This window comes from Vibrio pacinii DSM 19139 (genome assembly GCF_000711795.1).
GTDB lineage: Bacteria > Pseudomonadota > Gammaproteobacteria > Enterobacterales > Vibrionaceae > Vibrio > Vibrio pacinii.
Map to the genome: position 1 here is coordinate 1 of NZ_JONH01000020.1, position 57671 is coordinate 57671.

53 protein-coding genes (1 of these 53 running past the window's edge) are annotated in these 57671 nt (G+C 46.8%); 14 read left to right on the forward strand and 39 right to left on the reverse strand.

Annotated features, from left to right (window positions below; genetic code table 11):
• Positions 1–585: 585 nt before the first annotated feature.
• Genes hemG through BS19_RS13000 form a run of 3 tightly spaced genes read right to left on the reverse strand, consistent with a single transcriptional unit; the run spans position 586 to position 3256 of the window.
• Positions 586–1113: a menaquinone-dependent protoporphyrinogen IX dehydrogenase gene (hemG, locus tag BS19_RS12990; protein WP_038175761.1), complete on the reverse strand. Its 528-nt coding sequence runs from the start codon at positions 1111–1113 to the stop codon at positions 586–588.
• Positions 1114–1129: 16 nt separating this feature from the next.
• Complete coding sequence (locus tag BS19_RS12995; RefSeq protein ID WP_038175762.1) at positions 1130–2587, reverse strand: TrkH family potassium uptake protein; 1458 nt, start codon at positions 2585–2587, stop codon at positions 1130–1132.
• Between the two features lie 45 nt (positions 2588–2632).
• The gene (locus BS19_RS13000) at positions 2633–3256 is read right to left on the reverse strand and encodes a YigZ family protein (protein WP_038175871.1); all 624 of its coding nucleotides are present in this window, start codon (positions 3254–3256) and stop codon (positions 2633–2635) included.
• A 265-nt stretch (positions 3257–3521) separates the two neighbouring features.
• Here BS19_RS13000 and fadB point away from each other — a divergent pair, with 265 nt between their 5' ends.
• Together fadB and fadA are read left to right on the forward strand one after the other, a co-directional pair.
• Entirely contained in the window at positions 3522–5693 is a 2172-nt protein-coding gene (gene fadB, locus BS19_RS13005; protein ID WP_038175763.1) for a fatty acid oxidation complex subunit alpha FadB, read from the forward strand.
• Positions 5694–5707: 14 nt separating this feature from the next.
• Positions 5708–6880: an acetyl-CoA C-acyltransferase FadA gene (gene fadA, locus BS19_RS13010; RefSeq protein WP_038175764.1), complete on the forward strand. Its 1173-nt coding sequence runs from the start codon at positions 5708–5710 to the stop codon at positions 6878–6880.
• Between the two features lie 48 nt (positions 6881–6928).
• Here the strand turns inward: fadA and punR are convergent, their stop codons facing one another.
• Positions 6929–7834: a DNA-binding transcriptional activator PunR gene (gene punR / locus BS19_RS13015; protein ID WP_038175765.1), complete on the reverse strand. Its 906-nt coding sequence runs from the start codon at positions 7832–7834 to the stop codon at positions 6929–6931.
• Positions 7835–7985: 151 nt separating this feature from the next.
• On the opposite strand from punR, the gene punC reads away from it, so the two are divergent.
• Complete coding sequence (punC, locus tag BS19_RS13020) at positions 7986–9185, forward strand: purine nucleoside transporter PunC (RefSeq protein WP_038175767.1); 1200 nt, start codon at positions 7986–7988, stop codon at positions 9183–9185.
• A gap of 54 nt (positions 9186–9239) precedes the next feature.
• On the opposite strand, the gene BS19_RS13025 is transcribed toward punC, so the two are convergent.
• Positions 9240–10016: a transporter substrate-binding domain-containing protein gene (locus BS19_RS13025; RefSeq protein WP_038175769.1), complete on the reverse strand. Its 777-nt coding sequence runs from the start codon at positions 10014–10016 to the stop codon at positions 9240–9242.
• Positions 10017–10106: 90 nt separating this feature from the next.
• Between BS19_RS13025 and BS19_RS13030 the strand changes: the two genes are divergently transcribed.
• Positions 10107–10847: an amino acid ABC transporter permease gene (locus tag BS19_RS13030; RefSeq protein WP_038175771.1), complete on the forward strand. Its 741-nt coding sequence runs from the start codon at positions 10107–10109 to the stop codon at positions 10845–10847.
• A gap of 59 nt (positions 10848–10906) precedes the next feature.
• On the opposite strand, the gene glmU is transcribed toward BS19_RS13030, so the two are convergent.
• The 23 genes from glmU to BS19_RS13140 all read right to left on the reverse strand — a co-directional run bounded on the left by glmU (position 10907) and on the right by BS19_RS13140 (position 31079).
• Positions 10907–12268 carry a bifunctional UDP-N-acetylglucosamine diphosphorylase/glucosamine-1-phosphate N-acetyltransferase GlmU gene (gene glmU, locus BS19_RS13035; RefSeq protein ID WP_038175772.1) on the reverse strand — a complete coding sequence of 454 codons (1362 nt, stop codon included), beginning with the start codon at positions 12266–12268 and terminating at the stop codon, positions 10907–10909.
• Between the two features lie 148 nt (positions 12269–12416).
• Positions 12417–12839 (reverse strand): F0F1 ATP synthase subunit epsilon, encoded by a 423-nt coding sequence (locus tag BS19_RS13040; RefSeq protein ID WP_038175773.1) that lies wholly within the window; start codon positions 12837–12839, stop codon positions 12417–12419.
• Positions 12840–12857: 18 nt separating this feature from the next.
• Complete coding sequence (gene atpD / locus BS19_RS13045) at positions 12858–14261, reverse strand: F0F1 ATP synthase subunit beta (protein WP_038175774.1); 1404 nt, start codon at positions 14259–14261, stop codon at positions 12858–12860.
• A 35-nt stretch (positions 14262–14296) separates the two neighbouring features.
• The gene (atpG, locus tag BS19_RS13050) at positions 14297–15163 is read right to left on the reverse strand and encodes a F0F1 ATP synthase subunit gamma (RefSeq protein WP_038175775.1); all 867 of its coding nucleotides are present in this window, start codon (positions 15161–15163) and stop codon (positions 14297–14299) included.
• 43 nt (positions 15164–15206) lie between these two features.
• Complete coding sequence (atpA, locus tag BS19_RS13055; protein WP_038175777.1) at positions 15207–16748, reverse strand: F0F1 ATP synthase subunit alpha; 1542 nt, start codon at positions 16746–16748, stop codon at positions 15207–15209.
• A gap of 13 nt (positions 16749–16761) precedes the next feature.
• Positions 16762–17295, reverse strand: a complete 534-nt coding sequence (gene atpH / locus BS19_RS13060; protein WP_038175778.1) for a F0F1 ATP synthase subunit delta — start codon at positions 17293–17295, stop codon at positions 16762–16764.
• Positions 17296–17309: 14 nt separating this feature from the next.
• Positions 17310–17780 (reverse strand): F0F1 ATP synthase subunit B, encoded by a 471-nt coding sequence (atpF, locus tag BS19_RS13065; RefSeq protein ID WP_038175779.1) that lies wholly within the window; start codon positions 17778–17780, stop codon positions 17310–17312.
• A gap of 72 nt (positions 17781–17852) precedes the next feature.
• Positions 17853–18107 (reverse strand): F0F1 ATP synthase subunit C, encoded by a 255-nt coding sequence (gene atpE, locus BS19_RS13070; protein ID WP_002540812.1) that lies wholly within the window; start codon positions 18105–18107, stop codon positions 17853–17855.
• 59 nt (positions 18108–18166) lie between these two features.
• The gene (gene atpB / locus BS19_RS13075) at positions 18167–18979 is read right to left on the reverse strand and encodes a F0F1 ATP synthase subunit A (RefSeq protein WP_038175780.1); all 813 of its coding nucleotides are present in this window, start codon (positions 18977–18979) and stop codon (positions 18167–18169) included.
• 8 nt (positions 18980–18987) lie between these two features.
• Complete coding sequence (locus BS19_RS13080) at positions 18988–19377, reverse strand: F0F1 ATP synthase subunit I (protein WP_038175783.1); 390 nt, start codon at positions 19375–19377, stop codon at positions 18988–18990.
• Positions 19378–19563: 186 nt separating this feature from the next.
• Positions 19564–20445, reverse strand: coding sequence for a ParB/RepB/Spo0J family partition protein (locus BS19_RS13085; RefSeq protein ID WP_038175785.1), 882 nt, complete (start codon positions 20443–20445; stop codon positions 19564–19566).
• A gap of 26 nt (positions 20446–20471) precedes the next feature.
• Positions 20472–21245, reverse strand: coding sequence for a ParA family protein (locus tag BS19_RS13090; protein WP_038175787.1), 774 nt, complete (start codon positions 21243–21245; stop codon positions 20472–20474).
• Between the two features lie 14 nt (positions 21246–21259).
• Positions 21260–21892 carry a 16S rRNA (guanine(527)-N(7))-methyltransferase RsmG gene (gene rsmG, locus BS19_RS13095; protein ID WP_038175789.1) on the reverse strand — a complete coding sequence of 211 codons (633 nt, stop codon included), beginning with the start codon at positions 21890–21892 and terminating at the stop codon, positions 21260–21262.
• Entirely contained in the window at positions 21892–23787 is a 1896-nt protein-coding gene (mnmG, locus tag BS19_RS13100) for a tRNA uridine-5-carboxymethylaminomethyl(34) synthesis enzyme MnmG (RefSeq protein ID WP_038175791.1), read from the reverse strand. Before mnmG ends, rsmG begins: the two co-directional genes overlap by 1 nt.
• Before the next feature lie 475 nt (positions 23788–24262).
• Positions 24263–24697, reverse strand: a complete 435-nt coding sequence (mioC, locus tag BS19_RS13105; protein WP_038175792.1) for an FMN-binding protein MioC — start codon at positions 24695–24697, stop codon at positions 24263–24265.
• Positions 24698–24750: 53 nt separating this feature from the next.
• Positions 24751–26112, reverse strand: a complete 1362-nt coding sequence (gene mnmE, locus BS19_RS13110; protein WP_038175793.1) for a tRNA uridine-5-carboxymethylaminomethyl(34) synthesis GTPase MnmE — start codon at positions 26110–26112, stop codon at positions 24751–24753.
• 121 nt (positions 26113–26233) lie between these two features.
• Positions 26234–27853, reverse strand: a complete 1620-nt coding sequence (gene yidC, locus BS19_RS13115; protein ID WP_038175794.1) for a membrane protein insertase YidC — start codon at positions 27851–27853, stop codon at positions 26234–26236.
• A 2-nt stretch (positions 27854–27855) separates the two neighbouring features.
• Complete coding sequence (gene yidD / locus BS19_RS19835) at positions 27856–28113, reverse strand: membrane protein insertion efficiency factor YidD (RefSeq protein ID WP_084185992.1); 258 nt, start codon at positions 28111–28113, stop codon at positions 27856–27858.
• Complete coding sequence (gene rnpA / locus BS19_RS13120) at positions 28080–28403, reverse strand: ribonuclease P protein component (RefSeq protein ID WP_239928257.1); 324 nt, start codon at positions 28401–28403, stop codon at positions 28080–28082. Before rnpA ends, yidD begins: the two co-directional genes overlap by 34 nt.
• Before the next feature lie 45 nt (positions 28404–28448).
• Positions 28449–28583, reverse strand: coding sequence for a 50S ribosomal protein L34 (rpmH, locus tag BS19_RS13125; protein WP_004735800.1), 135 nt, complete (start codon positions 28581–28583; stop codon positions 28449–28451).
• 229 nt (positions 28584–28812) lie between these two features.
• Positions 28813–29550 (reverse strand): amino acid ABC transporter ATP-binding protein, encoded by a 738-nt coding sequence (locus tag BS19_RS13130; RefSeq protein WP_038175798.1) that lies wholly within the window; start codon positions 29548–29550, stop codon positions 28813–28815.
• On the reverse strand, positions 29547–30218 hold the full coding sequence (locus BS19_RS13135) for an amino acid ABC transporter permease (RefSeq protein ID WP_038175801.1): 672 nt from the start codon (positions 30216–30218) through the stop codon (positions 29547–29549). The genes BS19_RS13130 and BS19_RS13135 overlap by 4 nt, the downstream gene beginning before the upstream one ends.
• 114 nt (positions 30219–30332) lie before the next feature.
• Positions 30333–31079 (reverse strand): amino acid ABC transporter substrate-binding protein, encoded by a 747-nt coding sequence (locus BS19_RS13140; protein WP_038175802.1) that lies wholly within the window; start codon positions 31077–31079, stop codon positions 30333–30335.
• 407 nt (positions 31080–31486) lie between these two features.
• Between BS19_RS13140 and dnaA the strand changes: the two genes are divergently transcribed.
• From dnaA to BS19_RS13165, 5 genes are all read left to right on the forward strand, one after another.
• A complete protein-coding gene (gene dnaA, locus BS19_RS13145; protein WP_038175804.1) occupies positions 31487–32896 on the forward strand; it encodes a chromosomal replication initiator protein DnaA in 1410 nt (469 codons plus the stop codon).
• 71 nt (positions 32897–32967) lie between these two features.
• On the forward strand, positions 32968–34068 hold the full coding sequence (dnaN, locus tag BS19_RS13150) for a DNA polymerase III subunit beta (protein ID WP_038175807.1): 1101 nt from the start codon (positions 32968–32970) through the stop codon (positions 34066–34068).
• A 1-nt stretch (position 34069) separates the two neighbouring features.
• Positions 34070–35149 (forward strand): DNA replication/repair protein RecF, encoded by a 1080-nt coding sequence (gene recF, locus BS19_RS13155; RefSeq protein WP_038175809.1) that lies wholly within the window; start codon positions 34070–34072, stop codon positions 35147–35149.
• Between the two features lie 18 nt (positions 35150–35167).
• The gene (gyrB, locus tag BS19_RS13160) at positions 35168–37588 is read left to right on the forward strand and encodes a DNA topoisomerase (ATP-hydrolyzing) subunit B (protein ID WP_038175811.1); all 2421 of its coding nucleotides are present in this window, start codon (positions 35168–35170) and stop codon (positions 37586–37588) included.
• Positions 37589–37951: 363 nt separating this feature from the next.
• Positions 37952–38386: an Hsp20 family protein gene (locus BS19_RS13165; protein ID WP_038175812.1), complete on the forward strand. Its 435-nt coding sequence runs from the start codon at positions 37952–37954 to the stop codon at positions 38384–38386.
• On the opposite strand, the gene BS19_RS13170 is transcribed toward BS19_RS13165, so the two are convergent.
• The 4 genes from BS19_RS13170 to glyQ form a co-directional block, all read right to left on the reverse strand.
• Positions 38383–40557 carry a bifunctional diguanylate cyclase/phosphodiesterase gene (locus BS19_RS13170; protein WP_245609281.1) on the reverse strand — a complete coding sequence of 725 codons (2175 nt, stop codon included), beginning with the start codon at positions 40555–40557 and terminating at the stop codon, positions 38383–38385. The two genes, BS19_RS13165 and BS19_RS13170, sit on opposite strands and share 4 nt — an antisense overlap.
• A gap of 69 nt (positions 40558–40626) precedes the next feature.
• Positions 40627–41892, reverse strand: coding sequence for a valine--pyruvate transaminase (locus BS19_RS13175; RefSeq protein ID WP_038175813.1), 1266 nt, complete (start codon positions 41890–41892; stop codon positions 40627–40629).
• Positions 41893–42097: 205 nt separating this feature from the next.
• Complete coding sequence (glyS, locus tag BS19_RS13180; RefSeq protein ID WP_038175814.1) at positions 42098–44179, reverse strand: glycine--tRNA ligase subunit beta; 2082 nt, start codon at positions 44177–44179, stop codon at positions 42098–42100.
• Positions 44180–44181: 2 nt separating this feature from the next.
• Positions 44182–45117 (reverse strand): glycine--tRNA ligase subunit alpha, encoded by a 936-nt coding sequence (gene glyQ, locus BS19_RS13185; RefSeq protein WP_038175816.1) that lies wholly within the window; start codon positions 45115–45117, stop codon positions 44182–44184.
• A gap of 443 nt (positions 45118–45560) precedes the next feature.
• Between glyQ and BS19_RS13190 the strand changes: the two genes are divergently transcribed.
• Entirely contained in the window at positions 45561–46115 is a 555-nt protein-coding gene (locus BS19_RS13190; RefSeq protein ID WP_038175818.1) for a TMEM165/GDT1 family protein, read from the forward strand.
• Positions 46116–46267: 152 nt separating this feature from the next.
• The gene (locus BS19_RS13195) at positions 46268–46528 is read left to right on the forward strand and encodes a hypothetical protein (RefSeq protein ID WP_038175874.1); all 261 of its coding nucleotides are present in this window, start codon (positions 46268–46270) and stop codon (positions 46526–46528) included.
• Between the two features lie 49 nt (positions 46529–46577).
• On the opposite strand, the gene tusA is transcribed toward BS19_RS13195, so the two are convergent.
• Positions 46578–46826, reverse strand: coding sequence for a sulfurtransferase TusA (tusA, locus tag BS19_RS13200; RefSeq protein ID WP_038175819.1), 249 nt, complete (start codon positions 46824–46826; stop codon positions 46578–46580).
• A gap of 138 nt (positions 46827–46964) precedes the next feature.
• Here tusA and BS19_RS13205 point away from each other — a divergent pair, with 138 nt between their 5' ends.
• Positions 46965–47153: a hypothetical protein gene (locus BS19_RS13205; RefSeq protein WP_038175820.1), complete on the forward strand. Its 189-nt coding sequence runs from the start codon at positions 46965–46967 to the stop codon at positions 47151–47153.
• 154 nt (positions 47154–47307) lie between these two features.
• Positions 47308–48249 (forward strand): LysR family transcriptional regulator, encoded by a 942-nt coding sequence (locus tag BS19_RS13210; protein WP_038175821.1) that lies wholly within the window; start codon positions 47308–47310, stop codon positions 48247–48249.
• A gap of 123 nt (positions 48250–48372) precedes the next feature.
• On the opposite strand, the gene acuI is transcribed toward BS19_RS13210, so the two are convergent.
• From acuI to ilvG, 6 genes are all read right to left on the reverse strand, one after another.
• Complete coding sequence (gene acuI, locus BS19_RS13215) at positions 48373–49353, reverse strand: acrylyl-CoA reductase (NADPH) (RefSeq protein WP_038175824.1); 981 nt, start codon at positions 49351–49353, stop codon at positions 48373–48375.
• 172 nt (positions 49354–49525) lie between these two features.
• Positions 49526–51073: a threonine ammonia-lyase, biosynthetic gene (gene ilvA, locus BS19_RS13220; RefSeq protein WP_038175825.1), complete on the reverse strand. Its 1548-nt coding sequence runs from the start codon at positions 51071–51073 to the stop codon at positions 49526–49528.
• A 3-nt stretch (positions 51074–51076) separates the two neighbouring features.
• Positions 51077–52918, reverse strand: coding sequence for a dihydroxy-acid dehydratase (gene ilvD / locus BS19_RS13225; RefSeq protein ID WP_038175826.1), 1842 nt, complete (start codon positions 52916–52918; stop codon positions 51077–51079).
• A 26-nt stretch (positions 52919–52944) separates the two neighbouring features.
• Positions 52945–53892 carry a branched-chain-amino-acid transaminase gene (ilvE, locus tag BS19_RS13230; protein WP_038175827.1) on the reverse strand — a complete coding sequence of 316 codons (948 nt, stop codon included), beginning with the start codon at positions 53890–53892 and terminating at the stop codon, positions 52945–52947.
• Positions 53893–53903: 11 nt separating this feature from the next.
• Positions 53904–54188, reverse strand: a complete 285-nt coding sequence (ilvM, locus tag BS19_RS13235) for an acetolactate synthase 2 small subunit (RefSeq protein WP_038175829.1) — start codon at positions 54186–54188, stop codon at positions 53904–53906.
• A gap of 1 nt (position 54189) precedes the next feature.
• Positions 54190–55836, reverse strand: a complete 1647-nt coding sequence (gene ilvG / locus BS19_RS13240) for an acetolactate synthase 2 catalytic subunit (protein WP_038175830.1) — start codon at positions 55834–55836, stop codon at positions 54190–54192.
• A 483-nt stretch (positions 55837–56319) separates the two neighbouring features.
• Here ilvG and BS19_RS13245 point away from each other — a divergent pair, with 483 nt between their 5' ends.
• Positions 56320–57671: the 5' portion of a YifB family Mg chelatase-like AAA ATPase gene (locus BS19_RS13245; protein ID WP_038175831.1), read on the forward strand. The gene runs 172 nt beyond the window's last position; the window shows 1352 of its 1524 coding nt (coding positions 1–1352); the start codon lies at positions 56320–56322; the stop codon falls past the right edge of the window.

Genomic DNA, 57671 nt, shown 5'->3' on the forward strand with positions numbered 1-57671 from the left:
GCATGTGTTAGGCCTGCCGCCAGCGTTCAATCTGAGCCATGATCAAACTCTTCAATTTAAGTTTTTTCGGCTCAATGAATACTGACTTCAAAACTGCGCTTACTCGAAAGTAAACGGTAATTTTAAAGCTATTATCATTCCAACAGAATGATAATGAATTGACTGTGCCAAATAGCTACAAGTAGCTATTCGTATTGGTCACTCAGTTCATTGAACCCAATGTGTTTCCGAAGAAACGGTCATTGCCTAAGCAACAACCTATTGGATTATCATCAACGAGTGCCCACACAGATTGATAGGTTTAAATTGTTAAAGAGCGGTCGTTTGAGCCTTGCTCGAAACGGACGGCCATTTTAGCGAGTTAAAGTTTAGTGTCAATCACTATTTTCAAACTTTTTTCAAGCGTTTCCACTTGGCTAGATGACCTGCTAATCGGTAACTCGATTCTTTCGAAGCGTTCCCGTGTCAGCGAGGGGGCATTATAGAGATCGCAGTTCTGTTGGCAACCCCTTTTTTGCGTTTTTTTAAACTTTTTTATTGTTCGATTAAAATTTACTCTAAAAGGCCTATAAATCTAGCCTTTCTCTATAGATTTTGAAATTTATCGGCAAATAGAGTTACTTTTCCCCAGTTAGTATACTCAACTTCTTTACTAGTATCTGTTTCGCCACCCGTCATACTCATGATGAATTTAATCATGGTTTTATCAAACCAATTATAACGCGGGTAATAAAGTGCCCCAGCAAAGACACCTATCAACTCGGGCTGCCAAGGTGACTTACTCAAAAACGTTTTAATATAAGCACTGCCTTCTGGCGTATCTTTCGCTTGGTCTTCTTTGCGAGCGGTCAGGTTGACACAAAAGAATGCTGATTTGGCTGTTTGTAGTTGAGACAAGTTATGCTCAATAAATTGATAAAGCTTTTTATTAAGGTGACCATAACGAATCGACGCACCAATCAAAACACGTTGATACTGACTGAAGTCGACACTCTCTACTGAGTGCAGGTCAATCATCTCGCAGTCGAACTCTTTCATCTGCTCACTAATGTGTTGGAAAATCTTTTTCGTTTGACCTTCTCGGGTCGAATAAAGGAACAGAGCTTTTGCCACATTATCTCCTTAGTTATTAGCTGCGCCAAAACGTCGGCGTGAGTAGTATCAGTAGTGTGAAGATTTCTAATCGGCCAAACAACATAGAAATAATCAGTACCCATTTGGCCTTATCGTTCACATCACCAAAATGCAATGCCACTTCGCCAAGTCCCGGCCCCAAATTATTTAACGTTGCCGCCACAGCAGAAAACGCGCTCAGCTCATCCATACCTGTGGCGATTAAACCAAGCATACAAACCACAAACACTAACGCATAGGCTGAGAAAAATCCCCACACCGCGTCTACTACTCGTTGTGAAAGAGCGCTGCCACCTACCTTGATGGTATAGACGGCGCGTGGATGGACTAAACGTTTCAGCTCACGCACCCCTTGTAAGGTAAGAAGCAAAATACGGATAACCTTCATGCCGCCGCCCGTAGACCCGGCGCATCCGCCAATAAAAGAAGAGAACAGTAGCAGCACAGGTAAAAATAGCGGCCACTCGGAAAACCCCGTAGTTGTAAAACCTGCCGTGGTAGAAATTGACACCGTTTGGAACAATGCTTGATCAAACGCATCATAAAACGAATCGTACGAGTTGTGATTAAGCAGAATTAACAGGCAGACTACAAACAGTAAGCCCTGAATAAAGAAGAAGGCACGAAACTCCGGGTCTTTCCAATAATATTTAGGATGAACCCCACCCGATGCAAATGCGGCAAAGTGAAGTGAGTAGTTACACGCAGAGATAAGCAGAAACACAACTGTGATCAGATTAATCGCGTAACTGTCAAAGTATCCCATACTGGCATCATGGGTTGAGAACCCCCCAATCGCAATGGTAGAAAAGCTATGGCCTATAGCATCAAACGGTGTCATACCTGCTAGCCAAAAGGCGACTGCACATGCAATCGTCAAGCTAAGATAGATATACCATAGCGCTTTAGCGGTTTCGGCAATTCGTGGCGTCATTTTCGAATCTTTAACTGGACCAGGAATTTCCGCCCGATAAAGCTGCATTCCACCGATACCGAGTACTGGCAGTATCGCAACGGCTAAGACGATGATCCCCATACCGCCAAACCACTGTAAAAACTGTCGATAAAACAAAATCGCTTTGGGCAAATCATCTAGGCCAACAATCACCGTCGCCCCAGTGGTCGTCAAAGCAGAAAATGATTCGAAAAACGCATCGGTCACCGACACATTCGGATTATCTGCAATCAAGAATGGCAATGAGCCCGCGCTACCGATAACCGTCCAGAACAGAACCACGATCAGAAAGCCATCACGTGCTTTTAATTCATGCTTATGATGACGATTAGGGAACCAACAAACCGTGCCACAAAACAGCAAGACAAAGAAAGTGGTCACGAAAGGCACACCAGCGCCGTCTCGATAGATCAACGCCACCAACGCAGGCGCGAGCATAGAGACACTAAAAAGGGCGAGTAAGAGCCCGACGATGCGAATAATTGATCGAAATTGCATGAATAGACTTATTTGTGAAGCGTGGCTTCCGACTTCCTAGTTATCTTATGATTTATCCAATGTGGTAACTATTACCTTGGCACCGCTTTTGTTGACTATGGTCTGGGTAAAATCACTGACTTGGCGCAATTCGATCTCTACCACCATTGTGACCAATTCGGTGTAATCGGCTCCAACCTCATGAGCAGAAAATTGAGGCAGTAAAGACTGTACGATTGGCACAAAACCATAGTCTAACTCTAGTCGTAACTTTGTGGTTATTTTTTTCTCAATAGTTTGAAGCGACTTAAGGGCTTGTTGTACGCCACCGCCATACGCTTTGACTAATCCACCAGTTCCAAGCTTTATCCCCCCCGAGTAACGGGTTACCACTGCGCTAATCTCTCCAACGCCACTGCCTGCTAGTTGGGCCAGTATCGGCTTACCTGCAGTTCCCGAGGGTTCACCATCGTCACTAAATCCCCAACGCATGGAATCTTCAGGTCGGCCAGCAACAAACCCCCAGCAATTATGCCGAGCATCAGAATGACGTGCTTTAACTTGATGAACAAACGCCTTCGCCGCGGCCACACTAGGCGTGTGCGCTAAATAAGTAATAAAGACACTTTTCTTTATTTCTTCTTCAAATTGAGTTGCTTGGGCGGGTATTAAGTAAGGCTGGTCATTCATGGTCTTGATAGATTTCGATTGATGAAGGCAGTGTAGCATGAGTGAGATTTGAACGTCGCCTAAGATCTGCCCAAGCGCACAATGTTAAACACTTGTTTAAAAAATGTATTGAATTTAACTAACGGCAAGTCCAAACTAAAACCACTGGTCTAACCAGAATATAAATATAACCACTTTCCTTTATAGTGTCTCATGCCTCTTCACCTTGATGTTGAGCCAAAATGTTATACACACAATCCAAGATTGTATGTCATGGAGATAGACAATGATTTACCAAGCCGAAACCCTACAGGTAAAGGAATTACAACACGGAATCGCAGAACTTAGCTTTTGCGCTCCCGCTTCTGTTAACAAACTTGATCTCGCGACTCTTGAGTCATTGGATAAAGCGCTTGATGCACTCAAAGCGCACAGCTCGCTAAAAGGGCTAATGCTAACGTCAGATAAAGACACGTTTATCGTTGGCGCTGACATTACTGAGTTTCTAAGCCTGTTTGCGAAACCAGAACAAGAGCTCGATCAATGGCTACGTTTTGCCAACAGCATCTTTAACAAACTCGAAGATTTACCAGTACCGACCATCTCCGTACTTAAAGGACATACCTTAGGCGGCGGATGTGAGTGTGTACTCGCTACCGACATGCGTATCGGTGACAAAACCACCAGCATTGGTCTGCCAGAAACCAAGCTCGGCATTATGCCTGGATTTGGTGGCTGTGTTCGCTTACCGCGCGTGCTTGGGGCTGACAGCGCAATGGAAATCATCACTCAAGGTAAAGCTTGTCGAGCTGACGAGGCGCTGAAACTTGGTCTGCTTGATGCCATTGTCGATGCAGAGACATTGCATCAATCAGCACTAGCCACTCTTGAACAAGCAATCAATGAAAAGCTTGACTGGAAAGCACGTCGCAAGCAAAAAACCTCGGCACTTTCGCTAAGTAAGCTCGAATCAATGATGAGCTTTACGATGGCAAAAGGTTTAGTCGCGCAAAAAGCGGGGCCTCACTACCCTGCACCGATGACAGCCGTTGTGACTATTGAACAAGGTGCTCGCTACGCTCGTGATGAAGCACTCGACATCGAACGCAACAACTTCATCAAACTGGCGAAGTCACAAGAAGCTCAGGCGTTGGTGGGACTATTCCTTAATGACCAATACATTAAAGGTATTGCTAAAAACGCCGCCAAAGCCGCCAACAAAGAGACTCAACGTGCAGCGGTTCTTGGGGCAGGTATTATGGGTGGCGGTATTGCTTATCAATCGGCGCTTAAGGGCGTACCAGTGTTGATGAAAGATATTGCTCAAGCATCACTAGACCTAGGCATGACAGAAGCGTCGAAATTGCTCAATAAGCGCCTGTCACGCGGTCGTATTGATGGCTTTAAAATGGCTGGAATTCTTGCCTCCATTACCCCTAGTTTGCATTATGCTGGCATCGAAAACTCTGATGTAATCGTAGAAGCGGTGGTGGAAAATCCGAAAGTGAAAGCCGCGGTTCTCAGTGAAGTAGAGCAATATGTGGGTGATGATACTGTGATCACCTCAAATACATCGACCATTCCAATCAACTTGTTGGCCAAGTCGATGAAACGCCCAGAGAACTTCTGTGGTATGCACTTCTTCAACCCCGTACATCGGATGCCATTGGTCGAAATTATCCGTGGTGAGCACACATCAGATGAAACCATCAACCGTGTGGTTGCGTACGCTGCGAAGATGGGCAAATCACCTATCGTCGTCAATGACTGTCCAGGATTTTTCGTTAACCGCGTGCTTTTCCCATACTTTGGCGGCTTTAGCCAGTTGTTACGTGACGGCGCAGACTTCACTCAAATTGATAAAGTGATGGAGCGTAAGTTTGGTTGGCCAATGGGCCCTGCGTATTTACTCGATGTAGTCGGAATTGACACCGCACATCATGCTCAAGAAGTGATGGCACAAGGTTTCCCTGAGCGCATGGGCAAAGATGGCCGCGACGCTATTGACGCTCTATTTTCAGCCAATAAATATGGCCAGAAAAACGGCTGCGGATTTTATACCTACAGCGTTGATAAACGTGGCAAACCGAAGAAAACCTTCAGTGATGACATCCTCCCGCTATTAGCAGAAGTGTGCCAGGCCGCTCAAGCGTTTGACGAACAGACGATTATTGAACGCATGATGGTGCCTATGATCAATGAAGTGGTGCTGTGTCTGCAAGAGAAGATCATTGCCTCGCCACAAGAAGCCGACATGGCGTTAGTTTACGGTTTGGGCTTCCCTCCATTCCGCGGCGGTGTATTCCGTTACCTAGATAGCATTGGTATTGCAGAGTTTGTCGACATGACCAAAAAATACCAATCGTTAGGTGCTATGTATCAAGCCCCTCAATTACTGATTGATATGGCAGCTAAAGGTGACACCTTCTACGGCACTCAACAGCAAGGTTCAATCTAAGGAGAGATTCGCAAATGTCTATTACAAGAAATGTTGTCATTGTAGATTGTCTACGTACCCCAATGGGTCGCTCTAAAGGTGGTGCCTTCCGTCATACTCGTGCTGAAGATCTCTCTGCGCACCTTATGAAAGGTATCTTGGCGCGTAACCCTGAGGTTAATCCAAGTGAAATTGAAGACATTTATTGGGGCTGTGTTCAACAAACACTAGAGCAAGGCTTTAACGTTGCGCGTAACGCAGCGCTATTGGCGGGACTACCGATTGAGATTGGTGCGGTCACGGTCAATCGATTGTGTGGTTCTTCGATGCAAGCACTGCACGACGGTACCCGAGCGATAATGACTGGTGATGCAGAAATCTGCCTGATTGGGGGCGTAGAGCACATGGGTCATGTGCCCATGAACCATGGGGTAGACTTCCACCCTGGTATGTCAAAAAACGTCGCCAAAGCGGCTGGTATGATGGGACTCACGGCAGAAATGCTTGGTAAAATGCACGGCATTAGCCGCGAGCAACAAGATCAGTTTGCTGCGCGCTCTCACGCACGTGCACAAGCCGCTACGGTAGAAGGTCGCTTTAAAAACGAAATTCTACCCACGGAAGGTCATGCCGCTGACGGAACGTTATTTATGCTCGATCATGATGAAGTCATTCGTCCAGAAACCACAGTAGAAGGCTTATCTCAACTTCGCCCTGTGTTTGATCCAGCCAATGGTACCGTGACAGCGGGCACTTCATCAGCGTTATCTGATGGCGCATCAGCGATGTTGATCATGAGCGAAGATAAAGCCAACGAGCTTGGTCTGAAGATTCGTGCACGAGTCAAAGGTATGGCTATTGCTGGCTGCGATCCTTCGATCATGGGCTACGGACCTGTTCCTGCTACGCAAAAAGCACTGAAACGTGCAGGCCTATCAATTGAAGATATGGATGTGGTTGAGCTTAACGAAGCGTTCGCCGCTCAATCACTACCATGTGCCAAGGACCTCGGTCTATTGGATGTCATGGACGAGAAGGTCAACCTTAACGGCGGCGCTATCGCACTCGGCCACCCTCTCGGTTGTTCAGGTTCACGCATCTCAACCACATTGATTAACCTCATGGAAGCTAAGGATGCCAAGTACGGCTTAGCAACCATGTGTATTGGTTTAGGCCAAGGTATCGCCACGGTATTTGAACGTCCTTAGCATCAACCCTCTGAACATCAACGCCAGCTTTTTGCTGGCGTTTTTTCTTTAGTACGCTTGAAGCCAATCTTGATGAAGCTGCTGGCTGCTGCCCAGGTAATTTACCATCCACTCAATCAAACGGTGATTATCGTCTTTACGCCATACCAAACAACACTGGCTGAGCGGTTTTTCATCTGGCAAGGTTTTTTCTACCAACACCCCATCGTTAATCAATGGCATCGCAATATGACGAGGCATATACCCAACACCAATACCATTCTTTAAACACTCAATTGCACTGTACCAGTTAGGTAACAGTAGTCGACGCTGCTGCGGGTAATGGCCTGTATGCCTCTTGGGTAATACACTTGAGGTATCATCGAGACAGATCGCTGGAAACTGACTAACAAAAGCTTGGTTCAAGTTTTGCTGCTTAACGCAAGGATGGCTTGGCGACATGACAAATGCCCAATCTAACGCCCCCATATCACGGACTTCGAAATCACCTCCAACTGGCACCGCCGATGTTGCCCCAATAACAATATCAGCCCGCTCTTGGGCTATCGCTTCCCAAGAGCCATTAAATACTTCCATATTGATCTGTAGCTCAGCAAACTCAAACTCTCGGTAAAAGTCTTCAACCAAAGGCTTAAGTTTGTCGAGTTTCACTACATTATCTAGCGTCAGTTTCAGTGTTGATTGCCAACCGTGTGCCGCGCGCCGTGTTTGCGCCTTAATCTCTTCCATTTGCCTGAGCAGCATGCGCGCTTCAGTAATAAACAGTTCGCCTGCGGCGGTCAATTTCACCTTACGCGGAAGGCGATGAAACAGCACCACATCCAATTCTTTTTCAACTTGTCGCACACCGTAGCTAATCGCTGAGGGAACTTTGTGCAGTACTTGAGCGGCCGCGGTAAAGCTACCAAGGCGTGCAACCGTATCCAACATTTCCAACGATGATTTGGAATACATACCTTAACCCTTCAAAAAATTTGATTGATGACGAACAATTTTATCGTTTTATTTTCTTAAAATCTAAAAATAGAATAGCGAGGTAAATAAATCAGGGTTGGCGCCAACTAATATCAACTAGAAAGTAATTAAATAATTTGATTGATTGAATATGAAAATATCGAAACTACAACTCATTTATCTCGCGGCTCTGTCCATGCTTGGCTTTATTGCCACCGATATGTACTTACCTGCATTCAAAGCGATGGAACTCGACTTTGCCACCGGACCTGAACAGATCGCGCTGTCGTTAACCATCTTTTTGGTTGGCATGGCGCTTGGTCAGTTGATGTGGGGAGTGGCATCGGACAAATTCGGTCACCGCAACACACTCGCGGCGGGCTTAGTTCTATTTACCGTCGCCTCGTTTGGGTTGGCATTTGCCGATCAAGTTTGGCAACTGTTAACTCTACGTTTTATTCAAGCCATCGGTGTATGCGCACCTGCGGTAATCTGGCAAGCAATGGTGATCAAGCGATATTCGGGTCAAAGCCAACAGATTTTTGCCACCATTATGCCGCTAGTTGCCCTTTCGCCCGCTTTGGCTCCTCAACTAGGGGTCATACTGGCAGACAGCTTTGGTTGGTACAGCATTTTTATCGCACTGACCTTAATGGGCGTACTGCTTGTCGCCGCAACGATCGGCCAAAATAATGATCCAGCGGAGAACAAACCAACCAGTATGAAGGCTGATATCAAAGCGCTGATTGGTTCAAAAGCGTACCTTGGTAGCGTAATGATGTTTGCTACCGCATCGGCGGCTTTTTTCGCTTACTTAACTGGCATGCCAGAAATCATGGCGCAACTGGGCTATGAAGCGAAAGATATTGGCTTAAGTTTTATTCCACAAACCATCGCCTTTATGGCTGGCGGTTACTTGGGTAAAGTCGCGGTAAGAAAATTTGGCGATGAAAAGGTGCTGCGTCAATTGATTGCGCTGTTTAGTGTCGCGTCGTTGCTTATCTTTATTGCATCTCAATGGCAGTTAACTTCTATCTGGCCGATCTTGACACCATTTTGTTTGATTGCAGTGGCTAACGGTGCATTGTATCCAATCGTGGTTAACCGAGCTTTAGCCAGTGCCAAACAAAGCCCTGCAACAGCCGCTGGCTTACAAAACAGCCTGCAGATATCAGTCAGCAGCCTTGCTAGTGCCTTAGTTGCCGCCATGGCCAGTCAAGCTCAACTAGTGACAGGCATTACGATTATGATCTGCATGGCAGGTCTATGGATCGGCTATGTTATCTCAAACAAACATCTGTCCCAGCACTTCACCAAACCTGATAACGCTCGCGTAGTCAGTGAAGAGTAACCGATAAAAAACGAGCCGCGTGATGCGGCTCTTTTTTAGTGCGTAAGTAAGTGGCTACAAACTTTTTAGCCCCCACTTTTTCGCGGTTTCATCGAAGAAGCCTTGTGTTTTCTTTAGCTCGACCCAGTGGTTAAGGTAGTTAATCCATACTTGGTCATCTTGTGGTAGTAACATCGCGATCGGCGTTGGTTTGCGTGGCGCTTTAACTGGTACAATCGCCAGTTGGTTAAACTTCTCCACCAGCGTTGCAGCCTCAACGTTAGAGGTCACAGATACATCTGCACGTCTGGCTAATAGCTCTTGAAAATCACGCGCTGGCGCTTCAATAACAACATGCTGCGCTGACGGGAAGAAAGCTTTAACCATTTTCTCTTGTACCGTTCCAAGCGTTGCAGCGACCTTCACATCCGCCTTATCAAAGTCACTCCAATCTGAATACTTTGCTAAGTCCTTTTTTTGTACTACGGGAACAAAAGCAAGGTAGAAATACGGCTGACTGTAACCTGCGACTTTGGCACGCGACATATTTAACGAAGCACTACCAGTAATGTCATATTTATTCGCCGTGATCCCGTTGACTAACGTTTTCCAGTCCGTCGCCACGTACTCGACTTCAACGCCCAAATCTTTTGCTAATTCGGTGGTGACATCAATATCAAAACCACGATAACTATTGGTTGCAGGATCTTTAATCGTCATTGGGTTCCAGTCACCCGTGGTCCCCACTCTTAATACACCTCTTTCAAGAATGTCTTGTAAACGACTGGTTTCAGCAACGGCTTGACCGACGGAGAGCAAGCACAATCCGAGTGCTAAGATGAACTTGTACATTTTATATTCCCTAAAGTTGTTATGTTTATGCCACTTCATTGATAACATAGCAGCAACAAAGATATTTTTTTAGTCAATACAAGGTTTAATGTGACGTCTCGTTATCTATTATTTGTGTCAATTTTATCATTAACAGGTTGTACAGATTACCAATGGGGTTGGTATGTCCTCGACCCTAGCACCGAGCAAGGTCAAACTAACTTGCTGTTTTTGCTCGCAGGCTTTAACGATACGATCCAGGTTTCCCTGCTTAGTATGCTGTTTGCCATGCTGTTAGGGCTGCTGGTGGCTTTGCCCGCACTCTCTAAGCACGCCGGAGTGCGTTTCATTAATCGCCTGTATGTCGAGTCGATACGCTCAGTGCCAGTATTAGTACTGTTATTGTGGGTTTACTATGGAATGCCGACGTTATTCGATCTGTCATTAAATCATTTCTGGGCCGGTGTGATCGCATTAACTATCGCCGAGAGTGCCTTTATGGCCGAGGTGTTTCGCGGTGGCATCCAAGCGATCAATCGCGGTCAGCATGAAGCGGCAGAGTCTTTAGGGCTTAACTATTGGCAAAAAATGCGTTTGGTGATCATGCCGCAAGCATTCCGACAAATCCTGCCACCACTGGGGAACCAATTTGTCTATATTTTGAAAATGAGTTCACTAGTCAGTGTCATCGGGCTGAGCGACTTAACTCGTCGCGCCAATGAACTCGTGGTTAATGAGTACTTACCCCTAGAGATTTATACTTTTCTTGTTTTTGAGTATTTAGTGTTGATTTTGGTCGTATCTCAAGCGGTGCGCTGGTTAGAAGCACGCATTGCTATTCCGAGTCATTAATCGACCAAAACAACAAAGCCGCTCGGAATGAGCGGCTTTTCGTTTCTTGGCGGGCGAGATTACTTTTGCTTTACCGGGCGCTGCCAACCTGTAATTTTGCGCTCTTTAGCACGTGTGATGACTAACTCACCTTGAGCCACATCTTTAGTTAATGTGGTGCCAGCACCAATTGTGGCGCCGTCAGCAATTGTCACTGGCGCAACCAGCTGACTGTCAGAACCAACAAAGACATCATCACCAATAATCGTCTTAAACTTGTTCGCGCCATCGTAATTACACGTGATAACGCCTGCACCAATATTGGTCCGTTGACCAATTTCAGTATCGCCCAAATAGGTAAGATGATTCGCTTTCGAGCCTTGACCAATACGGGCGTTTTTCACTTCAACAAAGTTACCCACGTGAGAGTCGTTACGCATTTCAGCACCAGGACGCAGACGAGTGAATGGACCAACCGTACAATCCTCACCAACCGTGGCGCCTTCAATGACACTGTATGGACGCACGATAGTGTTATCATCAATCTCACAATCTTTCAGCACACAGCCAGTACCAATCACCACGTTATCACCAATGGTCACGTGACCTTCGATAATGACATTAGCGTCGATTTCACAATCCATACCGCACTGTAGCTCACCGCGCAAATCAAAACGGGCTGGATCACGCAGCATAACCCCTTGTTCGAGGAGTTTTTTCGCTTGAATAGACTGGAAAGCGCGCTCGAGACGAGCCAACTGAGCGCGATCATTAACCCCTTCCACTTCAATAGGATTAACTGGGTGCACCGCTTCAACCGCCCGACCTTCGTCATGAGCCGCAGCGATAACATCTGTCAGGTAGAATTCCCCTTGCGCATTCTGGTTATTCAAGCCTGATAACCAACGCTTAAGATCACCGCCCGTAGCAACCATCACACCCGTGTTGATCTCTTTGATTAACTTCTGCTCATCGGTGGCATCTTTTTGTTCAACGATCGCGACGACAGGGCCATTCTTACGCACAATACGGCCATAACCCATTGGGTTATCCAGTACCACAGTCAGCAGGGCAATTCCCCCATTAGGCTGAGCATCAAGCAGGCTCTCAATCGTCTCCTCAGAGATCAGCGGCACATCACCGTACAGAACTAAGATTTTTTCATCGTCTTCAAACTCTGCTGAGGCTTGATCAACCGCATGGCCAGTACCGAGTTGCTCGGCTTGCAGTACCCAATTCACAGACTCACTCGCAAGCTCTGCTTGCATCTGATCGCCACCATGGCCGTAAACTAAATGAATATTTTGCGCGCCTAACCCACTACAGGTATCAATCACATGCTTAACCATAGGACGACCCGCAAGGGTATGCAGTACTTTGGGTTTATTCGAGTACATGCGAGTGCCCTTACCCGCTGCGAGAATCACCGCGCTAAATTTCATAAATAACCTATCAGACGTTGTTTTTTATTGAGGGGTATTCTAGACACTAATCTGAGATTAGTTAATTGATCGGGATAAATTTTCATTAAAAAATAAGCAAAAAGGCGGTCTTTCGACCGCCTTTGACACTTGTAAACAACGCTATTAATTAACGACGTCGTTTTGTCAGCTCGATAACTCGTAGCTGAGCAATGGCTTTAGCCAGTTCACTGGCCGCTTGAGCGAAGTCCATATCGCCGTGCTGATTTTGGATTTTCTCCTCAGCGCGACGTTTCGCTTCTTCTGCCTTAGCTGCGTCAAGCTCTTCACCACGGATAGCGGTATCAGCCAGTACAGTTGCTGTACTCGGCTGAATTTCCACCATGCCACCAGAAACATAAATGATTTCTTCGTGGCCGTGCTGTTTCACAATACGCACCATACCAGGCTTGATAGCGGTCAGCAGCGGTGTGTGACCATGGAAAATACCAAGCTCACCTTCGCTACCGGTCACCTGAAACGTCTCAACTAAGCCAGAAAAGATCTTCTTCTCAGCACTGACAACGTCTAGGTGAAAGGTTATTGCTGCCATATCGCCTCCTAGTTAGCCTTATAGCTTCTTCGCATTCTCAAGAGCATCGTCGATAGAACCGCAGTACATAAACGCTTGCTCTGGAATATCGTCGTAATCACCAGCTAGTAGACCTTTGAAGCCACGTAGAGTCTCTTTTAGAGATACGTAAACACCTGGGTCGCCAGTAAATACTTCCGCTACGTGATAAGGCTGAGTTAGGAAACGCTCAATCTTACGTGCACGAGATACGATTTGCTTATCGCCTTCAGACAGCTCGTCCATACCTAGAATCGCAATGATATCTTTCAGCTCTTTATAACGCTGAAGCGTTTGCTGAACGCCACGAGCAATGTCGTAGTGCTCTTGACCAACAACTAGAGGATCAAGCATACGAGATGTTGAATCTAGTGGGTCAATCGCTGGGTATAGACCCATCGCTGCGATGTTACGGTTAAGTACAACCGTTGCATCTAAGTGCGCGAACGTCGTTGCTGGAGATGGGTCAGTCAAGTCATCCGCTGGTACATATACCGCCTGTACAGACGTGATAGAGCCAGATTTGGTTGACGTGATACGCTCCTGAAGAACACCCATCTCTTCTGCTAGTGTAGGCTGGTAACCTACCGCAGAAGGCATACGACCAAGCAGTGCTGATACCTCAGTACCTGCTAGTGTGTAACGGTAGATGTTATCGATAAATAGTAGAACGTCACGACCTTCGTCACGGAAACGCTCTGCCATTGTTAGACCAGTCAGTGCAACACGTAGACGGTTGCCTGGTGGCTCGTTCATCTGGCCGTAAACCATCGCTACTTTAGACTCTTCTGGCTTCTCAACGTTTACAACGCCTGCTTCCTGCATCTCAAAGTAGAAGTCGTTACCCTCACGAGTACGCTCACCTACACCTGCAAATACAGAAAGACCAGAGTGCTGTAGTGCGATGTTGTTGATAAGTTCCATCATGTTAACGGTCTTACCTACACCTGCACCACCGAATAGACCGATTTTACCACCCTTAGAGAATGGACAAACTAGGTCGATTACTTTAACGCCAGTCTCTAGAAGAGCGATCTCACTTGATTGCTCCTCGTAGCTTGGTGCTTCACGGTGGATAGAGTAAGTCTCTTCCGCACCGATCTCACCACACTCATCAATCGCATCACCAAGTACGTTCATGATACGACCAAGGGTCTTAGTACCTACTGGTACCGAAATTGGAGCGCCAGTGTTAACAACTTCAACTCCACGACGTAAACCATCTGAGCTACCCATTACGATACAACGAACTACGCCACCGCCTAGCTGTTGTTGAACTTCAAGAACGAGACGCTCTTTTGAGTCCGTAACGTTTAGAGCGTCATATACACTAGGTACTTCGCTCTGTGGGAACTCTACGTCGACTACCGCACCAATGATCTGTACGATCTTACCTGTAGCCATCGTTAATCCTCTAAACTATTTCGTTTTACCTAAGCTTAAACCGCTGCAGCACCTGAAACGATTTCTGACAGTTCTTGTGTAATCGCCGCCTGACGGGCTTTGTTATACACAAGTTCTAAGTCTTCAATCAGGTTACTTGCGTTGTCTGTTGCAGCTTTCATCGCAATCATTCGAGCCGCTTGCTCACAAGCAAGGTTCTCGACTACACCTTGGTAAACCTGAGACTCTACATAACGCACTAACAGTGTATCGAGTAGAGGTTTTGGTTCAGGCTCATAGATGTAGTCCCATGAATGCTCACGCTGCATCTCTTCGCTATCTGATTTAGGCAAAGGTAGCAATTGATCGATCGTTGGTTGTTGAACCATGGTGTTCACAAATTTGTTGAACACTACATACAGACGGTCCAATTCACCTTCATCGTATTTCTTCAGCATTACGCTTACAGAACCGATTAGGTCTTCAAGGCTTGGGTTATCACCCAGACCAGAAACCTGAGCAGCGACTTTCGCGCCACTGTTATTGAAGAAGCCTGTTGCTTTTGAACCGATAACGGCCAATTCAACTTCAGCACCCTTCTGTTTCCAAGCCTGCATGTCTGTAATCGCTTTTTTGAACACGTTAATGTTCAAGCCGCCACACAAGCCACGGTCTGTAGAAACGATGATGTAACCAACTCGCTTCGCTTCACGCTCTTCTAGGTACGAATGACGGTACTCTAGATTCGCGTTAGCTACGTGACCGATCACTTTACGCATTGTTTCAGCGTATGGACGAGAGGACTCCATGGCGTCTTGAGAACGACGCATTTTTGAAGCCGCTACCATTTCCATCGCTTTCGTAATTTTCTGCGTGCTTTTAACACTACCGATTTTATTACGTATCTCTTTTGCGCCGGCCATCGTTACTCTCCATTAGTTGGTGGCAGAGACTGCCACCGACCTATTACCAAGTTTGGGTTGCTATGAAGTCGTCCGTCAGCTTCTTAAGCTGCGCTTCAACTTCATCATTGTAAGCACCCGTCTTGTCGATCTCAGCTGCAAATTCAGCGTATTGACCGCGAGCATACGATAGTAGAGCCGCTTCGAAATCTAGCAGTTTGTTAAGTTGCACATCTGCCAAATAACCGCGCTCTGCCGCAAAGATAACTAGAGCTTGATCAAAGACAGACATAGGAGCGTACTGCTTCTGCTTCATTAGCTCTGTTACTTTTTGACCATGGTCTAGCTGTTTCTTTGTCGCTTCATCAAGGTCAGACGAGAACTGGGCGAAAGCCGCAAGTTCACGGTACTGAGCTAGTGCTGTACGGATACCGCCAGATAGCTTCTTGATGATTTTCGTTTGCGCTGAACCACCTACACGAGATACTGAGATACCTGGGTCAACCGCTGGGCGTACGCCGGCGTTGAATAGCTCAGTTTGTAGGAAGATCTGACCATCGGTAATCGAGATTACGTTAGTCGGTACGAATGCTGAAACGTCACCAGCTTGAGTTTCGATGATAGGAAGAGCAGTTAAAGAACCGGTCTTACCTTTCACTTCACCGTTAGTGAAACGCTCTACGTACACTTCACTTACACGAGCAGCACGCTCTAGTAGGCGAGAGTGGAGGTAGAAGACATCCCCAGGGAACGCTTCACGGCCAGGTGGACGTTTTAGTAGTAGAGAGATCTGACGGTAAGCAACAGCTTGCTTAGATAGATCATCATAAACAATCAGTGCGTCTTCACCGCGATCGCGGAAGTATTCACCCATCGCACAACCTGCGTATGGCGCTAGATATTGTAGCGCTGCAGATTCAGAAGCTGATGCAACAACAACGATAGTGTTTGCTAACGCGCCATGCTCTTCCAGTTTGCGAACTACGTTGGCAATAGTCGATGCTTTCTGACCGATTGCTACGTAGATTGAGTAAATACCAGAGTTTTTCTGGTTGATGATCGCATCGATCGCCATCGCTGTTTTACCAGTCTGACGGTCACCGATTACAAGTTCACGTTGACCACGACCGATAGGGATCATTGAGTCAACAGATTTGTAACCAGTTTGCACAGGCTGATCTACCGATTTACGGTCGATTACACCTGGTGCGATCATTTCTACAGGCGAAGACTGTTTCGCTTCGATTGGACCTTTACCATCAATAGGCTCACCTAGCGTGTTAACCACACGACCAAGCATTTCAGGACCAACTGGTACTTCAAGAATACGACCAGTACCTGTAACTTTCATGCCTTCCTTAAGGTCAGCATATGGGCCCATTACAACCGCACCAACCGAGTCACGCTCAAGGTTAAGTGCTAGTGCATAACGGCCATTCGGTAATTCAATCATTTCACCTTGCATCACGTCCGCTAGGCCGTGGATGCGGATGATACCATCACTTACCGAGATGATAGTACCTTCGTTGCGAGCTTCACTAACAACTTCGAATGACTCGATGCGTTGTTTGATTAGATCGCTAATTTCCGTGGAATTAAGTTGCATGCTCCAATCCCCATTAAGACTGCAATACATCGCTCAGGCGGTTCAAACGACCACGCGCTGAGTTATCGATGACTACGTCTCCGGCTCGAATTATAACCCCACCAAGTAGGGTCTCATCTACGCTGCAATTCAGCTTCACTTTACGTTCAAGACGCTGCTCAAGTTTGCTACTGATATTCGCTAACTGTTCGTCAGAAAGTTCGCTTGCTGAAATGACATCAACATCGATCTCTTTCTCATGCTCTTGTTTAAGAGCGTAGAACTGTTCGCTTACATCAGGAAGGGCCGTTAGACGACCATTCTCAGCCATTACCTTCAACAGGTTTTGACCATGCGCATCAACTTGTTCACCACAAACTGTCACAAATATTTCTGCTAATTTATCAGCAGATAGTGAGCTCGTTAGAAGCTCTTTAATCTGTGCGTTGTTTGCGACTTGTGCAGCAAAAGACAACATTTGACCCCATTGGTCAAGTTGGCCTTTGTCTACGGCAAAGTCGAAGGCTGCTTTAGCATAGGGGCGTGCGATAGTAGTCAAATCAGACATATGCGCCCCCAGACTTAAAGTTTTGCAGTAATGTTGTCAAGAATATCTTTTTGCGCATCTTTATCGATTGAACGCTCAAGGATTTTCTCAGCACCAGCTACAGCCAGAGTTGCAACTTGTTTGCGCAGCTCATCGCGCGCGCGGTTGCGTTCAGCTTCAAGTTCAGCTTCAGCTTGAGTAAGGATTTTTTTACGCTCAATTTGAGCTTCCTCACGGGCTTCGTCTAAAATTTGACCTTTACGCTTATTTGCTTGCTCGATGATCTCAGTTGCTGTGCGCTTCGCTTCTTTCAACTGGTCAGAAGCGTTGGCTTGTGCCAGGTTCAAGTCTTTTGCAGCACGTTCTGCTGCTTGTAGACCGTCAGCAATTTTCTTCTGACGTTCTTCAATTGCTTGCATCAATGGCGGCCATACATATTTCATGCAGAACCACACAAACAGTGCAAACGAGAATGCTTGACCTAGCAGAGTTGCGTTCATATTCACAACAGCTACCCCTTCTATTCGGACTAAGTGTTAATCAACGACAAACCGAAGTTTGCCCACAGTTAAAAGTGATTAACCTAGTTGACCAACGAACGGGTTCGCGAAAGTGAATAGAAGTGCGATAACGATACCGATCATTGGAACCGCATCAAGTAGACCCGCGATGATGAACATCTTAACTTGTAGCATAGGAGCCATTTCTGGTTGACGAGCAGCACCTTCAAGGAATTTACCACCAAGAAGTGCGAAACCAATCGCTGTACCAAGAGAAGCAAGACCGACGATAATACCTACGGCGATTGCAGAAAAGCTCAGTAAAGTTTCCATTACTATCTCCAATTTATAGTTGTTGGCTAGTGCCCAAATAAAAGCTTAAAAAAATAAAATTAATGATCACTGTCTTCGTGTGCCATTGACAGGTAAACAATTGTCAACATCATAAACACGAAGGCTTGAATCGTAATAACCAAGATATGGAAGATTGCCCACGGTAGTGAACCCATCCATTGCAAGTACCATGGTAGCATTGCCGCACAAAGAATGAATACAACCTCACCTGCGAACATGTTACCGAATAAACGCATACCAAGTGATAGAGGCTTCGCAAGGAGCGATACCACTTCAATTAGTAGGTTAAACGGAATCATCACTGGGTGATTGAATGGGTGTAATGCCAATTCCTTCGCGAAACCACCTAGACCTTTCACTTTGATGCTGTAATAGATCATCAGAGCAAAAACGCCTAGAGCCATAGCCATGGTGATATTAACATCAGCTGACGGTACAACCTTAAGGTAAGGGATACCAAGCCAATGCTCTGCTGGGTAAGGTAAGAAGTCGATAGGAACTAAGTCCATCACGTTCATCAAAAATACCCAACAAAAGATAGTTAGTGCTAAAGGTGCGATCAGCGGGTTGCGTCCATGGAACGTGTCTTTGACGTTTTCTGCGACAAATTCAACGATCATTTCTACAGCACACTGAAGCTTACCTGGTACACCTACTGTTGCTTTCTTCGCTACTTTGTAAAAAATTCCTAGGAAAATTAAACCAGTAAACCAAGAAAAAAACAGGCTATCGATATGTACGTTCCAGAAACTTGCTTCTTCCGCAACTATCCCTAACTTAGCTAAAGAAAGGTTAGAGAGGTGGTGGGCAATGTATCCGGACGAAGTTAGCGCTTCACCTGGCGCAGCCATAACTCATCCTATTTTTTGTTGTTAATGAATAGCACTGGCGCACAGATATTAATACCTAGAGCCAGCAAATAGGTTAGCTTGAGGGGAACAAGTTCCACCTGCATATACATGTAGACAACGGTGAAAAGAGCGACCGTGATGAGAATTTTAAGTACTTCGCCTGTATAGAAAGAAGCCGCGACTCGCTTTGCAGCACGAGCTCCACTAAACATAAAAGCACACAGCGCAAAAACTGCATTGGCAATGACAAAAATGCCACCCCCAATCAGCGCTGAAAGTCCCCATTCAGCATTCACAGCAACTGCCATTCCTGCTGCCAATAGTGTAACCGCGCCAAGCTGGATCATTAACAATCGCTTTGCAAGCTCTCGTCCTGGTCTAGCTAACGCCGCTACCATGTATTCGTACCTTGAGTAAAATCCACAGCTTTACTACCTCTGGGCTGGGAAATTGGCGAAAATTATACGGTGAGTCGAACTGATTGCAATTAAAACACCGCAAAAAGTTACAATTTTGTTTACAAACCGACAACTTTCGCACAAAAATTATTTTTTTACATAATTGATTGAGATCAATTATCTCATTTAGCCTTCAAGCTTGGCAATAAGTTGCTCTAATTTGTGAGGTTCATCAAGACTAATCGTCACCTTTGACTTGCCATCGTTAGCCCTCACAATTGCAACCTTTGCACCGAGCATTTCACTTAATTTTTGTGATATTTGTTGTGCCTCAGTGTCTTCTGCCACGCTTTTTGCTTCAGGCTCAGGCTGTAAGCATTTTTTCACTAATTGCTCAGCTTGACGCACCGTCATTTTTTTCTTTGCCACCTGCAAGGCAATGTCGACTTGTTGCTCGCCTTCTAGCGCTAACAGAGCTCGAGCATGGCCCATATCAAGCTGCTTAGTCGAAACCAGACTTTTTACGTCGTCTTCAAGTTGATTAAGGCGTAGTAAATTACTCACCGCCGCACGCGATTTACCAATCACATCCGCTACTTGCTGATGGGTAAGATGAAACTCTTCTTGCAAACGATCCAGTGCAACCGCTTCTTCGATTGCATTAAGATCCTCACGCTGAATATTTTCGATCAATGCCATCGCGATCGCCGCGCGATCCGCCACATTTTTGATCACACAGGGAACTTGTTTAAGTCCTGCTTTGCGTGCCGCGCGCCAACGACGCTCACCCGCGATAATTTCAAATTTGTCGCTCTCAACCTGACGAACCACGATAGGTTGGATAATCCCCTGTGACTCAATCGACGCGGCAAGTTCTTCCAGCGCTTCTGGTTCCATCTCTTTGCGCGGCTGATAAATACCCGGCTTCAAACTGTTAATATTTAAATCTGTCAGTTGGCCATCCGATGAAAGTTCTTGGCTGTGAATAGCACTTTGCTGTTTTTCACGCGCGAGTGAACTTGTCGAAAGCAGAGCATCAAGTCCTTTACCTAAACCACGTTTAGACATGAGATGGAATTCCTTTGGTTATGGTTTTATGCAGGGATTTCTTCGCGACGTAACATCTCGCCTGCGAGGGCCAAATACGCTTTGGCACCCGCCGAGTACTTATCGTAATGCATGGCTGGCTTGCCGTGACTTGGCGCTTCAGCCAATCGAACATTACGAGGAATAACCGTGCGATACACCTTGTTACCAAAGTGCTTTTTCAATTGGTCAGAGACTTCGTTTGACAGTCTGTTGCGAGGATCATACATAGTGCGCAATAAGCCCTCGATTTTTAGATTTTCGTTAACAACAGCCGCAAGTTTACTGATCGTATCCATCAACGCGGTTAAACCTTCGAGTGCAAAGTACTCACACTGCATTGGCACCAAAACCGAATCGGCTGCGGCCATAGCGTTGATTGTAAGGAGATTTAGAGAGGGAGGACAATCGATAAAGATGAAATCATAGTTATCACGAACTGCGGCAAGCGCGTGCTTTAAACGCACTTCGCGAGCAAACACTTCCATTAATTTGATTTCTGCGGCCGTCACATCGCCGTTCGCCGCGATTAAATCGTAGTTCCCGGATGTTTTACGACAGACGACATCGTCAAATGAGACATCCTCAACCAGTAATTCATAAGCGGTGGCATCGACTTGGTACTTGTCTACACCACTGGCCATGGTTGCATTACCTTGTGGGTCGAGATCTATCACTAAGACCTTACGCTTGGTCGCAGCCATTGAGGCGGCCAAGTTGACACATGTTGTTGTTTTACCAACTCCGCCTTTCTGATTGGCGATCGCTACGATTTTTCCCACAATGAACCTCGTTTTTATTCCTTGCGCGATAAGACTACTAGATGACGCTCGCCTTCCAATTGAGGAACATTCAAAGCTTTGATGTCGATCACACAACACCAGTCAGGCAATTGCTCAATCTCACTCTGTGATAATTGACCTTTCAAGGCTAAGAAGTGCCCGCCCGACGCTTTAGGCAAGTGATGACACCACTCAACCATATCCGTCATAGACGCAAACGCGCGACTCAGTACACCATCAAACTTATCTTCAGGTTGATACTCTTCAACGCGACTTTGAATCGGGATCACATTTTTAATGCTAAGTTCATGCAGAACTTGTTTGATAAAGCGAATCCGCTTGCCCAAGCTATCAAGCAATACAAATTGTTTATCGGGGTTCATAATAGACAGCGGCACACCCGGTAAACCAGGGCCTGTACCCACATCGATAAAACGTTCGCCTTGTAAGTGGGTACTCACAATAATGCTGTCCATGATGTGTTTAACCAGCATCTCTTCCGGGTTTCGAACCGAGGTTAGATTGTAAGCCTTGTTCCACTTGTTAAGCATTTCTACATAACCAACCAATTGGTCACGTTGCAGATCAGAAACGGTTAAATCAGTTTGAGCAATAAGAGCGTCAAGTTGACTGCGTAGCTGAGACATTATGCTTCCTCACCTTTTTTCAGCAGGCCGTGCTTTTTCAGATGCACCAGTAAAATTGAAATAGCTGCGGGAGTAATCCCCGAAATACGCGAAGCGATACCGAGCGTTTCCGGTTTAGCCTCGGTCAGTTTCGCCACCACTTCATTCGACAGCCCTTTGACTTGCGAATACTCAATATCTGTGGGTAACTTGGTATTTTCATGACGCAGCGACTTTTCGATCTCGTCTTGCTGACGCTTAATGTAACCTTCGTATTTAACTTGGATCTCGACCTGCTCAGCAGCTTGTTGATCCTCTAGTGCCGGAGCAAACTCTGCCAGTTCGGTAAGTTGGCTATAATTTATTTCAGGACGACGCAGAAGATCCTCACCACTGGCTTCACGTGCCATTGGTGTCTTAAGCAAATTATTCAACGCATCGACGCCCGATGATTGTGGATTCATCCAGATCTCTTTCAAGCGCTGACGTTCTTTTTCCATGTTGTCGACTTTTTGGTTAAAGCGCGCCCAACGCTCGTCGTCAACCAAACCGAGTTGACGAGCTTGTTCAGTCAAACGTAAATCTGCATTATCTTCACGAAGTAACAAACGATATTCAGCGCGAGACGTGAACATGCGGTACGGTTCTTTGGTCCCCATGGTCGACAAGTCATCGATTAACACACCCATGTAAGCTTGGTCGCGCCTTGGGCTCCAGCCTTCTTTGCCTTGGCTGTGCAAGCTGGCATTTAAACCAGCCATCAAACCTTGTGCCGCCGCTTCTTCATAGCCGGTTGTACCGTTGATTTGACCGGCAAAGAACAGACCATGGATAAATTTAGTTTCGTAGGTTTGCTTCAGGTCACGAGGATCGAAGAAATCGTATTCAATCGCATAACCCGGACGAACAATATGCGCGTTCTCAAAACCTTGCATTGAACGAACGATCTGAACTTGAACATCAAACGGTAAGCTGGTGGAAATACCATTTGGATACAGTTCGTGGGTGGTTAAACCCTCGGGTTCAATAAAAATCTGATGGCTATTTTTATCCGCAAAACGCATTACTTTGTCTTCGATAGACGGGCAGTAACGCGGACCAATACCTTCAATAACACCGGCATACATTGGGCTACGATCGAGGTTGTTGCGGATCACGTCATGAGTTTGATCATTGGTGTGCGTGATAAAACATGGGATCTGACGAGGATGTTGATCACGTCTGCCCATGAATGAGAATACCGGCGCAGGATCGTCGCCGTGTTGAACCTCAAGCTGTGAAAAATCGACACTACGCCCATCAATGCGTGGCGGTGTTCCTGTTTTGAGACGATCAACACGAAACGGCAGTTCTCGCAAACGATCGGCCAATGCGATCGAAGGAGGATCGCCAGCACGACCACCCGATGAGCTTTCCATTCCAATGTGGATTTTTCCACCCAAGAAAGTCCCCACGGTAAGCACGATCGCTTTGGCATGAAAGCGCAATCCCATTTGAGTAACCACACCAACAGCACGTTCATTTTCAACAATCAAATCATCGACAGACTGCTGGAACAGAGTCAAGTTTGGTGCATTTTCCAATGCATGACGAACATACGCTTTGTACAAAGCTCGATCTGCTTGTGCTCGTGTTGCACGAACCGCTGGACCTTTTGATGCGTTCAAAGTTCGGAATTGAATACCAGCATGATCAATGGCTCGCGCCATTAATCCGCCCATAGCATCCACTTCTTTGACTAAGTGACCCTTGCCGATACCACCGATCGCAGGGTTACAAGACATTTGACCTAAAGTATCAATGTTGTGAGTCAGTAAAAGTGTTTTTTGCCCTGTACGAGCAGATGCGAGTGCGGCTTCCGTTCCTGCGTGACCGCCACCGACAACAATGACGTCAAAGTTTTCGTGATAAAGCATGAACCGACCTCGGGTATTCAAACAGAGTTGGACAGAGAAAAGGAGCGTTATTCTACCCTCTTTCCTGAGCAGAGAAAATGGTTTTGACGCTTTTCATTTCAAGAGCTCGAAAGCTAATATATATAAGATCTATATAGATGATCTTTTATTAGATCTATTATTAGGATCGACCATATCTGTGGATAAGTGATAAATGATCAACAAGATCATGGATCTTATTAGGATCACTTCTTGTGATCCTAGCTTGATCAACAGGCTGATTGTCTGGGGACAAAAAGGGTACTTATGCACAGGGGGTAAAAGTTGATCAAGTTGTTATATGGATAACTATAGGTTGATCACCGGATAACTGCCTATTTATCCACAGTCTAAATGGTCAAAAAAGCAGCAAACAGAACACTGAGTTCGAACTTAAGTTATTCACAATCGACAAAAGGGAGAGAATGTGGTCACCAGATTGACCACATTTAAGCGGCTAGAAACGATCAATATGGGTCAAAAGCCACTCTTCTGCGGCATCTTCAGGTACATCATGGGCAAGAATGTCGATAGTGAAACAGTCGCTGATAGGGGTCGAACCGATGTCTTCTAATAGGTCGTAAGCGTGTTGGCCAGCGGCACAAAAGGTGTCGTAACTTGAGTCCCCAATAGCAATTACTGCATACTTTACGTCACTCATTTTGGGTGGCGTGCTTTGTAATTGAGCGATAAAAGGTTGGATATTATCTGGATATTCGCCAGCCCCATGGGTGGAGGTGACGATAAGCCACGTGCCACTGTTGTTGATTTCAGCCAGCTGAGGTTGGTTGTGAATCGTAGTTTCAAAGCCTTTTTCTACCAGTAGATCACTTAAATGGTCACCAACGTATTCAGCGCCACCGAGCGTGCTGCCAGTAATTATGTGGATCATAACTATTCCTTTTGTGATGTAAAAAGCGCGGCCAAATGCCGCGCTGAGAGGGTTTATTTACCGATACAGAATGATGAAAAGATGCGTCCGAGTAGGTCATCGGAGCTAAATTCTCCAGTGATTTCGCTCAAATGTTGTTGCGCGATTCTCAGCTCTTCAGCGAGGATTTCACCAGCCATGTAACCTTCTAGTTGCTGCTGACCAATGTCGAGATGCTCTGCGGCACGCTCTAACGCTTCTAAGTGACGACGACGGGCCATAAAACCACCTTCATTACCACCAGCAAAGCCCATGCACTCTTTTAAGTGATTGCGCAATGCTTCAACCCCTTCACTGGTCTTCGCCGACAGACGAATTAAGGTAGGATCGTTGACGTGACAGATTCCTAGCTCTTCACCGGTTTGATCCGCTTTATTACGGATCACGGTAATGCCAATATTGGCGGGGAGACGATCCACAAAATCGGGCCAGATCTCTTTTGGGTCTGTCGCATCAGTGGTGGTGCCATCGACCATAAACAGCACGCGATCGGCTTGGGCGATTTCATCCCAAGCGCGCTCGATACCGATTTTTTCCACTTCGTCTGAAGCGTCGCGCAGACCTGCCGTGTCGATAATATGCAGTGGCATACCATCGATATGGATATGTTCGCGCAGCACGTCACGGGTGGTACCTGCAATGTCCGTCACGATGGCAGACTCTTTACCCGACAGGGCGTTCAGCAGGCTGGATTTACCCGCATTCGGCCGGCCTGCAATCACCACTTTCATCCCTTCACGCATAATCGCGCCTTGGTTGGCTTCTTTACGCACGGCGGTGAGGTTATCGATGATTGCCTGCAGATCGCCAGCCACTTTACCATCGGCGAGAAAGTCGATTTCCTCTTCAGGAAAATCAATCGCTGCCTCGACATAAATGCGTAGGTGAATTAAGGATTCGACTAAGGTGTGGATACGTGACGAGAAAGCGCCTTGTAGCGACTGTAGCGCAGACTTAGCGGCTTCTTCTGAACTGGCATCAATCAAGTCAGCAATCGCTTCGGCTTGGGCTAAGTCGAGCTTGTCGTTTAAGAATGCACGCTCAGAGAACTCACCTGGACGAGCAGTACGAATGCCTTCGATGGCAACGATGCGTTTTATCAGCATGTCCATCACCACTGGGCCACCATGGCCTTGCAGCTCAAGTACATCCTCGCCAGTGAACGAGTGCGGGTTAGGGAAGTAGAGGGCGATACCTTGATCGATTTGGCTGCCATCTTCAGCGCAAAATGGCAGGTACTCCGCATAACGAGGGCGGAGTGATTTTCCGGTCACTTCTTGCGCGACTTTTTCTGCGAGTGGGCCAGAAACGCGAATAATACCCACGCCACCACGACCTGGGGCGGTCGCTTGTGCCACTATGGTCTCTGTTGTCATAAATGAGCCTGTTATCTCTCGGTGCCAGTTTGGCAAATATACACTTAGCTGAATTGTAATCAGCTCAAATAAAAAAGGCGACCTTTTGGCCGCCTTTTACTGTTATTCCATTTATTAAAGGTTACTTGGAGTGTAAGCCTTTTTTCTCGAGCGCTTTGAAAATCAGCGTTTGCTGGATTAGCGTTACTACGTTCGAAACAAGCCAGTAAAGAACCAGACCTGATGGGAAGAACAGGAAGAAGAAGGTAAACATCACCGGCATAAAGGTCATGATCTTCTGCTGCATTGGGTCGGTCACGGTGGTCGGGCTCATTTTCTGAATCATGAACATCGACGCACCCATCAGTAGCGGCAAGATGTAGTACGGGTCTTGCGCTGAAAGGTCATGAATCCAACCGAAGAAAGGTGAGTGACGTAACTCAACCGACTCCATCAGTGCCCAGTATAGCGAGATGAAGATAGGCATTTGTAGAATCAGAGGAAGACAGCCACCGAGGGGGTTCACTTTCTCTTTCTTATACAGTTCCATCATTTCTTGGCTCATGCGCTGACGGTCATCGCCAATACGCTCACGCATCGCTTGCAGCTTAGGCTGAAGCATACGCATTTTTGCCATTGAGGTGTACTGCGCTTTAGTTAGCGGGTACATCGCACCACGAACAATGAAGGTCAGACAGATAATTGCGACACCCCAGTTGCTGACAAAGCTTTGAATAAATGAAAGCAGAGTGTGCAGTGGTTTGGCGATAAACCATAGCCAACCGTAGTCAACCACTAAGTCGAGGTTAGGCGCCACTTGTTCCATTTGATCTTGTAGCTTAGGACCAATCCAAAGTGTTGCTTGGAATTTGGTGCTGTCACCATCGGCGATGGTTTTGTTTGGTATGCGTACACCGATATCGCCCAAGTTACCAATTACACGAGTGTAGAGGTTGGTGCCTGGTTCATTACGTGGAATCCACGCGGTAGCGAAGTAGTGCTGGATCATTGCCGCCCAACCCTGACCGTTTGGTAGCGGTAGAGAAAGGTTGCGATCTTGCATATCGTCGAAGCTGTACTTTTTGTAGCGAGTATCTTCAGTTGAGTAAGCACCGCCACGGTAGGTTGGCATCGTGATGCTGCCACCAGCGTCAAGTAGATTCTGACGTAAGTGCGCGTACATACCGAGTGTCGCGTTGTTGCCTGACTTGTTGACGACATCGTATTCAACATCAAGAGCATAGCTGCCACGTTTTACAATGAACGTTTTGACATATTCAAGACCGTTAGCTGCGTACGTTAATGGAATACGCAGTTCATCTTGACCTTCCGCGAGGGTAAAGTTGTCTGCGCTGACCGAGTAAGCAGGGCGGTTTGAACTGCTCAGATCAATACCCTGAGGACCAACAAGGCCACTTTGAGCAATGAACTGATGACCAGGTTCGCTTTTTAGTAGAACGAATGGGTCAGACGAATCTAGCTCGTTTGAGTATTGGTTTAAATCTGCATTGATGACATCGCCACCCACCGTATCAATCGACAGAGTCAATACATCAGTGGTCACGGTAATCGTTTTAGCAGAAGCTTGCTGCCCTGGCGCTGGGTCTAGCTCATCTGCAAAAGATGGTGCGGGTAGAGTACTGCTTGATTGAGCCTGCTCAACCGGCTGAGGCGTTGGATTCTTTGCGACTTGCCATTGCTGGAACAATAGAAAAGAAACCAGTGCTAGCGCGATTAACAGGATATTACGTTGAGAATCCATCGTTATTTATCTCTGTCTTGTTTCTGGACTGGTGGAACGGGGTCGTAACCCCCTTCATTCAAAGGGTGGCATTTTAATAGACGTTTGCTTGATAACCAACACCCTTTTACAAAACCGTGAGCTTTCAACGCTTCAATGGCATATGTTGAGCAAGTTGGAGTAAAACGACAACGAGGTCCGATAAGCGGACTAATAAGACCTTGATAGAGACGGACGAAGCCGATTGCTAACCACGCGAAGGGCGAGATAGGCGCTGCCATAATTTATCAAACAGTTTGAAAATTTCTTCATTACTTAAATCTTGCGCGCTTTTCTTAGCAATAACAACAAAATCTTTATTAGCAAGTTGATGTTGATTGTTACGAAAGCTTTCACGTGCAAGGCGCTTAAAACGATTTCGACCGACGGCGGTTTTGATCTGTTTTTTTGGAACGGCTAAACCTAGTCGAGGATGAGATAGGCTATTTTTACGAGCAATGATGGTGAAATGAGGTGAGCCGGCTCGGTGAGCTTGCTGAAAGACATTTTGATAATGCTCGGGAGTTAACAAACGTAACTCCCGATTGAACGCGTACGTATTCAAAATAATCGAAGATTACTTAGAAAGACGCTTACGGCCTTTTGCACGACGTGCATTGATTGTAGCACGACCGTTTTTAGTAGCCATACGTGCACGGAAACCGTGAGTACGCTTGCGCTTTAGAACGGTAGGTTGAAAAGTGCGTTTCATGATAATTACCTTTACTGATCAGTAGTTTTAGGTCAATGTTAACCCGGCGTGGGTCGTAACGTCTTCTTTATATAAAAGAGGACAAAACCGACGCCTCTCAACAAAGAGGCGGAATTGTAATCACAGTCACACTAAGTGTCAATCTTTGTGCAAATGCTAAATTCCGGCCGAGCGATTATACGGAGTGTGAGCAAAATCTCAAGGATCGATCGATCTTCTTTAGTGATCTTTACTCAGCTCCGACTTGTCGAAGGAATTTTTTCAAGCGAGGATCTTGTGGATTACCGAAGATATCCTGTGGAGAACCTTGCTCAACAATATGTCCTTCCGCCATAAAGATCACCCGATCGGCGACCTCTCTGGCAAATTGCATTTCGTGGGTAACCACCAGCATGGTTTGGTGCTTTGTTGCTAAGTCCTTCATTAAACTAAGAACTTCACCAACCCATTCTGGGTCTAGCGCCGACGTTGGTTCGTCAAACAGCAATAATTCTGGCTGCAGAGCCATGGCTCGACCAATACCGACACGTTGCTGCTGGCCTCCAGACAGCGCCGCTGGATAACTATCACCCTTGTCACTTAAACCAATGTCATCGAGAATCTGTTGTGCACGCTGTAAGGCGTCTGATTTTTTCCATCCGCGCACGGTGATCAGACCTTCAGCAATATTTTGTCGCGCCGTCATATGGGCAAATAACGCATAATTTTGAAATACAAAACCAGTTTTACGACGGAGAGCCAACACTTCTGCTTTGGTGTGCTTTTCGCTATCGACACTGACATCATCAATGCTAATGACACCTTTGTCGGCACTTTCGAGAAAGTTAACGGTGCGAAGCAGAGTCGATTTACCCGTGCCACTGGAACCGATAATCACGATGATCTCACCTTGTTTTATCTCAAGGCTGATCCCTTTAAGTACTTCGCTATCGCCAAAACGTTTATGAATATTGTCTAGTTTGATCATCGTACATACGCCTTATTCAGTTTGGCCTCTGCCCAGATTTGCACGCGAGTTAGAATGACCACGACACCCCAGTAAATAAGTGCAACTGCTAAGAAAGCTTCGAAGAAACGAAAGCTCGATGAGGCTTCCATCTGCGCTCTAGCCATGATTTCTGCCACGCCTAGGGTAAAGGCCAGCGAAGTCGACTTAATCATATCAATGAAGTAGTTCATCAGTGACGGCAGCGCGACGCGTGTTGCTTGTGGCAAAATGATCCGACGCATCGCTTGAGAAGTTGTCATGCCGACCGACAGACTGGCTTCCATTTGGCTGCGATCGATACCGATAATGGCGGCGCGAATACTTTCTGCCATATAAGCGGCAAAGTGCAAGGTTAAGCCAATCACCGCGGCACTAAATGCATTGAGCCCGACCAACCATGGGAAGATTTGAGGTAAGCCGTAGTAAAGCAGAAACAGTTGAACCAACAGCGGAGTGCCACGGAAAAAACTGATATAGAGCTGACTTAATTGATCAAGTACTGGGATGCGAAATACGCGAATATTGGCCAGAATGACCGACAAAATCAGTGAGAAAAATAGCCCCCATGTGGCCATTTCCATGGTGGTGCCAAGATACTTGAGTAGTATTGGCATTAAATCCAGCATGTAGTTAAAGTCAAATCCCATAATGGTTTCCAATATTTGATAACGGTATAGAAAAGCAAAAACCCACTGCAGAGGAAGGCAAGCAGTGGGTTAAAAATTTTCTATCTCTGAACTGCGATAGAAAGTATACAGATTTTACTCTGTGATATCAGCGCCGAACCATTTTTGCGAAATTTTCGCTAGAGTGCCGTCTGCGCGCATGGCTGCTAGAGCTTGGTTGACTTCTGCTTGAAGCTTGTTGCCTTTTTGGTTATCAACAAATGGCCACGCATTTTGAATGGTCTCAAACGGTTGACCAGCCAGTTTGAGTGGCAGACCGGTTTTCTTGATAAGCTCAAGAGCAGACAGACGATCCATAACGAAGGCATCCGCTCGACCAAGTGCTACATCGTGCTCTATGCCCGTGTCATATGTTTTGATGTTGATCTTGCCGTCTTTGTCATAGTCACGTAATAGCTGTTCAAAGTTAGAGCCTAAGTTGACCGCAACGGTTTTACCCGCTAAATCTTCGACGCCTTTGATGCTGTCATTGTTGCTACGAACGGTAATTTGCGCACCGTCGACCACATACGGGTCAGCGAACAGGTATTTCGCCTTACGCGCATCCGTCATGGTGATTTGGTTTGAGATAGTATCGATGCGACCAGTTTCTAGCAGACCAAACAGGCCAGAGAAGTTAGCGGTGACGTATTCTACTTGGTAGTCATTGCGTTTGCCGATTTCATCCCACAGGTCGACTTCAAAGCCTTGCAGTTGATCTTGCTGAACAAAAGTGAATGGGAAGTAACGGCCTGACATGCCGACTTTAACTTCCGTTGCTGCTTGAACAGTAGCCGCTGATAGTGCGATGGCTGCCACAGCAGCTTTAATCCAGTTTTTCATATTACAACTCCAAATTATCTTGGGGATAAATACTACTGTCACTTTAGTTAATTAGATAAATAACTAAGAGCAATAACCTAGTCACTAGAGTAATAAGCTTGGTTGATAATTGTCCACTTTATCATCGAGTCACTTTTCCTGGTTGATCTTAGGTCTTTTTCGTCGTCGTGGCGATCATTCATTCACAGACTTATCACCAATTCAAGGATCGAGGCAAAAATGCCCTATTGTGGATCAAAGTGTGGGTAAAAGTGGGGCAGCGTGTGGTGAACTCGGGAATAATATCGAAAATATTGTGAATAACTTCGATCTTATTCACTGGATCCTCGATCATTTGCTGGCGATCTTGGTTATCAACAGGTAAAATTGCCAATCTTTCCAGATCAATTACTTCGAGTGGGGGCACCGTGTCATCTTCGCTTTGGTTGCAATGTTTGCAACAGCTTCAAGAAGAGCTACCAGCAACTGAATTCAGCATGTGGGTTCGCCCGTTACAAGCGGAGCTCAATGACAATACGCTTACTCTATTTGCCCCAAACCGTTTTGTTCTTGATTGGGTTCGTGACAAGTACATTAACAATATCAACCGCCTGCTACAGCAATACTGTGGCAATGATGTGCCGAGTCTACGTTTTGAGATCGGCAGTCGTCGTGTTGTTGCGCCAAAACCGGCGGCTCCTAAGCGTACCCCTGCAGATGTGGCCGCAGAATCGTCGGCGCCTGCGCAATTACAAGCGCGCAAACCAGTACATAAAACCTGGGATGACGACGCACAAGCGATTGCCAACATCAACCATAGATCGAACGTTAATCCAAAACACAAATTCAATAACTTTGTCGAAGGTAAGTCGAACCAATTAGGCTTGGCCGCAGCGCGTCAAGTGTCTGATAATCCGGGCTCTGCTTATAATCCGCTGTTCTTATACGGTGGCACTGGTTTAGGTAAAACGCACTTGTTACACGCGGTAGGCAATGCGATTGTTGATAACAAGCCTAATGCCAAAGTGGTTTATATGCACTCTGAGCGTTTCGTTCAAGACATGGTTAAAGCATTGCAAAACAATGCGATTGAAGAGTTTAAGCGTTACTATCGTAGCGTTGATGCGTTGCTTATCGATGATATTCAGTTCTTTGCTAACAAAGAGCGCTCGCAAGAAGAGTTCTTTCATACCTTTAACGCGTTGTTAGAAGGCAATCAGCAGATCATTTTGACCTCAGACCGTTACCCGAAAGAGATCAACGGGGTAGAGGATCGTCTCAAGTCACGATTTGGATGGGGCCTAACGGTGGCGATTGAGCCGCCAGAGTTGGAAACTCGCGTCGCGATCTTGATGAAGAAAGCGGAAGATCACCAGATTCATTTGGCGGATGAAGTCGCGTTCTTTATCGCCAAGCGTTTACGTTCTAACGTTCGTGAGTTGGAAGGGGCACTCAACCGAGTGATCGCCAATGCCAACTTCACAGGCCGCCCAATCACCATTGATTTCGTTCGCGAAGCGCTACGTGACTTGCTGGCTCTGCAAGAGAAGCTGGTAACGATAGACAATATTCAAAAGACCGTGGCGGAATACTACAAAATTAAAGTGGCCGATCTGCTGTCTAAGCGTCGTTCACGTTCAGTCGCGCGTCCACGTCAATTGGCGATGGCGCTAGCGAAAGAGCTCACTAACCACAGTTTGCCAGAAATTGGTGATGCGTTTGGCGGTCGTGACCATACCACTGTGCTGCACGCTTGCCGTAAAATTCAGCAATTGCGTGAAGAGAGCCATGATATTAAAGAAGACTACTCGAACCTGATTCGTACTTTGTCGTCTTGATTCGCACTATTTCTTGATTCACAGTATTCTAAGCACCGAGCAATAATAACGAATTCGGATAAGAGCCTCTTATGAAATTTTCCATTGAGCGTAGCCACCTACTGAAACCTCTTCAACAAGTTTCAGGTGCGTTAGGTGGTCGACCAACGTTGCCGATCTTGGGTAACTTACTACTGAAAGTCGAAGACAACATGTTGTCGATGACGGCAACCGACCTTGAAGTAGAGCTGATCAGTCGTGTCACTCTGGAAGGTGAATTTGAAGCGGGGAGCATTACGGTGCCATCGCGTAAGTTCTTAGATATTTGTCGCGGTTTGCCAGATGACGCTGTGATTACCTTTTTATTGGAAGGCGATCGTGTTCAGGTTCGTTCGGGGCGCAGCCGTTTTTCGCTTGCGACGCTACCAGCGAATGATTTTCCTAATATCGAAGATTGGCAAAGCGAAGTCGAAATCTCACTCTCCCAAGCCGAATTGCGTGGCTTGGTCGAGAAAACCCAGTTTTCGATGGCCAACCAAGATGTGCGTTACTACCTCAACGGGATGCTGTTTGAAATTGATGGCACCACTCTGCGCAGTGTCGCAACCGATGGTCACCGTATGGCGGTGTCACAAACCCAGTTAGGGGCAGACTTTGCCAACAAGCAGATCATTGTGCCACGCAAAGGGGTACTTGAGTTGGTCAAACTGCTCGATGCACCAGAGCAACCGGTCGTGTTGCAAATCGGTAGCTCGAATGTGCGCGCTGAAGTAAACAATTACGTCTTCACCTCTAAATTGGTCGATGGTCGCTTCCCTGACTATCGTCGTGTTATGCCGCAAACAACCACCAAAACCCTTGAAGCGGGTTGTGATGAGTTGCGCCAGTCTTTCTCTCGTGCGGCGATTTTGTCTAACGAAAAGTTTCGTGGCGTGCGTGTTAACCTCGCCGATACACAAATGCGTATTACAGCTAATAACCCAGAGCAGGAAGAGGCCGAAGAGATGCTCGATGTGCATTTCGACGGTGAACCGATTGAAATTGGTTTTAACGTCAGTTACGTGCTCGATGTGCTCAATACTCTGCGTTGTGAGCGAGTACGTATTTCGATGTCAGATTCAAATGCGAGCGCCCTCATTGAGAATGCCGCCGATGACAGTGCCATGTATGTGGTGATGCCAATTCGACTCTAGCATGCCGCTTTCTCGTCTCATCATTAAGCAATTTCGAAACATTAAAGCCTGTGATATTGAACTATCAGCAGGCTTTAACTTTCTTATTGGACTCAACGGTAGTGGCAAAACCAGTATCCTAGAAGCGATTTATTTGCTCGGACATGGTCGTTCATTTAAGAGCTCATTAACTGGGCGAGTGATTCAAAATGACTGCAGTGAACTGTTTGTTCATGGGCGTTTTTTGAACTCGGATCAATTTGAGCTACCAATTGGCATTAATAAGCAGCGTGATGGCTCGACAGAGGTTAAAATAGGCGGTCAATCTGGGCAAAAACTGGCACAGTTAGCGCAAGTTTTGCCATTGCAGTTGATTCATCCTGAAGGGTTTGAACTACTCACGGATGGACCAAAACAACGACGTGCATTTATCGATTGGGGCGTGTTCCATACCGAACCTGCTTTTTATGATGCATGGGGGCGTTTTAAGCGCCTCAACAAGCAACGTAATGCGTTATTAAAAACCGCGACCAGTTATCGTGAACTCAGTTACTGGGATCAAGAAATGGCGCGTTTAGCGCAACAGATTGATGTTTGGCGTAGTGCTTACGTGGCACAAATGAAGCTGGTGGCTGAAGAGTTGTGCCAAGGTTTTTTACCCGAATTTGATATTCAATTGAAGTATTCAAGAGGCTGGGATAAGGACACCCCTTATCAGCAGATCCTCGAAAAAAACTTCGAGCGTGATCAATCGCTTGGTTACACGTTTAGTGGCCCGAATAAAGCGGATTTAAAAATTAAAGTGAATGGAACGCCAGTAGAAGACGTTTTATCACGAGGTCAGTTGAAGTTAATGGTATGTGCACTGCGTGTCGCACAAGGGCAGCACCTTACTCAATTGACGGGCAAGCAATGCATCTACTTGATAGATGACTTTGCTTCTGAATTAGATAGCCAACGTCGACAGCGCTTAGCAGACTGCTTAAAAGCGACGGGGGCTCAGGTTTTTGTAAGTTCTATTACTGAAAGCCAAGTTGCTGACATGATTGAGTCAAACAGCAAGATGTTTCATGTGGAACATGGCACAATAGGACACGGATAAATAGCGAGAGAGTAACTGATGTCGAATAATTACGATTCATCGAGTATTAAGGTACTGAAGGGTCTGGATGCGGTACGTAAACGTCCAGGAATGTACATCGGCGACACTGATGATGGCACCGGTCTGCACCACATGGTTTTTGAGGTGGTGGATAACTCAATTGATGAAGCGTTGGCAGGCCATTGTTCAGACATCATAATCACCATCCATGAAGATAACTCGGTATCGGTCAGCGATGACGGCCGTGGTATTCCAACGGAAATGCACGAAGAAGAAGGTGTTTCTGCTGCTGAAGTTATCATGACGGTACTGCACGCTGGTGGTAAGTTCGATGACAACTCATACAAAGTATCCGGTGGTCTACACGGGGTTGGTGTTTCGGTTGTTAACGCCTTGTCTGAAAAAGTGGAACTGACCATTAAGCGTAAAGGCGAAATATTCCAACAAATCTATCATCATGGTGTACCTCAGTCGCCATTAACTGTGATTGGTAAAACGGAAGAAACCGGTACTCGAATCCGTTTCTGGCCAAGTGAAGAAACCTTCACCAACATTGAATTCCATTATGACATTCTGGCTAAACGTCTGCGTGAGCTTTCTTTCCTAAACTCTGGCGTATCGATTAAGTTAACCGATGAGCGCGAAGAAGATAAATCGGATCACTTCATGTTTGAAGGTGGTATCCGTGCGTTTGTTGAGCATCTAAACCGCAACAAAACCCCCATTCACCAAAAGATTTTCTACTTTGACCATACCCGTGAAGAAGATGGCATTACGGTCGAAGTGGCGATGCAATGGAACGACGGTTTCCAGGAAGGGGTGTACTGTTTCACCAACAATATCCCACAACGCGATGGTGGTACTCACTTAGCTGGTTTCCGTGGCGCATTGACACGTACGCTTAATAATTTCATGGACAAAGAAGGTTACTCGAAGAAAGCGCAAGCGGCGACTTCAGGTGATGATGCTCGTGAAGGTTTAACGGCGGTTGTCTCGGTAAAAGTGCCTGATCCAAAATTCTCAAGCCAAACCAAAGACAAACTGGTTTCATCAGAAGTGAAATCGGCGGTTGAGTCAGCGATGAGTGAGAAGTTGTCGGAGTTCTTAATTGAAAACCCAACGGAAGCAAAAATCGTGTGTGGCAAAATTATTGATGCGGCTCGTGCTCGTGAAGCCGCGCGTAAAGCGCGTGACATGACTCGTCGTAAAGGCGCGCTAGATTTAGCGGGCCTGCCGGGTAAACTGGCCGATTGCCAAGAAAAAGATCCTGCTCTTTCTGAACTATACATAGTGGAAGGAGACTCTGCTGGCGGATCAGCCAAGCAGGGGCGTAACCGTAAAAACCAAGCGATTTTGCCGTTGAAAGGTAAAATCCTCAACGTTGAGAAAGCACGTTTTGATAAAATGCTTTCTTCTCAAGAAGTTGCCACGCTTATCACTGCCCTTGGTTGTGGTATTGGTCGTGACGAATACAATCCTGATAAACTGCGTTACCACAACATCATCATCATGACCGATGCGGATGTCGATGGTTCTCACATCCGTACGCTACTATTGACCTTCTTCTACCGTCAGATGCCAGAGTTGATTGAACGTGGTTACATCTATATTGCCCAGCCACCACTTTACAAAGTGAAGAAAGGTAAGCAAGAGCAATACATTAAAGATGAAGAAGCGATGGAGCTGTATCAAGCTGGTCTTGCATTGGATAATGCTGAGCTTTATGTCAACGCTAATGCTCCTGCTCTAGCTGGCGGGCCGCTTGAAAAACTAGTACTTCAATACAACCAAAGCATGAAACTGATTAAGCGTATGAGTCGTCGTTACCCATATGCAATGATCAACGAGCTGACTTATATCCCTCGTTTAACTGCAGAGATGTGTAAAGATGCTAACCAAGTGCAAGCTTGGGGTGCAAAACTGGTCGAGCAACTTAACGCCAAAGAGGTTGGCGCAAGCCAATACTCACTTGAAGTGGAAAAACACGAAGAGTTGGGTGTGAGCATTGTTAAGCTGGTGGTTCGTACGCATGGTGTGATGCATGAATATGTGGTCTCTTTGGATCTATTAAACTCGAAAGAATACGGTCGTTTAGCGGATCTATCAGAAGCACTAGATGGCTTAATTGAAGAGGGCGCTTATGTCAAACGTGGCGAGCGTACTCAAGAAGTTTCTAGTTTCACAGAAGCATTAGATTGGTTGATCAAAGAGTCGCGTCGCGGTCTTTCACTACAGCGTTATAAAGGTTTGGGTGAAATGAACCCTGACCAACTTTGGGAAACCACCATGGATCCAGACTCTCGCCGTATGATGCAAGTAACGATTGAAGATGCGGTTGGTGCTGACCAGTTGTTTACGACACTGATGGGTGATCAAGTTGAACCACGTCGTAACTTTATCGAAGAGAACGCCTTGAAGGTGGCCAACCTAGACGTTTAGTCTGGCGCCACTTTAGTCATCAATACCGTCCAATCTTGGGCGGTATTTTCGTTTTTAAGTGACTGAAATTAATGAGGATGAAAAATTTTTTAATTTTTTCTCTTGAAACGATTTTGCCGCACCCCTATATCTATTGGTGAAGAGGTTGGCTGTCTTGCTCAGTCGAGAAGAAACAGGCCTCCGGTACCGCTAAAGCCGTCTCGCTCGCTGGAGGATTCGGAGTTAGCCCTGATTTAAAATCCCGATTCTAACCATGTCCCTGTGCAATATTGCCTGTGGAGTGGCAAAGAATCACTTAGTCGCCAGTGCATCTGGTACTGGAAACTCACGGCTAAGACTATTGCTTATCAAGAGGATAGTATTATGAGAACTGCAGATTTCACTCCTTTATACCGCAACGCAATCGGCTTTGATCGTCTGGTTGATATGATGGAAGCGTCCGCCGCTAAAAACAGTTCAGGCGGTTACCCTCCATACAACATTGAACAGCAAGATGATAACCACTACCGTATCACTATGGCTGTGGCAGGTTTTGCTGAAGATCAGCTAGAACTGACTCAGGCAGAACACACCTTGATTGTTAAAGGTGAACGTAAAGCCGAAGAGGGTAAAAGTTACATTTACCAAGGTATTGCTGAGCGCGACTTTGAACGCAAATTCCAACTTGCTGACTATGTAAAAGTCATCGGTGCGAGCATGGAAAACGGTCTATTGCATATCGACCTAGAGCGTGAAATTCCCCAAGCAATGCAACCACGTAAAATTGCGATTAATAATAAAGATTTAATCGAAGGTTAAGTATTGACTGTTTGAGTTTGACTTAACTCTAGTAGGGCGGGGCGACCAAATAGGAAGCCTTGCCCAAAGTCGCATTTTAGTTGCTCAAGTAGAAACTCCTGTTGATAAGTTTCAATGCCTTCCGCGATCACTTTCATGTCTAAATTATGAGCCAAAGTGATAATACTTTGTGCCACCTTTAAATCCCCCTTGTTTGAGTTAATTTTATCGATAAATGTCTTATCTATTTTGAGGTAGGTGGCGGGTATATCTTTCAGTACTGCCAGTGATGAATAGCCAGTCCCGAAATCGTCTATAGCAATAGATATTCCTAAGTCGTTGAATTTATGCAATAACCTTTTGCTTTGTTCTAAGTTGGTCATTAGTGTGGTTTCAGTGAGCTCAAGCTTCAAGCAGGAAGGTGAAACTTGGTATTTTTCTATGATTTGTTTGAAGCGAGAGAAAATATTGACATCCGTCAGTTGGTTGGCAGATAAGTTAATGGCGACGATGGGTTGGAATTCGTTGTTATCGGCAATGAATTGGCATGCTAGCTCCATCACACAGTACCCTAATTCGTGAATGACAGCGGTTTTTTCTGCCTCTTCAATGAAGTCTCCTGGATAAAGTAGCCCGCGTTTAGGGTGTTGCCATCGCACTAACGCTTCATAGCAATGAATATCGCGATTGGTGAGCTGGTATATGGGCTGATAATGGAGAAGAAGCTGTTGCTCTCTGATCGCGTTTTTTAAATCTTGCATCAGTAGCATTCGCTCTAGGTCGGCATGTTTAATCTCACGATCGAAAAATTGGTACTGACAGCGTCCAGCCTGTTTGGCTTGATACATCGCAAAATCAACATGCTGCATGACTTGTGCCACACTATTTCCATCTTGAGGAACCAAGACTATACCCATGGATGCAGATAATGGACGGTGATTATTGATGGAGGAATTGGGGTCGGCAATCGTTTGAATCGCTTTATCCGCGAGTTGCTCTACTTCATGTCTATGCTGATAAGGTAATATTACGGCAAACTCATCACCGCTAATACGAGTAATGGTGAGAGCGGTATCAAATACGTCGATTAAATGCTGGCTGACATCGACGAGTACCTGGTCTCCCATACTATGACCATATTGATCGTTAATTAATTTAAAATTATCCAGATCTAAGAAAAGTAAAGCGTAGTGTTCTTTACGCTGCTCAGAGTGCAAAATCACATCGTTCAATATCTCGGTAAATCTTCTCCGGTTGTGTAAACCTGTCAGCATATCTGTGTTGGCGAGCTTCACAAGTTGTACCGTTTTTTCATCAACCGCCTTTTGAAGTTTATTGGGTAAGGTGGCGTAGTAGTAAAAAAATAGGCTGAGTGACGAACTGATGACAACGACAACTAGGGAATTGATAAGCACTGAACTAAGCCAGTTGTCCGTTACAGGTAAGCCTACAGTCAGCGTCCATTGATTGTTGGGTACTTCGATAGTCGTGGCGGCGGAAATCCAATGCGAGGGTATTTCAACACCATAGAAAACGTCCATTTGGCCTGTATCTGGGTGGAGGCGAGAAAGTTGAAAATCTAGGTTATCTTTTTTTAGCTTGATTAAATCACTACTATTTATCAGCTTATCGAGCAAAATAAGTGCAGAAGCAAACCCCCAAAATGTCTCTTGATCATTAGGGTCAAGAAAAACAGGACGACGGGCGACTAATCCAACTCCTCCTTGCTTTAAACGAAATGGTCCCGCAAGGGTGAGCTTTGAGGATTGCAGTGCCGCAATGGCCTCTTTTTTACGCCTATCATCTTTTAATAGGTCATGACCAATGGCTTGATCATTGCCTTCTAATGGATAGATTCGTCGAATAACGCCTTCAGGTGCGAGCTGTAAGTTGCTGATAAGTTTGCTAATTGAAAGGATCTCTTTGGCATAGCTGGTAAAGTTGTCCATATTGCCTTGATTCTGTATTACCTCAAAGGCAAGAATTTGGGTCGAAGCAATCAGAGCGGTATGCAGCTCTTTTTCAAGATTTTTAGCTTGAGTGTAAGCGACTTGAGAAGCCAACTGCATTTTGTCTTGAGTGGCAGCTTGTTGAGTTAAATTGACCAACCAAAATCCAATAAACAATAAAAAACCAAACACGACAGTGGTCGTTAGTAGTGGTCGCTTAATATTCAGCAGGTGGCCCATCATTTCTCATCCTGATCGCTAAGCAGGTGCACCGTAACAATCAAAATCAACACAAATGATCAGTGCAGCGGCTTAACCGTTATTAGAAATGTCACTAGTATAGGCACGAATAACCTCTTCTGCGATGATAGAAATCCCTTTTTGCATCATCTCATCATTTTGTACATAGTTCATACGCAAGCATTGGTGAGCATGTTGCCAGTCATCTTGTTGGCCAATAAAGAAGTACTCGCCCGGAACAATCAACACGCCGCGTGCTTTAAGGCGTTTATACAGTTCCATTGTGGTGATGGGTAGCTCATCAAACCAAAGCCACAAGAAGATCGCGCCCTCTGGCTTATGGATACGAAAACGCGAGTCTGTAATTGCCTTTTGTAACAGTTCAACCGCGCGCTGTGATTTCTGTTGGTAGAACGGTTTGATCACGTCAGCGCTGAGCTTGAGCAAGTCTCCTTTACCGATAATATGGTTGGCAATTGCAGGGCCAAGGCTGCCGGGCGCCAAGCTGATAATCCCATTCATATTGGTCAAGGCTTGTGTTATTTCTTCGCTGGCGATCACGATTCCGCAGCGTACGCCGGGTAAACCGAGTTTAGATAGGCTCATACACAAGATGGTGTTGTCATTCCAAAATGGTTCGACGTCTTCAAAGATGATATTGGGGAAAGGTAGACCGTAGGCATTATCAATGATTAACGGGATATTGTTTTCACGTGCCAGCTTATCGAGCTTGTGAATCTCTTGATCGGTAAGCACGTTACCAGTCGGATTGGTGGGGCGAGAAGCGCAAATGGCCGCGACAGACTCATCCACTTTAAGCTGTTCAAAATCGACATGGTACTTGAAAAGGCCATTGTCGAGCATTTCGATCTCTGGATGATAAGAGACAAAAATGTCCTCATCGATACCCGCATCACCATAGCCAATATATTCTGGCGCAAGAGGCAACAAAATTTTCTTGTGCGAGCCGTCTGGCTGCTGGCCAGCCAATAGGTTAAATAGGTAGAAGAAACCGCTTTGGCTACCGTTGGTTAGACTGATATTTTTTTCTGATATATCCCAGCCGTAGGTCTGTTTTAGTAGTTTGGCCAGCGATTTAACAAAAGCATCTTTACCTTGCGGCCCGTCGTAGTTGGCCATGGCTGCCACCAGTTCGCCACTGGCGAGCATCTCTTCACTGGCTTGATGAAAGTAATCGAGCATGGCGGGAATAGCGGCTGGATTGCCTCCGCCGAGCATGATGGCACCGGGGGTGCGTAGACCATCATTCAAGTCATCCATTAATTGAGTGATTCCGGAGTACTGATTAAACTTTTCGCCAAACTTAGAGAACTGCATTTCTTTTTGTACCTAATTCATTGTTGTCATTGCTTTTATAAAGAAAGACCAATGCGTGGTTGGTCAATAGAGTAATCCCTGAACATACCTTAATGGTGTGGTCACGAAAAGCACTAATTCTGTGCAACAGATAAAACAAAGCCCAACTCCGAGGAGTTGGGCTTAGATAACGGTCTTTATACTAAAGAGCGGCTATTGCAGCGGGTTATTTTTGCAATAGTGAAATATCTGCAATCTGCAGGAACAGATTACGCAGGTTGTTCAATAGTGTCAGGCGGTTGTTCTTCAGCGCTTCGTCATCGGCCATTACCATCACGTTATCGAAGAAGGCATCGACAGGCTCACGTAGCTCAGCCAGTTTGCTTAGCGCTTGCTGGTAGTTGCCTGTTGCAAAGGCGGGTTCTAGCGCTTCAGTCATCACTTCAACGTTTTCAGCGAGTATTTTCTCAGCGTCTTCTTGTAGCAATGCTAAGTCGATTTCAGCTGCTAGCTCACCGTCAAATTTGGCCAGAATGTTACCCACACGCTTGTTTGCCGCTGCGAGAGCTTCTGCAGCGTCCAGTTCACGGAAGTGAGAAACGGCTTTAACACGTTGGTCAAAGTCAGCTGGTTTGGTTGGACGACGTGCCAGTACCGCTTGGATGACATCAACGCTGAAACCAGCATCTTGATACCATGCGCGGAAACGGCCAAGCATAAAGTCGATAACGTCAGCTTCTACGTTGTCATTGGTTAGCTTATCACCCAGTAGTGCTTTCGCTTTACCGATTAAGTCGGTTAGGTCAAGGTTGTAGCCATTTTCAACGATGATGCGCAGCACACCGAGTGACGCGCGACGTAGGGCAAATGGGTCAGAACCCTTAGGGGCTTGGCCAATACCAAAGATACCGACAATTGTGTCTAGCTTATCCGCCATGGCTACGGCAGAAGAGATGCCTGTGCTTGGCAGGTCGTCGCCAGCGAAACGCGGCATGTATTGCTCGTATAGCGCCAGCGCAACTTGCTCGTCTTCACCGTCATGGGTTGCGTAGTGCATGCCCATCACACCTTGGGTATCGGTAAATTCGAATACCATCGATGTCATTAGGTCACATTTCGCAAGCAAACCTGCACGTTTCGATTTCTCTACGTTAGCATCGATTTGTTCAGCGATGTAGCCAGCCAGCTCAGTAATACGATCAGTCTTGTCTTTGATTGTCCCAAGCTGTTTTTGGAAAATGGCTTGATCTAGTTCAGGTAGACGGTCGATTAGCGGGCGCTTACGGTCAGTGTTAAAGAAGAACTCAGCATCGGCTAGACGTGGGCGTACTACCTTTTCGTTACCTTCGATAACGTAGCGAGGCTCTTTAGATTCGATGTTTGAAACGAAGATGAAGTTAGGTAGTAGCTTCTTGTTGTCATCGCCTTCTCCGTATGAGTAGACGGGGAAGTACTTCTGGTCACCTTTCATGGTGTAAACCAAGGCTTCCGAAGGCACTTTTAGGAACTCTTCTTCGAACTTAGCCGTAAGAACGACAGGCCATTCAACCAAAGAAGTCACTTCTTCAACGAGATCATCTTCAAGATCAGCAATACCGCCAACCGCTGCTGCTGCTTTTTGGGCGTCAGCAAGGATGATCGCTTTACGTTCTTGGTAATCAGCCATCACTTTACCGCGCTCTGCTAGAATCGCAGGGTATTGCTCAGCAGAGTCGATAGTGAACTCTTGCTCACCCATGAAACGGTGGCCACGAATAGTGCGGCTTGATGCGACGCCGAGAATTTCACCTTCGATAAGGTCGCTGCCCATTAGCATCGTCAGGGTTTTCACTGGGCGGATAAATTGGGTGGTTTTGTTGCCCCAACGCATTGGTTTTGCGATCGGTAGGTTAGCCAGTGCTTTTGCGGCCAGCTCAACCACGATCTCAGACGTTGCTTGGCCTTTGACTTCTTGTTTGAAAAGGAGCCATTCGCCTTTGTCTGTTGTTAGACGCTCTGCTTGATCAACGGTGATGCCGTTACCACGAGCCCAACCTTGCGCGGCTTTGGTCGCATTACCTTCAGCGTCGAAGGCAACCGCAATGGCAGGACCACGTTTTTCTACTACTTTGTCTGCTTGGCCTTCAGCTAGCGCCGCGACACGTAGTGCAAGGCGGCGAGGGGCTGCGTACCACTTCACGCCTTCATGAGCGAGATTGGCTTCTTTAAGCTCCGCTTCGAAGTTGGCAGCAAATGCTTCTGCTAGTGTACGAAGTTGCGTTGGTGGTAGCTCTTCGGTACCCAGTTCAATTAAAAATTCTTTTGCCATGATTACTTCTCCTCGTTCGCTTTATTTTCTACAGAACGACACATAGGGAAGCCAAGAGCTTCACGTGACGCGTAGTATGCTTCTGCAACCGCTTTGGTTAGGTTGCGGATACGAAGGATGTAACGTTGGCGCTCGGTAACCGAGATCGCTTTACGAGCATCAAGTAGGTTGAAGGCATGACCGGCTTTTAAAATGCGTTCATAAGCAGGAAGTGGCAGCGGCTTTTCTAGTTCTAGCAGCTCTTTACACTCTTTCTCACACTGTTCGAAGAAGCTGAATAGGAAGTCAACATCGGCGTGTTCGAAGTTGTAGGTTGATTGCTCAACTTCGTTCTGGTGGAAGATATCACCGTAAGTGACGTTAGAGCCGTCAGGTGCGACGTTCCATACCAGGTCGTAAACCGAATCAACTTCTTGAATGTACATCGCCAGACGCTCGATACCGTACGTAATCTCACCGGTGACGGGTTTGCACTCAAGGCCGCCAACTTGCTGGAAGTAAGTAAACTGAGTCACTTCCATACCGTTAAGCCAAACTTCCCAGCCAAGACCCCATGCGCCAAGGGTCGGGTTTTCCCAGTTATCTTCCACGAAGCGGATGTCGTGAACCAGCGGATCAACACCAAGCACTTCAAGGGAACCTAAGTACAACTCTTGGATATTGTCTGGCGATGGTTTTAGCGCTACTTGGAATTGATAGTAGTGCTGAAGACGGTTCGGGTTTTCACCGTAGCGGCCATCGGTTGGGCGACGTGAAGGTTGTACATAAGCGGTCGACATTGGCTCAGGGCCAAGTGCACGTAGACATGTCATTGGGTGGGAGGTGCCCGCACCTACTTCCATATCTAAAGGTTGAACAATAGTACAACCGTTTTGTGCCCAATAATCCTGCAGCGCGAGGATCATTCCCTGGAAGGTTTTGATATCGTATTTTTGCATAGTAATTCGCGCGATTCTTCTGTCTGAAAATGAGAAAAAATAACAATCAAGTATACCCAGATATTAGGTCTGGGAGTAGGGCTAATCTTGATTAATTGCTAAGCAAAAATATCCTTTAATAGAAATATACTGGCTTATATAACCAAACTTTCTTAAAAGAGAGTAAATTTGCACTTTAGGGCTTGAGATAGCAGCCAGAGACGGATAGAATTCCGGCGTCTTTGGGGAGTAGCTTACCTATTTATCAACACCGATATATTAGGTTCGTTCGTCAACATAATTGATGCAAAATCATCATGGCGTTCGAGACAGAGGTTTGGCAATAACACAACAAAAACTGCCTCTTTGTTTAGCAAGACCTTAGACAAATCATCACGAACCGAGGCGGGGCGTGAGGTTTGTCTTTGGTTAAAATCATTATCCCTGCCTCATAAGAGCATGTCGTGAGCGTTTTAGCTATTTCAATCACTACCGTCGCACTGGCGGAAATCGGTGATAAAACTCAATTGTTGTCGCTACTGTTAGCGAGTCGATACCGCAAACCTATCCCTATCATTGCCGCTATTTTTTTAGCAACGATAGCCAATCATGCATTAGCCGCTTGGTTAGGGGTCGTGGTTGCCGATTACCTTTCTCCTTTAGTGCTTAAGTGGGTGCTGGTGGTCAGCTTTATCGCTATGGCCGCTTGGGTACTGATTCCGGACAAATTGGATGATGATGAACAAGTCTCCAATCGAGGCCCTTTTATCGCCAGCTTTATCGCCTTTTTTGTGGCTGAAATTGGTGATAAAACTCAGATCGCCACATCAATTCTTGGGGCTCAATATGCCGACGCGTTGATGTTGGTGGTATTGGGCACAACTATAGGTATGTTGCTTGCCAATGTTCCCGTGGTATTAATCGGTAAACTGTCAGCAGATAAAATGCCATTGAATTTGATTCGTAAAGTGACGGCTTTACTGTTTGTGATTCTGGCGATTGGCGCGGCGATGTTCTAAGTGATGACAATCAGTTTATCCTTCAATCACGGCTAGCAAACTGCGCGCTGAGACTTGAACTAAGATTCGTATCGAGACGTGATCGATGATCTATTCGTGTTACGCATGTCATGCTAGTTTAATGGTGTGAATGATAGCGAGAGGGCAAAATGATGCTTACACGTTACATCGGAATGACGGCGCGCAGTCAGAGTTACTTATTCACCTTTGGCTTAGCGTTGTGCTTGTTGGCGATGGTGTTAACCGATATGTGGCTGCCGATTGTTGCAGGGTCGTTTATTTTGACTGGATTGACGGTTGAGTCGTGGATTCGCGTCGCACACATCATCCCAATGCATGAAGAGATGCGGTCAATGAGAAAGCAAATCCAGAAACTTCAGTCGGAAGTGCATACCATCGAATACAACGAATAAAATAACGGCTGCCTATTAGGCAGCCGTTTTGTTTCCAATCTAGGCAGTGTTACACCACACCTTTCTTGATTAAATACAGGTACGGCAACTGATCGGTTTGCGAACCAATCAGTTGGTGATCCATAAAACGACAAAAACTAGGAATATCACGAGTCGTTGACGGGTCATCGGCTTTCACTAGTAAAACCTCACCTTGCTGCATGTTTCGAATTGTCTTCCTGACCATCATTACTGGCTCTGGGCAACGGAGTCCTTCTGCCTCTAGAGTTTGATTTGCCTGCTGTGGATTGAATGTCATGGTCGTGTCTTTGGTTACTCAATTTGGCTTAGATAATACTAGTGAAGAAAAAATATTCAATAACCCCTTGGCAAAGTGATCATTTTGTTTTAACTTAGTTAACAAGTTGGTAACATTTAATTCAGGGAGCTGAATCTTATGACAGCGTTAGATCGTTTAACTATCTACTCGGTGCTGTGTTTTATTTCTTTCTGCGCTCTGGTTTTACGTTCCCCAGCAGAATCGTCGTCATTTATGCCATTGCTTGGCATGAGTGCAACGGTAGTAGGGATTTGGCTTGAGATGCATCGCTGGCCGAGCGCATCTGAAGAGCAAGGAAACGGCTAACAGGCCTTCCAACTGTTACCTTTTTTTATCACTACGACCAACTACATTCCGACACTATCCCCAGTTTTCTTGGGCTTCCCCGCTGAAAAGCGGGATTTTTTTTGCCCGAAAAAGGTACAATCGATAGATACCCTTGTCAACGTCGTGGTTAAATGTGGAACTAGAAGATATTTATCGTCGCGATCTCAATTTGTTAATTGCATTGCGTGTGTTGATTGAAGAGTGCAGCGTTAGCAAGGCTGCTCAACGTCTTAATCTGAGTCAGTCAGCAATGAGTAGAGTGCTTGGCCGTTTGCGAGACATGCTCGATGACCCCTTGTTTACCCGCCAAGGCCAGCACTTGATTGCGACTGAAAAAGCGCTAGAAATGGATCGCTTACTCGGTGAGCCGCTTGAGTCTCTGCGTATCCTGCTTTCACCGGTCGAGTTTGAGCCCCGCAGTTGTGAGCAAACCTTTACCATTGCGACCACCGATTATGCGATGCAGACCATTTTGCCATTTGCCTTGCCGCGCATTTATCAAGAAGCACCGAATGTGTCGTTTAACTTCTTACCTTTGCAGCATGATAGGTTGGCTGATCAATTGACGGCCGAGGGCGCCGATTTAGCCATTTGTCGCCCTATTGGACCCGTCACACCGCTGCGTAGTGAAGTGTTGGGCCGAGTGGGTGTGTTGTGTTTAGTGTCTAGGCAGCATCCGTTAGCGGATGTCGAAATGTGTTTAGATGATTATTTAACTTACCCTCATGCGATGATTGCGATCAGTGATGGGGTGAAAGCATTGATTGAACAGGCGCTGGTGGAAAAGCCCAAACGACGTATGGTATTGCGCGCTTATCATCTTGAGGCTGCATTAGCGATTGTCGATACTATGCCGCTGATCATCACCGTGCCAGCTGACTTGGCCTACTTGGTTGCTGAGCGTCACGATTTAGTGATTAAACCACTGCCGTTTCAATTCACACCGTTTGACTATTCGATGATCTGGCACCCACGTTGTGAGCACTCTCCGGCTCAGGAGTGGTTAAGGGCGATAGTGAAAGAAGAGTGTGGTCGTTTGATCGCGAAGCGGATTGAAGATATTGGCTTAATCTGAAAAAAGCCAATAAGGTCATGGGGCAAATTAGCTACGAAATATCGGTAATCTCAAGTTATAGATAGAGATTACCGACGTGTTCGTTTTTAATTCTATGCTAATGGCTGTGGTTCGTTGCTGCGCTTAAAGTTTAATAACCACGCGACCAGTCACTTGACCATTGGTAATGTCTTCGGCGTATTTTGGTGCTTCTGCCAGTTCGATTTCAGTACACGCTTGTTCGAAGTAGCTATCAGGAAGCAATTCAACCAGTTTCTGCCACGCTGCGATGCGTTTTTCTGTTGGGCACGAGACAGAGTCAACCCCTTGCAGGCGAACATTACGTAAGATGAACGGCATTACCGTGGTTGGCAAATCAAAACCACCCGCCAGACCACATGCTGCCACAGCACTGTTGTAGTCCATTTGTGATAAGACCTTCGCCAGTACTTTACTGCCGACAGTATCGACGGCGCCAGCCCAGATCTGTTTTTCTAGCGGACGAGCCGGTTGTTCAAATTCAGCTCGGTCGATGATGCGACTCGCGCCGAGTTTTTCTAACAGCGGACCATTTTGCTCCGCGCGACCAGTCACCGCGGCCACTTTATAGCCAAGCTGGGCAAGCAGGGTTACGGCGACAGAGCCAACACCACCACTTGCGCCTGTGACGAGTACTTCACCATCTTCAGGTTTCACGCCTGCATCAAGCAGTGCTTGCACACACAACATACCAGTAAAGCCAGCCGTACCAACCATCATGGCTTTTTTGCTGTCTAAGCCTGCTGGCAGCGGTACTAGCCAGTCTGCTTTGAGTCGAGCACGTTGTGCCATGCCGCCCCAATGATTTTCACCCACGCCCCAGCCTGTCAGGACAACTTTATCGCCTGCTTGGTAACGCTCGTCTTGAGAGCTAACCACTGTGCCAGCTAAGTCAATGCCCGGTACCATAGGAAAGTTACGGATGATCTTGCCTTTGCCTGTAATCGCAAGGCCATCTTTGTAGTTGAGTGATGAATAATCGACATCAATCAATACGTCGCCTTCAGGCAGTTGAGCTTCATCAATTTGCTCAACAGAAGCGAGTGTCCGTTTTTCTTCTTGGTTTAGAATCAGTGCGTTAAACATAGTGGTCTCCACAATAGGCCAGCAATTTTAAAAACTGCATTGAGTGTAGACCCAAATCTATTATGAAGAAAATGAAACTTTAGCATTATATCTATGCGTATTACGCATTTCATCGGCTAGGCAAGGGGGAGAAAAAACCAAGCCAGTCGTGGACTGGCTTGGTTGGGTTAGGTTAGGAGAGGAAAAATTTATACGATGGATTATCGGTCTCGTCTTTGCAGCGATAACCCAGTTCGCGCAAGTGCTCTGAGAAGCGCTGGAGATCGCTTTCATCCAGCTCAAAGCCACACAGTACTCGCCCATAGTCAGCGCCATGGTTGCGGTAGTTAAACAGACTAATGTTCCAATGGGTACCGAGGGTACTGAGAAACTTCAGCAGTGCGCCAGGGTATTCTGGGAACTCAAAGCTGTATAAGCGTTCCTTCAATGCCTTTGATGGTTTACCGCCAATCATATAGCGGACGTGCAGCTTCGCCATCTCATCATCAGAGAGGTCAACCACCGGATAGCCGCCTTCACGTAAATCGTGAATGATATGTTCCAGCTCATCCTGACCGCCTTGCAGGCGTACACCAACAAAAATATTGGCGAGTGCATCGTCGTTGTAACGGTAGTTAAACTCGGTGACCGCACGGCCGCCAATCAGGTGGCAGAACTCAAAGAACGCGCCTTGACGTTCAGGAATGGTGACCGCTAGTAGACCTTCGCGTTTTTCCCCTAACTCGCATCGCTCAGACACATAACGCAAACCGTGGAAGTTGGTGTTGGCTCCTGACAGTACGGTTCCGAGATTCTTGCCCTTAAGCTTATGTTGCTCGGCATATTTTTTCAGGCCGGCTAACGCCAATGCACCAGAAGGCTCGGCGATAGCGCGGGTATCTTCGAAAATATCTTTCACCGCTGCGCAAATCTCATCACTTGAGACACTGATATGGCCATCAAGGTATTTGTTACAGAGACGGAAGGTTTCTTCACCGATGCGTTTGACCGCCACTCCGTCGGCAAACATACTGACCTGATCTAATACCACAGGCTCACCAGCATCAAGCGCCGCCTTAAGACACGCAGAGTCTTCGGGCTCAACCGCAATCACTTTGATTTCTGGCATCAGTTGTTTGACTAACACAGCGACGCCAGCGGCGAGTCCACCGCCCCCCACGGGCACAAAGATATAATCAAGGTGGCCGTTTTGTTGCAACATCTCCATGCCTATCGTGCCTTGACCTGCAATCACCAATGGGTGATCAAAAGGAGGCACAAAGGTGTAGCCATACTCTGCTGACAGACGTTCTGCTTCGGTTTTGGCTTCATCAAAGTTATTGCCATGAAGCACGACGTTACCACCAAAGCTACGCACGGCATCGACTTTTATGTCAGGGGTAATCTTAGGCATCACAATGGTGGTTTTGATGCCAAGTTTGGTGCCCGATAGCGCCAACCCTTGTGCATGATTACCGGCCGATGCGGCGATGACGCCTGCCGCTTTTTGCTCTTCGGTCAGGCTAGCTACCATATTGTAAGCGCCGCGCAGTTTAAACGAGTGTACCGGCTGACGGTCTTCTCGTTTAATTTGCACTTGGTTGCCAATACGCGCAGTCAAGCGCGGCATCTCTTGCAGTGGCGTGACGGTGGCGACTTCATAAACGGGGGCGCGCAAGATCTGACGCAGATAGTCTGCGCCAGTCTGTTTTGCCTTCCCAGAGGATAAAGAGTCAGTCATAAGCTAGTCCTCTAGCTTAGATTTGTCTCGCACTGCGCCTTTATCGGCACTGGTCGCCATGCTTGCGTACGCTTTTAATGCCAAAGAGACTTCACGTTGGCGATCGACAGGTTTCCAGCCGAGTTGATCTTGTTTTGCACGGCGAGCCGTCAGTTCCGCTTCTGGCACATCTAAAGAGATAGAACGGTTTGGAATATCAATCGTAATGATATCGCCATCTTGAACCAGACCAATCGTGCCGCCACTTGCAGCTTCTGGTGATGCGTGACCAATCGACAGGCCAGATGTACCACCAGAGAAGCGCCCATCGGTTAGTAGTGCACACGATTTACCTAGCCCCATCGATTTTAGATAAGTGGTTGGGTAAAGCATCTCTTGCATACCCGGACCACCTTTCGGGCCTTCATAGCGAATGACCACAACTTCACCGGCTTTGACTTTGCCACCTAAGATGCCCTCAACCGCGGTATCTTGGCTTTCAAAGACAATCGCGGGACCTTGAAATTTCAGGTTTTCTTCATCAACGCCAGCGGTCTTAACGATACAGCCATCAACAGCAATATTGCCAGACAGTACCGCGAGACCACCTTCTTGGCTAAAGGCATTTTCTTTGGTACGAATACAGCCGTCCACGCGGTCATCATCAAGGCGATCCCAACGACAATCTTGTGAAAACGCCTTGGTCGTGCGGATTCCGGCTGGCCCGGCGCGGAAGAACTTGAGTACATCTTGATCTTCAGTTTGCATGATGTCGTACTGAGCAAGCTGCTGTTTCATCGACATCCCTAGTACGGTGCTGGTGTCGTTGTTGAGCAGACCTGCGCGATCAAGTTCGCCAAGAATGGCCATGACACCACCCGCGCGGTGGACATCTTCCATATGATATTTCTGAGTTGATGGTGCCACTTTACATAAGTGTGGCACGCGACGAGACATTGCATCGATGTCGGCCATATCAAAATCGATATCACCTTCTTGCGCCGCGGCAAGTAGGTGAAGAACCGTGTTACTTGAGCCCCCCATCGCGATATCAAGTGCCATGGCGTTTTCAAATGCAGCGCGGTTGGCGATGTTGCGTGGCAGTGCGGATTCGTCGTCTTGCTCGTAGTAACGCTTGGTGAGTTCTACCACACGTTTACCAGCATTAATGAACAGTTGCTCGCGATCGGCGTGCGTTGCCAGCATTGAGCCATTGCCAGGTTGAGACAGGCCAAGCGCTTCGGTGAGACAGTTCATTGAGTTAGCGGTAAACATGCCTGAACACGAGCCACACGTTGGGCAAGCAGAACGTTCGATTTGTTCGCTCTGTTCGTCAGAAACTTTCGGGTCGGCGCCTTGAATCATCGCATCAACCAAGTCGAGTTTGATGATTTGATCGGAAAGTTTGGTTTTACCGGCTTCCATTGGGCCGCCTGAAACGAAAATAACGGGGATGTTGAGGCGCATAGCGGCCATCATCATGCCCGGAGTGATTTTGTCACAGTTCGAGATACATACCATGGCGTCGGCACAGTGAGCGTTGACCATGTATTCGACGGAGTCGGCAATCAGTTCACGTGAAGGCAGTGAGTAAAGCATTCCGCCATGACCCATTGCGATACCATCGTCAACCGCGATGGTATTGAACTCTTTAGCGATGCCGCCCGCTTTTTCTATTTCTCCAGCAACCAGTTGGCCCATATCTTTAAGGTGAACGTGGCCTGGGACAAATTGGGTGAATGAGTTCACCACGGCGATAATTGGCTTACCGAAATCTTCGTCTTTCACGCCAGTGGCGCGCCAAAGGGCACGCGCACCGGCCATATTGCGTCCGTGAGTTGTGGTTGCTGATCTGTATTTAGGCATTGTGTTACTTCCTTATCTGCCGGTGCTTAAGCTTTATTAGCGTCTTGAGGGTAAACGTAATCTAACCAACCCCATTTATCTTCGGTAGTGCCGTTAAATAGGCCGAAGTAAGCCTCTTGGAGCTCTTTGGTGATTGGGCCACGTTTACCACAACCGACTTCAATCTTATCGATATTGGCAACAGGAACGACCTCTGCTGCAGTACCCGTCATAAAGACTTCATCGGCGAGGTAGAGTGCTTCGCGAGCAATGTTGGTTTCGCGCACTTCGTAGCCTTTGTCACGCGCAATGGTCATGATCGAATCGCGTGTAATACCAGGCAAAATAGCGCTAGTCGCTGGTGGGGTCATGATCACGCCATCTTTAATCACAAAGATATTTTCACCAGCACCTTCGGATAAGTAACCATCAACACTAAGAGCAATACCTTCGTCATAGCCATGACGACGCGCTTCGCCACCGACTAGCAATGAAGATAGGTAGTTCCCGCCCGCTTTGGCTGCGGTTGGAATAGTGTTAGGTGCGGCGCGATTCCAACTTGAAATCATCGCGTCTACGCCTTTCTCTAGTGCTTCCTCACCGAGATAAGAGCCCCATGGGAAAGCGGCAATGATCAGATCCATCTCCGTGTCTGCTGGAGGACAAACCCCTAAACCGACATTACCGACAAAACCGAGTGGACGAATGTAAGCACTATCGAGTTTATTTTGGCGTAATGTTTCGCGCGTCGCTTCCATGATTTCTTCGACAGTATAAGGAATCGGGAAGCGATAAATTTTTGCAGAATCTTTTAAGCGTTTAGCATGATCTAAATGACGGAAGACAATAGGACCATTTGGTGTGTTGTAGCAGCGAACGCCTTCAAACACAGATGTGCCGTAGTGCATTGCATGGGTCAATACATGGACATTGGCTTCTGCCCAAGGAAGCATTTCACCGTTAAACCAAATGTAGTCTGCTGTTTTTGTAGCCATTATTGCCTTCCTTATGCACAAATTTGTTGTTGTAAATTGTTATTTGGTAGTTCGTTATTCGCAATTTTCGTGACTTCAACCGAGCGCACATCCCAAAGCTTTTCGATTTGGTTAGTGAGAAATGAGATTGGGCGATCACTGTCGACGATGATTTCAACGCTGGCGACTTTGCTGGCGTGGTTTTGTGTGCCTGCCACTTGTTTAACGACAAAACCTCGGTGGCGTACCACACGCAGAACACGTTCTAACAGTACTGGTTTATCGTCAGCTTTAATGTCGATGAGATATCTTTGCATGTTATGTGTTCTCCAGCATGTCGGTGTTTGATGCACCGGGTGGTACAAGCGGCCATACGTTTTCTTCTTCATCGATTAAAACATGAAGTAAGTATGAAGTGTTACTTTCTAGCATCTCTTTAAGAGCTGGCTCAACCTCTTCTTTTTTGGTGATGGTTTTACCAGGAATATCAAAGGCTTTTGCTAGCATGACAAAGTCAGGATTGTCATCAAGGATGGTTTCACTGTGGCGGCCATCAAAGAACAGCGATTGCCATTGGCGCACCATGCCGAGACGTTGGTTATTGAGCAACACGATCTTGACCGGAATTTGGCGACGCTTAAGTGTGCCAAGCTCTTGAATATTCATCATAATCGAACCATCACCCGTGATGAGTATTGACTGGTCACCAGGGCGAGCAACCGCAGCGCCCATCGCGGCAGGTAAGCCAAAGCCCATCGTGCCAAGTCCTGCCGAGGTGATGAAATTTTGCGGCTGGCGCGGCTGAATATGCTGAGCGGCCCACATTTGATGCTGACCGACGTCAGTCGACACGATTGAGCTATCTGGCATCATATCTGAGAGTTGGTTAAGTAGAGCTGGTGCGTAAATTAACTCGCCGGGATGGTCATAGCGCCACTTAAAACCACTGCGCAGGCTTTCACTGTGCTTGAGCCAAGGCGTAATGTCTTTAGATAGTTCAAGTTGCGGCAATACCGTTGGGATCTCGCCCCGCACAGGCGCATTGGCCTGACGCAGCTTGTGGATCTCTGCTGCATCGATATCGATGTGGATGACTTTGGCGTTGGCCGCAAAGGTATCTAACTTGCCCGTCACTCGGTCATCAAAGCGAGCACCAACGGCGATCAACAGGTCACACTCTTGCACGACTAAGTTTGCGGCTTTGGTGCCGTGCATTCCAAGCATGCCAAGATAGTATGGGTCGTGGCGTTCAACTGTGCCTAAGCCTTTTAAGGTGCTGACAGAAGGCATTGGATTTAAGCGTAGGAATTCACGGACGGAATCCGTGGCATGGCCCAATTGCACTCCACCACCGACATAAAGAACAGGACGAGAGCTTTCAGACATGAGTTGCTGCGCAGCGGCAATCGCTTCTTGGCTCGCAACTGGCATGGCTGGCGGCGTAAACGGTGGCAGTGTCGTGGTTGGAGCTTGGCCGAGCTGAACATCTTTGGCGATATCAACAATCACAGGACCAGGTCGGCCCGCTTTTGCCACTTCGAAGGCTTCGGCCAAGGTTGGCGCCAGTTCATTGATATCAGTGACAAGATAGCTATGTTTAGTACAAGAGAGTGACATCCCGATCACATCCATCTCTTGAAAGGCGTCGGTACCGATGTGTGAGCTAGCAACCTGACCGGTGATCGCGACTAAAGGAATCGAATCCATAAAAGCATCGGCGAGACCAGTGACTAGGTTGGTGGCTCCAGGGCCAGAGGTGGCCATGCACACGGCGACATCTTGGGTTGCGCGCGCCATGCCGATGGCGGCCATTGCAGCGCCTTGCTCATGGCGGCAGAGGATATGCTCAACACCACCATCGTAGAGGGCATCATAGATCGGCATGATAGCCCCACCAGGGTAACCGAAAATGGTCTTAATTCCTTGTCGCTGAAGGGCTGCTACGACTAACTGGGCTCCCGTCATTGTGCACCTCCTTGGTCGTCCTTATCTTGATCTTGTCTCGTTTTGCACGTCATGTGCGCTCCCATATTCCTGCATGCTCTTGGTGTTCTTGAGCTTAGTTTATTGATGTCAGCCTAATTTTTCAGCGAACTAATTGTAAAAAAACCCCCGGACTTTTCAGTGCGGGGGTTTTTTCTATTCTGTGGTTATCTTATGCCCACTAGACCCCGCGCGGTGCCAATAATGACCACGATAATCAGGAGGATCAGTGCGTTAAAGCGGGCGTTGATATTCATTGTTATTTCTTATGTTGTGTTTGCCTAATAAAGACACGAAATTGTTTGCGTCTCTAGTGGTATCACACAAATCCGTTAAATGACAAGCAAAAACTCATTCTTTTTTCACATTATATAAGCATCTGACCACGCTATATAACAAGCTTGATAACAAAATAAACGAACTATCAAGGGGATAAATAATGGACAGACAAAAGACGGATTCACTATGGGATTAGCGGTGATTCACAGTCGGGCATGCGTTGGTGTTGAAGCGCCCGAGGTCACTGTGGAGGTTCACATCAGCAATGGTATGCCGGGCTTTACTTTGGTTGGCTTACCTGAAACGACGGTCAAGGAGTCGCGTGACCGGGTGCGTAGCGCGATTATTAACTCGCGTTTTGAGTTCCCAGCTAAACGCATCACCGTCAACCTCGCTCCTGCTGATCTGCCCAAAGAGGGAGGCCGGTTTGATTTACCGATCGCACTGGGCATTCTTGCCGCATCAGAGCAGATCCCGCTGACCAAGTTAACTCAGCAAGAGTTCATTGGTGAACTGGCGTTGTCTGGTGAAATTCGTCGCGTGAAAGGGGTATTACCGGCAGCACTGGCTGCGAATCAGGTCGAGCGACGTTTAATTGTACCGATGGAAAATAGCGGTCAGGCGGCCTTAGTGGGTAAAGATTGGCACAAATCGGCGCACAGTTTATTGGAAGTATGTGCTGACCTGTGTGGGCAACAGACACTGAGCTTGCACGCGAGCAGTGATAAACGCCAAGTGGTGAGTTTGCAGCGCGACTTGCAAGATATCATTGGCCAACAGCAGGGCAAGCGAGCACTTGAGATTGCCGCGGCGGGTAATCACAATTTGCTGTTCTTAGGACCGCCCGGCACTGGCAAGACCATGCTTGCGTCGAGGTTATGTGATTTGCTGCCTGAGATGAGTGATGCAGAGGCGTTAGAAACAGCATCGGTCGCTTCTTTAACTCAGCAAGAGATCAATGTTCACAATTGGAAAACGCGCCCTTTTCGTTCCCCACATCACTCAAGCTCGATGGCGGCGTTAGTCGGTGGTGGATCAATTCCGCGTCCGGGCGAAATTTCTCTCGCTCATAACGGCCTACTGTTCTTAGATGAAATGCCAGAATTTGAACGTAAAGTGCTCGACTCGTTACGAGAGCCGCTGGAATCGGGAGAGATCATTATTTCACGCGCACAGGGTAAGACTCGTTTTCCAGCACGTTTTCAATTAGTCGGGGCGCTTAACCCGAGTCCGACAGGCTACTATGACGGCAATCAATCACGGGTCAACCCACAAACCATCTTGCGTTATCTTGGCCGCTTATCCGGCCCTTTACTCGATAGGTTTGATATGTCACTCGAAATTCCCGCTCTACCGAAAGGCACTTTAGCGGAAGGTGGAGAAAGAGGCGAGTCAACGGATGTGGTGCGCCAGCGGGTACAAGTTGCGCGTGAGAAAATGCTCAGCCGAGCGAGTAAGGTCAACGCGTTACTTGGCAGTCGAGAAATTGAACGTTATTGCCCACTGCATAAGCAAGATGCCGAATTTCTTGAAAGTGC

Coding starts and splice junctions, on each gene's coding strand:
- BS19_RS13025 (WP_038175769.1), bottom strand. CDS start 10,016: ATGTACAAGTTCATCTTAGCACTCGGATTGTGCTTGCTCTCCGTCGGT.
- BS19_RS13205 (WP_038175820.1), top strand. CDS start 46,965: ATGACAGCGTTAGATCGTTTAACTATCTACTCGGTGCTGTGTTTTATT.
- BS19_RS13080 (WP_038175783.1), bottom strand. CDS start 19,377: ATGGTAGCGGCGTTAGCTAGACCAGGACGAGAGCTTGCAAAGCGATTG.
- yidD (WP_084185992.1), bottom strand. CDS start 28,113: ATGGCAGCGCCTATCTCGCCCTTCGCGTGGTTAGCAATCGGCTTCGTC.
- BS19_RS13085 (WP_038175785.1), bottom strand. CDS start 20,445: ATGTCTAAACGTGGTTTAGGTAAAGGACTTGATGCTCTGCTTTCGACA.
- BS19_RS13040 (WP_038175773.1), bottom strand. CDS start 12,839: ATGGCAGCAATAACCTTTCACCTAGACGTTGTCAGTGCTGAGAAGAAG.
- BS19_RS13170 (WP_245609281.1), bottom strand. CDS start 40,557: ATGATGGGCCACCTGCTGAATATTAAGCGACCACTACTAACGACCACT.
- tusA (WP_038175819.1), bottom strand. CDS start 46,826: ATGACATTCAATCCACAGCAGGCAAATCAAACTCTAGAGGCAGAAGGA.
- ilvD (WP_038175826.1), bottom strand. CDS start 52,918: ATGCCTAAATACAGATCAGCAACCACAACTCACGGACGCAATATGGCC.
- BS19_RS13140 (WP_038175802.1), bottom strand. CDS start 31,079: ATGAAAAACTGGATTAAAGCTGCTGTGGCAGCCATCGCACTATCAGCG.
- recF (WP_038175809.1), top strand. CDS start 34,070: ATGCCGCTTTCTCGTCTCATCATTAAGCAATTTCGAAACATTAAAGCC.
- mioC (WP_038175792.1), bottom strand. CDS start 24,697: ATGATCCACATAATTACTGGCAGCACGCTCGGTGGCGCTGAATACGTT.
- ilvA (WP_038175825.1), bottom strand. CDS start 51,073: ATGACTGACTCTTTATCCTCTGGGAAGGCAAAACAGACTGGCGCAGAC.
- atpA (WP_038175777.1), bottom strand. CDS start 16,748: ATGCAACTTAATTCCACGGAAATTAGCGATCTAATCAAACAACGCATC.
- punC (WP_038175767.1), top strand. CDS start 7,986: ATGAAAATATCGAAACTACAACTCATTTATCTCGCGGCTCTGTCCATG.
- BS19_RS13135 (WP_038175801.1), bottom strand. CDS start 30,218: ATGGGATTTGACTTTAACTACATGCTGGATTTAATGCCAATACTACTC.
- fadB (WP_038175763.1), top strand. CDS start 3,522: ATGATTTACCAAGCCGAAACCCTACAGGTAAAGGAATTACAACACGGA.
- ilvM (WP_038175829.1), bottom strand. CDS start 54,188: ATGCAAAGATATCTCATCGACATTAAAGCTGACGATAAACCAGTACTG.
- ilvG (WP_038175830.1), bottom strand. CDS start 55,836: ATGACGGGAGCCCAGTTAGTCGTAGCAGCCCTTCAGCGACAAGGAATT.
- rpmH (WP_004735800.1), bottom strand. CDS start 28,583: ATGAAACGCACTTTTCAACCTACCGTTCTAAAGCGCAAGCGTACTCAC.
- dnaN (WP_038175807.1), top strand. CDS start 32,968: ATGAAATTTTCCATTGAGCGTAGCCACCTACTGAAACCTCTTCAACAA.
- atpE (WP_002540812.1), bottom strand. CDS start 18,107: ATGGAAACTTTACTGAGCTTTTCTGCAATCGCCGTAGGTATTATCGTC.
- acuI (WP_038175824.1), bottom strand. CDS start 49,353: ATGTTTAACGCACTGATTCTAAACCAAGAAGAAAAACGGACACTCGCT.
- glmU (WP_038175772.1), bottom strand. CDS start 12,268: ATGAAATTTAGCGCGGTGATTCTCGCAGCGGGTAAGGGCACTCGCATG.
- punR (WP_038175765.1), bottom strand. CDS start 7,834: ATGTATTCCAAATCATCGTTGGAAATGTTGGATACGGTTGCACGCCTT.
- BS19_RS13195 (WP_038175874.1), top strand. CDS start 46,268: ATGCTTACACGTTACATCGGAATGACGGCGCGCAGTCAGAGTTACTTA.
- BS19_RS13165 (WP_038175812.1), top strand. CDS start 37,952: ATGAGAACTGCAGATTTCACTCCTTTATACCGCAACGCAATCGGCTTT.
- gyrB (WP_038175811.1), top strand. CDS start 35,168: ATGTCGAATAATTACGATTCATCGAGTATTAAGGTACTGAAGGGTCTG.
- BS19_RS12995 (WP_038175762.1), bottom strand. CDS start 2,587: ATGCAATTTCGATCAATTATTCGCATCGTCGGGCTCTTACTCGCCCTT.
- mnmG (WP_038175791.1), bottom strand. CDS start 23,787: ATGCTTTATCACGAAAACTTTGACGTCATTGTTGTCGGTGGCGGTCAC.
- atpB (WP_038175780.1), bottom strand. CDS start 18,979: ATGGCTGCGCCAGGTGAAGCGCTAACTTCGTCCGGATACATTGCCCAC.
- fadA (WP_038175764.1), top strand. CDS start 5,708: ATGTCTATTACAAGAAATGTTGTCATTGTAGATTGTCTACGTACCCCA.
- BS19_RS13000 (WP_038175871.1), bottom strand. CDS start 3,256: ATGAATGACCAGCCTTACTTAATACCCGCCCAAGCAACTCAATTTGAA.
- ilvE (WP_038175827.1), bottom strand. CDS start 53,892: ATGGCTACAAAAACAGCAGACTACATTTGGTTTAACGGTGAAATGCTT.
- glyS (WP_038175814.1), bottom strand. CDS start 44,179: ATGGCAAAAGAATTTTTAATTGAACTGGGTACCGAAGAGCTACCACCA.
- rsmG (WP_038175789.1), bottom strand. CDS start 21,892: ATGTCTCAGCTACGCAGTCAACTTGACGCTCTTATTGCTCAAACTGAT.
- atpG (WP_038175775.1), bottom strand. CDS start 15,163: ATGGCCGGCGCAAAAGAGATACGTAATAAAATCGGTAGTGTTAAAAGC.
- BS19_RS13175 (WP_038175813.1), bottom strand. CDS start 41,892: ATGCAGTTCTCTAAGTTTGGCGAAAAGTTTAATCAGTACTCCGGAATC.
- mnmE (WP_038175793.1), bottom strand. CDS start 26,112: ATGACAACAGAGACCATAGTGGCACAAGCGACCGCCCCAGGTCGTGGT.
- glyQ (WP_038175816.1), bottom strand. CDS start 45,117: ATGCAAAAATACGATATCAAAACCTTCCAGGGAATGATCCTCGCGCTG.
- yidC (WP_038175794.1), bottom strand. CDS start 27,853: ATGGATTCTCAACGTAATATCCTGTTAATCGCGCTAGCACTGGTTTCT.
- BS19_RS13130 (WP_038175798.1), bottom strand. CDS start 29,550: ATGATCAAACTAGACAATATTCATAAACGTTTTGGCGATAGCGAAGTA.
- atpH (WP_038175778.1), bottom strand. CDS start 17,295: ATGTCTGATTTGACTACTATCGCACGCCCCTATGCTAAAGCAGCCTTC.
- atpD (WP_038175774.1), bottom strand. CDS start 14,261: ATGGCTACAGGTAAGATCGTACAGATCATTGGTGCGGTAGTCGACGTA.